Source organism: Mesorhizobium sp. WSM4814, assembly GCF_055811595.1.
The window spans coordinates 1-56,537 of the sequence record NZ_JBVVQT010000030.1 but is presented as its reverse complement, the minus strand read 5'-3'; the positions used below and the strand labels follow the sequence as shown (position 1 = coordinate 56,537).

54 protein-coding genes, 1 tRNA gene and 3 pseudogenes are annotated in these 56,537 nt (G+C 62.3%); 25 read left to right on the top strand and 33 right to left on the bottom strand.

Annotated elements, in window-relative coordinates:
* Positions 1-405: 405 nt before the first annotated feature.
* Positions 406-624 (bottom strand): hypothetical protein, encoded by a 219-nt coding sequence (locus tag AC0L2V_RS29210; RefSeq protein WP_473521878.1) that lies wholly within the window; start codon positions 622-624, stop codon positions 406-408.
* A 186-nt stretch (positions 625-810) separates the two neighbouring features.
* Here AC0L2V_RS29210 and AC0L2V_RS29205 point away from each other — a divergent pair, with 186 nt between their 5' ends.
* From AC0L2V_RS29205 to AC0L2V_RS29175, 7 genes are all read left to right on the top strand, one after another.
* A complete protein-coding gene (locus tag AC0L2V_RS29205) occupies positions 811-1,725 on the top strand; it encodes a LysR substrate-binding domain-containing protein (RefSeq protein WP_473521877.1) in 915 nt (304 codons plus the stop codon).
* 104 nt (positions 1,726-1,829) lie between these two features.
* Positions 1,830-3,422, top strand: a complete 1,593-nt coding sequence (locus tag AC0L2V_RS29200) for an FAD-dependent oxidoreductase (RefSeq protein WP_473521876.1) — start codon at positions 1,830-1,832, stop codon at positions 3,420-3,422.
* Positions 3,419-4,279, top strand: a complete 861-nt coding sequence (locus AC0L2V_RS29195; RefSeq protein WP_473521875.1) for a transporter substrate-binding domain-containing protein — start codon at positions 3,419-3,421, stop codon at positions 4,277-4,279. The genes AC0L2V_RS29200 and AC0L2V_RS29195 overlap by 4 nt, the downstream gene beginning before the upstream one ends.
* 48 nt (positions 4,280-4,327) lie before the next feature.
* On the top strand, positions 4,328-5,074 hold the full coding sequence (locus AC0L2V_RS29190; protein ID WP_473521874.1) for an amino acid ABC transporter permease: 747 nt from the start codon (positions 4,328-4,330) through the stop codon (positions 5,072-5,074).
* Complete coding sequence (locus AC0L2V_RS29185) at positions 5,071-5,907, top strand: amino acid ABC transporter permease (RefSeq protein WP_473521873.1); 837 nt, start codon at positions 5,071-5,073, stop codon at positions 5,905-5,907. The genes AC0L2V_RS29190 and AC0L2V_RS29185 overlap by 4 nt, the downstream gene beginning before the upstream one ends.
* A 46-nt stretch (positions 5,908-5,953) precedes the next feature.
* Entirely contained in the window at positions 5,954-6,682 is a 729-nt protein-coding gene (locus AC0L2V_RS29180; protein WP_473521872.1) for an amino acid ABC transporter ATP-binding protein, read from the top strand.
* Between the two features lie 139 nt (positions 6,683-6,821).
* Positions 6,822-8,867, top strand: a complete 2,046-nt coding sequence (locus tag AC0L2V_RS29175) for an oxidoreductase (protein ID WP_473521871.1) — start codon at positions 6,822-6,824, stop codon at positions 8,865-8,867.
* A gap of 20 nt (positions 8,868-8,887) precedes the next feature.
* Here the strand turns inward: AC0L2V_RS29175 and AC0L2V_RS29170 are convergent, their stop codons facing one another.
* Together AC0L2V_RS29170 and AC0L2V_RS29165 are read right to left on the bottom strand one after the other, a co-directional pair.
* Entirely contained in the window at positions 8,888-10,183 is a 1,296-nt protein-coding gene (locus tag AC0L2V_RS29170; RefSeq protein ID WP_473521870.1) for an NAD(P)/FAD-dependent oxidoreductase, read from the bottom strand.
* Positions 10,184-10,208: 25 nt separating this feature from the next.
* Positions 10,209-10,916, bottom strand: coding sequence for an HAD-IA family hydrolase (locus AC0L2V_RS29165; RefSeq protein WP_473521869.1), 708 nt, complete (start codon positions 10,914-10,916; stop codon positions 10,209-10,211).
* Positions 10,917-11,035: 119 nt separating this feature from the next.
* Between AC0L2V_RS29165 and AC0L2V_RS29160 the strand changes: the two genes are divergently transcribed.
* Together AC0L2V_RS29160 and AC0L2V_RS29155 are read left to right on the top strand one after the other, a co-directional pair.
* Positions 11,036-12,028: a LysR family transcriptional regulator gene (locus AC0L2V_RS29160; RefSeq protein ID WP_473521868.1), complete on the top strand. Its 993-nt coding sequence runs from the start codon at positions 11,036-11,038 to the stop codon at positions 12,026-12,028.
* Positions 12,025-13,191, top strand: a complete 1,167-nt coding sequence (locus AC0L2V_RS29155; RefSeq protein WP_473521867.1) for a mandelate racemase/muconate lactonizing enzyme family protein — start codon at positions 12,025-12,027, stop codon at positions 13,189-13,191. The genes AC0L2V_RS29160 and AC0L2V_RS29155 overlap by 4 nt, the downstream gene beginning before the upstream one ends.
* Before the next feature lie 105 nt (positions 13,192-13,296).
* On the opposite strand, the gene AC0L2V_RS29150 is transcribed toward AC0L2V_RS29155, so the two are convergent.
* From AC0L2V_RS29150 to AC0L2V_RS29130, 5 genes are all read right to left on the bottom strand, one after another.
* On the bottom strand, positions 13,297-13,689 hold the full coding sequence (locus tag AC0L2V_RS29150) for a hypothetical protein (protein ID WP_473521866.1): 393 nt from the start codon (positions 13,687-13,689) through the stop codon (positions 13,297-13,299).
* 387 nt (positions 13,690-14,076) lie between these two features.
* Complete coding sequence (locus AC0L2V_RS29145; protein ID WP_473521865.1) at positions 14,077-14,448, bottom strand: nucleotidyl transferase AbiEii/AbiGii toxin family protein; 372 nt, start codon at positions 14,446-14,448, stop codon at positions 14,077-14,079.
* Positions 14,449-14,485: 37 nt separating this feature from the next.
* Positions 14,486-14,899 (bottom strand): nucleotidyl transferase AbiEii/AbiGii toxin family protein, encoded by a 414-nt coding sequence (locus AC0L2V_RS29140; RefSeq protein WP_473521881.1) that lies wholly within the window; start codon positions 14,897-14,899, stop codon positions 14,486-14,488.
* A 214-nt stretch (positions 14,900-15,113) separates the two neighbouring features.
* Positions 15,114-15,779 (bottom strand): DUF6088 family protein, encoded by a 666-nt coding sequence (locus AC0L2V_RS29135; RefSeq protein WP_473521864.1) that lies wholly within the window; start codon positions 15,777-15,779, stop codon positions 15,114-15,116.
* A gap of 429 nt (positions 15,780-16,208) precedes the next feature.
* Complete coding sequence (locus tag AC0L2V_RS29130; protein WP_473521863.1) at positions 16,209-17,501, bottom strand: glucoamylase family protein; 1,293 nt, start codon at positions 17,499-17,501, stop codon at positions 16,209-16,211.
* Between the two features lie 715 nt (positions 17,502-18,216).
* Between AC0L2V_RS29130 and AC0L2V_RS29125 the strand changes: the two genes are divergently transcribed.
* The 7 genes and pseudogenes from AC0L2V_RS29125 (at position 18,217) to AC0L2V_RS29095 (ending at position 24,258) form a co-directional block, all read left to right on the top strand.
* Positions 18,217-19,575 carry an NAD(P)H-dependent oxidoreductase gene (locus tag AC0L2V_RS29125; protein WP_473521862.1) on the top strand — a complete coding sequence of 453 codons (1,359 nt, stop codon included), beginning with the start codon at positions 18,217-18,219 and terminating at the stop codon, positions 19,573-19,575.
* 20 nt (positions 19,576-19,595) lie between these two features.
* On the top strand, positions 19,596-19,910 hold the full coding sequence (locus tag AC0L2V_RS29120; protein ID WP_473521861.1) for a putative quinol monooxygenase: 315 nt from the start codon (positions 19,596-19,598) through the stop codon (positions 19,908-19,910).
* 27 nt (positions 19,911-19,937) lie between these two features.
* Positions 19,938-20,843, top strand: a complete 906-nt coding sequence (locus AC0L2V_RS29115) for an NAD(P)-dependent oxidoreductase (protein ID WP_473521860.1) — start codon at positions 19,938-19,940, stop codon at positions 20,841-20,843.
* A gap of 14 nt (positions 20,844-20,857) precedes the next feature.
* Positions 20,858-21,854, top strand: a pseudogene (locus AC0L2V_RS29110) (DctP family TRAP transporter solute-binding subunit).
* Positions 21,855-21,914: 60 nt separating this feature from the next.
* Positions 21,915-22,472 (top strand): TRAP transporter small permease, encoded by a 558-nt coding sequence (locus AC0L2V_RS29105; protein WP_473521859.1) that lies wholly within the window; start codon positions 21,915-21,917, stop codon positions 22,470-22,472.
* Positions 22,469-23,749 carry a TRAP transporter large permease gene (locus AC0L2V_RS29100; RefSeq protein WP_473521858.1) on the top strand — a complete coding sequence of 427 codons (1,281 nt, stop codon included), beginning with the start codon at positions 22,469-22,471 and terminating at the stop codon, positions 23,747-23,749. The genes AC0L2V_RS29105 and AC0L2V_RS29100 overlap by 4 nt, the downstream gene beginning before the upstream one ends.
* Before the next feature lie 11 nt (positions 23,750-23,760).
* Positions 23,761-24,258: a gluconokinase gene (locus tag AC0L2V_RS29095; protein WP_473521857.1), complete on the top strand. Its 498-nt coding sequence runs from the start codon at positions 23,761-23,763 to the stop codon at positions 24,256-24,258.
* Here the strand turns inward: AC0L2V_RS29095 and AC0L2V_RS29090 are convergent, their stop codons facing one another.
* From AC0L2V_RS29090 to AC0L2V_RS29020, 15 genes and pseudogenes are all read right to left on the bottom strand, one after another.
* Entirely contained in the window at positions 24,259-25,152 is an 894-nt protein-coding gene (locus tag AC0L2V_RS29090; protein ID WP_473521856.1) for a LysR substrate-binding domain-containing protein, read from the bottom strand.
* A gap of 268 nt (positions 25,153-25,420) precedes the next feature.
* Positions 25,421-26,022: pseudogene (locus AC0L2V_RS29085) on the bottom strand (extracellular catalytic domain type 1 short-chain-length polyhydroxyalkanoate depolymerase); the annotation flags it as partial.
* A 730-nt stretch (positions 26,023-26,752) separates the two neighbouring features.
* Positions 26,753-27,031: a hypothetical protein gene (locus AC0L2V_RS29080; RefSeq protein WP_473511705.1), complete on the bottom strand. Its 279-nt coding sequence runs from the start codon at positions 27,029-27,031 to the stop codon at positions 26,753-26,755.
* A 450-nt stretch (positions 27,032-27,481) separates the two neighbouring features.
* Entirely contained in the window at positions 27,482-28,168 is a 687-nt protein-coding gene (locus AC0L2V_RS29075; RefSeq protein WP_473511703.1) for a site-specific integrase, read from the bottom strand.
* Between the two features lie 3 nt (positions 28,169-28,171).
* Positions 28,172-28,363: pseudogene (locus AC0L2V_RS29070) on the bottom strand (site-specific integrase); the annotation flags it as partial.
* 21 nt (positions 28,364-28,384) lie between these two features.
* Positions 28,385-29,173 (bottom strand): DUF6538 domain-containing protein, encoded by a 789-nt coding sequence (locus AC0L2V_RS29065; protein WP_473521855.1) that lies wholly within the window; start codon positions 29,171-29,173, stop codon positions 28,385-28,387.
* Positions 29,174-29,293: 120 nt separating this feature from the next.
* Positions 29,294-29,378, bottom strand: a tRNA-Leu gene (locus AC0L2V_RS29060).
* Positions 29,379-29,446: 68 nt separating this feature from the next.
* Positions 29,447-30,067, bottom strand: a complete 621-nt coding sequence (locus AC0L2V_RS29055; RefSeq protein WP_236393119.1) for a 2,3-bisphosphoglycerate-dependent phosphoglycerate mutase — start codon at positions 30,065-30,067, stop codon at positions 29,447-29,449.
* Positions 30,068-30,100: 33 nt separating this feature from the next.
* Complete coding sequence (gene dapB, locus AC0L2V_RS29050) at positions 30,101-30,943, bottom strand: 4-hydroxy-tetrahydrodipicolinate reductase (protein WP_473521854.1); 843 nt, start codon at positions 30,941-30,943, stop codon at positions 30,101-30,103.
* 41 nt (positions 30,944-30,984) lie between these two features.
* Positions 30,985-32,808, bottom strand: coding sequence for an ABC transporter ATP-binding protein (locus tag AC0L2V_RS29045; RefSeq protein ID WP_473521853.1), 1,824 nt, complete (start codon positions 32,806-32,808; stop codon positions 30,985-30,987).
* A 114-nt stretch (positions 32,809-32,922) separates the two neighbouring features.
* Positions 32,923-33,942, bottom strand: coding sequence for a glucokinase (locus AC0L2V_RS29040; RefSeq protein ID WP_473521852.1), 1,020 nt, complete (start codon positions 33,940-33,942; stop codon positions 32,923-32,925).
* Positions 33,943-34,275: 333 nt separating this feature from the next.
* Positions 34,276-35,385 carry a penicillin-insensitive murein endopeptidase gene (gene mepA, locus AC0L2V_RS29035; RefSeq protein ID WP_473521880.1) on the bottom strand — a complete coding sequence of 370 codons (1,110 nt, stop codon included), beginning with the start codon at positions 35,383-35,385 and terminating at the stop codon, positions 34,276-34,278.
* Positions 35,386-35,523: 138 nt separating this feature from the next.
* Positions 35,524-36,426 carry an SDR family oxidoreductase gene (locus AC0L2V_RS29030; protein WP_473521851.1) on the bottom strand — a complete coding sequence of 301 codons (903 nt, stop codon included), beginning with the start codon at positions 36,424-36,426 and terminating at the stop codon, positions 35,524-35,526.
* Positions 36,423-37,583 (bottom strand): tRNA epoxyqueuosine(34) reductase QueG, encoded by a 1,161-nt coding sequence (gene queG, locus AC0L2V_RS29025; protein ID WP_473521850.1) that lies wholly within the window; start codon positions 37,581-37,583, stop codon positions 36,423-36,425. Before queG ends, AC0L2V_RS29030 begins: the two co-directional genes overlap by 4 nt.
* A complete protein-coding gene (locus AC0L2V_RS29020) occupies positions 37,564-38,256 on the bottom strand; it encodes a glutathione S-transferase family protein (RefSeq protein ID WP_128169289.1) in 693 nt (230 codons plus the stop codon). The genes queG and AC0L2V_RS29020 overlap by 20 nt, the downstream gene beginning before the upstream one ends.
* A 181-nt stretch (positions 38,257-38,437) precedes the next feature.
* Between AC0L2V_RS29020 and AC0L2V_RS29015 the strand changes: the two genes are divergently transcribed.
* Both AC0L2V_RS29015 and AC0L2V_RS29010 read left to right on the top strand, forming a co-directional pair.
* A complete protein-coding gene (locus AC0L2V_RS29015) occupies positions 38,438-39,244 on the top strand; it encodes an undecaprenyl-diphosphate phosphatase (protein WP_023803684.1) in 807 nt (268 codons plus the stop codon).
* A gap of 278 nt (positions 39,245-39,522) precedes the next feature.
* A complete protein-coding gene (locus AC0L2V_RS29010) occupies positions 39,523-39,849 on the top strand; it encodes a hypothetical protein (RefSeq protein ID WP_287171831.1) in 327 nt (108 codons plus the stop codon).
* 16 nt (positions 39,850-39,865) lie between these two features.
* Here AC0L2V_RS29010 and AC0L2V_RS29005 read toward each other — a convergent pair whose 3' ends face one another.
* The 3 genes from AC0L2V_RS29005 to rsmI form a co-directional block, all read right to left on the bottom strand.
* On the bottom strand, positions 39,866-41,782 hold the full coding sequence (locus AC0L2V_RS29005; RefSeq protein ID WP_473521879.1) for a winged helix-turn-helix domain-containing protein: 1,917 nt from the start codon (positions 41,780-41,782) through the stop codon (positions 39,866-39,868).
* A 389-nt stretch (positions 41,783-42,171) separates the two neighbouring features.
* Positions 42,172-42,549 (bottom strand): YraN family protein, encoded by a 378-nt coding sequence (locus AC0L2V_RS29000; protein WP_473521849.1) that lies wholly within the window; start codon positions 42,547-42,549, stop codon positions 42,172-42,174.
* A complete protein-coding gene (gene rsmI / locus AC0L2V_RS28995; protein WP_473521848.1) occupies positions 42,542-43,471 on the bottom strand; it encodes a 16S rRNA (cytidine(1402)-2'-O)-methyltransferase in 930 nt (309 codons plus the stop codon). Before rsmI ends, AC0L2V_RS29000 begins: the two co-directional genes overlap by 8 nt.
* A 166-nt stretch (positions 43,472-43,637) precedes the next feature.
* Here rsmI and AC0L2V_RS28990 point away from each other — a divergent pair, with 166 nt between their 5' ends.
* From AC0L2V_RS28990 to AC0L2V_RS28975, 4 genes are all read left to right on the top strand, one after another.
* A complete protein-coding gene (locus tag AC0L2V_RS28990) occupies positions 43,638-43,835 on the top strand; it encodes a hypothetical protein (RefSeq protein ID WP_023803681.1) in 198 nt (65 codons plus the stop codon).
* A 410-nt stretch (positions 43,836-44,245) separates the two neighbouring features.
* Entirely contained in the window at positions 44,246-45,151 is a 906-nt protein-coding gene (locus AC0L2V_RS28985; protein WP_473521847.1) for an FHA domain-containing protein, read from the top strand.
* A gap of 25 nt (positions 45,152-45,176) precedes the next feature.
* Positions 45,177-46,760 carry a caspase family protein gene (locus AC0L2V_RS28980; RefSeq protein WP_473521846.1) on the top strand — a complete coding sequence of 528 codons (1,584 nt, stop codon included), beginning with the start codon at positions 45,177-45,179 and terminating at the stop codon, positions 46,758-46,760.
* Positions 46,761-46,771: 11 nt separating this feature from the next.
* Positions 46,772-46,948 carry a C-type lectin-like domain-containing protein gene (locus AC0L2V_RS28975; RefSeq protein WP_473521845.1) on the top strand — a complete coding sequence of 59 codons (177 nt, stop codon included), beginning with the start codon at positions 46,772-46,774 and terminating at the stop codon, positions 46,946-46,948.
* Between the two features lie 115 nt (positions 46,949-47,063).
* On the opposite strand, the gene AC0L2V_RS28970 is transcribed toward AC0L2V_RS28975, so the two are convergent.
* The 5 genes from AC0L2V_RS28970 to rph all read right to left on the bottom strand — a co-directional run bounded on the left by AC0L2V_RS28970 (position 47,064) and on the right by rph (position 51,571).
* Positions 47,064-48,467, bottom strand: coding sequence for a caspase family protein (locus tag AC0L2V_RS28970; RefSeq protein ID WP_473521844.1), 1,404 nt, complete (start codon positions 48,465-48,467; stop codon positions 47,064-47,066).
* Between the two features lie 147 nt (positions 48,468-48,614).
* Positions 48,615-49,778, bottom strand: a complete 1,164-nt coding sequence (hemW, locus tag AC0L2V_RS28965; RefSeq protein ID WP_473511679.1) for a radical SAM family heme chaperone HemW — start codon at positions 49,776-49,778, stop codon at positions 48,615-48,617.
* Positions 49,775-50,437: an RdgB/HAM1 family non-canonical purine NTP pyrophosphatase gene (rdgB, locus tag AC0L2V_RS28960; RefSeq protein ID WP_473511677.1), complete on the bottom strand. Its 663-nt coding sequence runs from the start codon at positions 50,435-50,437 to the stop codon at positions 49,775-49,777. The genes hemW and rdgB overlap by 4 nt, the downstream gene beginning before the upstream one ends.
* Positions 50,437-50,847 (bottom strand): VOC family protein, encoded by a 411-nt coding sequence (locus AC0L2V_RS28955; protein ID WP_473511676.1) that lies wholly within the window; start codon positions 50,845-50,847, stop codon positions 50,437-50,439. The genes rdgB and AC0L2V_RS28955 overlap by 1 nt, the downstream gene beginning before the upstream one ends.
* A gap of 7 nt (positions 50,848-50,854) precedes the next feature.
* Entirely contained in the window at positions 50,855-51,571 is a 717-nt protein-coding gene (gene rph / locus AC0L2V_RS28950) for a ribonuclease PH (protein WP_023803674.1), read from the bottom strand.
* 135 nt (positions 51,572-51,706) lie between these two features.
* On the opposite strand from rph, the gene hrcA reads away from it, so the two are divergent.
* From hrcA to cysK, 3 genes are all read left to right on the top strand, one after another.
* Entirely contained in the window at positions 51,707-52,822 is a 1,116-nt protein-coding gene (gene hrcA, locus AC0L2V_RS28945; protein WP_027155899.1) for a heat-inducible transcriptional repressor HrcA, read from the top strand.
* Between the two features lie 81 nt (positions 52,823-52,903).
* Positions 52,904-53,101: a hypothetical protein gene (locus tag AC0L2V_RS28940; protein ID WP_023803672.1), complete on the top strand. Its 198-nt coding sequence runs from the start codon at positions 52,904-52,906 to the stop codon at positions 53,099-53,101.
* 304 nt (positions 53,102-53,405) lie between these two features.
* On the top strand, positions 53,406-54,386 hold the full coding sequence (gene cysK, locus AC0L2V_RS28935) for a cysteine synthase A (RefSeq protein WP_023803671.1): 981 nt from the start codon (positions 53,406-53,408) through the stop codon (positions 54,384-54,386).
* Positions 54,387-54,709: 323 nt separating this feature from the next.
* Here the strand turns inward: cysK and AC0L2V_RS28930 are convergent, their stop codons facing one another.
* Both AC0L2V_RS28930 and AC0L2V_RS28925 read right to left on the bottom strand, forming a co-directional pair.
* On the bottom strand, positions 54,710-55,960 hold the full coding sequence (locus AC0L2V_RS28930) for an RNA polymerase sigma factor (protein WP_473511674.1): 1,251 nt from the start codon (positions 55,958-55,960) through the stop codon (positions 54,710-54,712).
* Positions 55,960-56,313, bottom strand: a complete 354-nt coding sequence (locus AC0L2V_RS28925; protein WP_027155901.1) for a YciI family protein — start codon at positions 56,311-56,313, stop codon at positions 55,960-55,962. The genes AC0L2V_RS28930 and AC0L2V_RS28925 overlap by 1 nt, the downstream gene beginning before the upstream one ends.
* Positions 56,314-56,537: the final 224 nt, after the last annotated feature.

The following is a 56,537-nucleotide window of genomic DNA, read 5'->3' as shown; positions in this document are numbered from 1 at the left end:
GATCGCAACTGATGAATTCTATCTCCGGTGACAGTGGAGTGCAGTACTTCTCCTTCGGCCCTTTAGCGAACCTCGAGACACCGAAACTTTATGGGCCAGGGGCGTCGGCGTCTGGAAGACCGTCAGTGACCTTGGAACGACTGAGATGAGGTCGAACGCAGTCACGCTGCGCCTCCCGAGGAATGGCAGCTATTCCAACGTCGGCGTCTGAAGCCGACAGTCAGCAAACGGCCCCTAATGCGACACATTTGGTTCTCGGCTCGGAAGGGTCGCTCTTGGCGCAACTGAGCCCATGACGAACAGCGGATCCCAGCATGTGTGCGAAGTCGTTATGACGTTGTTCGATGTTTGTTCGCGCAAAGTCGCATAATGTGGAACGCGTTTAGCGGTCGTCTACGCAGTTCCTCAGCCTGCTTGGGCGCGGTGAATGTCCAGACCGCGCGACGTCGCGACTTTGCCAAGCTGGAAGACCTCTGTCGCCTCGCCGCGCCCGCGCAACTTGTGCTTGCCCGCCGGGATCGTTTCGAACTTTTCGTCGAGCCGCGAAGCAGTCTCGCCGGAACCGCAAGCCTGGGGCAGGGCGATCCCGGTCCTGCCGCGCTCGGCATTCTCGATTCGGCCCAACTCTAGACTGGCGCTGACGCGCTACCCTTCCTGTGATAGCCGTCGTTCAGAACAACCGTCCAACACCCGCTCCACTAAGCCACCGTGCCAGTAATCTTGTTTCCTGCAACACAATGGACCAGATGCCTGCTACTGGATGTGAGTGGCTATTGAATTCAGCACAAACGGCGAAGGACCAGAACACTATTGATACGCACATTGAATCTCCTGCACTACGCGGCATTTCGGGCGATCATGCTGACGGGCACGGTAAGCGGCGCAGCTGAGCTTCTAGGTCGTAGTCAGCCGGCTGTAAGTCGACTTCTCGACAAGCTGGAATACGAACTCGGCGTATCGCTTTTCGAGCGGCGTCGGGGCCAAGTCACGCCGACGCCGGTTGCCCATCTGCTGCTCGACGAAATCGAGCGGGCGTATGTTTCGCTTGAAGCGCTGAGCAGCTTCGCCTCCCGCCTGGCAAGCGGCGAGGGTGGCGAGATCAGTCTTGCGGTCATGCCGGCGCTGGGCATCAATTTCGTGCCGCACCTGCTGGCTGAGTTCAGAAAGGATTGGCCGAAGACCAAGGTCACGCTGAATGTTCGCATGTCGGTCAAAATCGAGGAATGGGCGGCCGCGCAGCAGATCGATTTTGGCTTGGCGGAGACGCCCTTCAGGCGCTCCGGATTCCGCACCGAGATCTTCAGCGACGCGCCATACATCGCGGCCGTGCCCCGCGATCACCCGCTTGCAGGCCTTTCGCGTCTCGGCCCCGCCGATCTGCGCCAAGGGCCCTTCATATCGTGGACGTCCTTTGTTTCGGCGCGACATCTCCTCGACCAAGCCTTGCAATCCAGCAGCGTCAAAGTGGATGCAGCCTATGAGACGACCTTCTCGGTCTCGGCATATGAGATGGTCAAGCAGGGCATCGGCGTAGCGATCATCGATCCTTACACGGCGGTAGAGCAATTGGACGACAGGGTGAAGCTCATTCCCTTCTCACCAAAGATACCGTTCAATGTCGCTCTGCTGCGGCCGGAGTCGCGGGCGGCCAATCCTGCCGCAGACGCCTTGCTGGAACTGATGGCGAAAAGACGCGATCGGCTTTTGGCACAATTGCCGCTCTAGTTCAGTATGCATTTAATGCATACCACTCGCTAAAGATTCTATTTTGAACATTGCCCTTTCATTGATTTATTCGCTCGATCGATCATTTAGGGAACGGGCCGCCAATGCCGCCGAAACTTACCGAGATGCAAGGCAGAGATTACGACGTCGTCGTGATCGGTGCCGGTATCAACGGAGCAAGTGCGGCGCGCGAACTGGCGTCGGCGGGTTACAGCGTCCTGTTGGTGGACAAGAGCGATTTCGCCGCGGGCGCCTCGAGCCGCTCCTCGCGCATCCTGCATTGCGGCCTTCGCTATTTCGAAACGCCTAATCCCGTCCGCACCTTCGCCTTTCACCCGTTGCGCTTTGCCGGGGCGATGCGCATGGCGCGCGCGGGCATGGAGGCCAGGGCGGAACTCGTGGCTCTGGCGCCGGAAAGATGCAAACCTTTCACCATGTGTTTTCCCGTCTATCCGGAAAGCCCGGTTCGGGATTGGCATCTCGATCTCGGCTTCCGTATTCTGCGACGTCTCGGGCCGCTGGAGCCGCCGCTCTCCTACTGCCGGCTGACGAGGAATTTCGGGGGACACCTGCCGTTCGCGAGCCATCTGCGCGACAGGGAGGGGCTCCGGTCAATCGCCACCTATCGCGAATACATCATGGACTGGCCGGACCGGCTGTGCGTGGACGCTGCCCTCGACGCGGAAGAGAACGGCTCGGAAATACGCCTTTTCTGCGAGGCGGCGATCGTGCGGAGGGATAAGAGCGGCTGGCTAATCGCACTCAAAGACCACGACAAAGGCGAAACGGCTGAGATACATGCCGCCGTCGTGCTGAACATGGCCGGAACCTGGATAGATGAGGTGAATGCCGTCGCCGCGTCCGGCGCCGCCGCCCCCCGGCTCATCCGCGGCACCAAGGGCGCCCACATCGCAGTACGGCTGCCGGATTCCTATCGCGGCTACGGCATAACCACGATCAACCGCAGCGGCATGCCGTTCTACTGTCTCCCGTCCCATGACGACTGCTTCTATTTCGGGCCGACGGAGACGCCCTTCAACGGCGATGCCGCCGACGTCGCGGCAACTGACGAAGATATCGACCTCCTGCTCGGGGAAGCCAATTACATGCTTCCCGGACTAGGACTGACCCGCCGCCATGTCGAGTTCACCTGGGCCGGCGTGCGGCCGCTCACCTTCGATGCGCAGCAGCCCATCGGCCGGCGCACGCGCGAAATTCATGATCTCGCCGGCGCCGGGAAGCCGGGCATCTTCGCCATGACCGCCGGCCCTGTCATGACCCATCTGAGCGCCGGGCGCGAGATGCGAAAGATTGTCGAGAAGCTTCTGAGGCCGAAACACAGGGCGGCTGGAAGACGCAGCCCAGCCACTGACGGCCGCAGCGTGGAATTCGGCATTTCGATGCCGCTTGCCGAGGGCAGACGCGCCGCCTTCCGCAGAGCGGTGTCAGCGGAGCGTGCCCGGGACCTGAAGGGCATTCTCTACACAAGGACAGGGCTTGCCTGGCGTCGGCACTTGGATCGCAGGGAAGTCGAGGAAGTGGCAAGCTCCGTCGCCGATCTCGCCGGCTGGACGCCGGAGAGGACCAGCGGGGAAGTGGAAAAATTCATGCGATACCAGAAGACGGTATTCCGCACCGCATCGGACCCGGTTCAATCAACAGAAACGACATCAACAATGGGAGATATTCAAGCATGAAACGAAAATCCGCATTGAAAAGCATTGCCGCCCTTGCCGTCACTCTGACCGCAAGCACGGTCCTTTCCGCCAGCGGCGCGCAGGCAGCCGACTCGTATCTCAAACAGATCCTGGATCGAGGCGTTGTGCGTGTCGGTGTGCAGGGAGCTTTCAAACCTTGGTCTTTCCCCGCGCCGGACGGGTCCATGCAGGGTATCGAGGTTGATCTTGCCCAGTCGGTGGCCGATGCGCTTGGCCTAGAGCTCGAGCCGGTCATGATCACTTCGGCCAATCGCATGCAGTTCCTGCAGCAGGGCAAAATTGATCTGATTATTGGCGGCATGTACGACACAGCCGAGCGGCGCAAGGTTATCGGAATAATCGAACCTGCGTACTGGAGCTCCGGTCCGACGCTGCTTGCGAAGGAAGGCGTCATCAATGATTGGAAAGACGTTGCCGGCAAGCCAGTCTGCGGCAAGCAGGGCAATTACTACAATAAACAGGTCGAGACCGAGTACGACGCGACCATTATTTCCTTCACCGGAAACACTGAGGCCAAGCAGGCGCTAAGGGACGGAAAATGTATCGCGTGGCTTTATGACGATGCGCCTATCATGGCCGATCTCGCTTCCGGCGAATGGGAAGGCTACGAAATGGCAGTCCCCGTCCTTTACGACAATCCGTGGGCTGCGGCAGTGCCGCTGCCGGAGGTTGATAAAGCCTGGGGTGTGTTCATGTCGGGCATGGCCTATCGCTGGCAGGCTTCCGGGAAATTGGTCGAGCTCGAGAAAAAGTGGAAAGTGAAGCCGTCCGACTGGATCGCCGATCAGCATGAAAAGGCGCAGTGGGATACCAGCTATTTGCAAGGCGGCAACTGAGCCGATGCTCGACGGGATGTCGATCCGTGACCGGATGGCGGAGCTGAAATGTTCCAGTTGATCGCGCCATTCTTCCAGGATCTCTACGAGCGCACGGGCCTGAATTTCATCGTCTTCTACGACAGTTATGAATACGAGCGGTTCCTGTCCGGCGTCAGCGTATCGCTGCAACTGATATTCTGGTCGATTGTCGTGTCGCTGGTGATCGGCGTGTTGGGGGCCTGGGCGCAGAACGCCCGGTCTCCCATCCTGCGCGGTCTGATGGACTTCTATATCCAAGCATTCCGCAACACGCCGCCGATGGTCCAGCTCCTGTTCTTCTATTTCGCTCTCGGCACCTTCACACCGCAGGTGGACATGGGAGGCTATTACCAGCCGCTGATCTCTTCGTTCATGTGGGCGGTCATTTCGCTCGGCATTTTCGGCGGCGCCTTCAATGTCGAGATCTTCCGCGCCGGCCTCGAAGCCGTGCCGGAATCGACGAAGGAGGCCGCCGAAAGCCTGTGTATGAGCAAGTGGCAGACATACTTATACGTCACTTTGCCGCTGGCATTCCGCATCAGCCTGCCGGCGCTCACCAACAATCTTGTCAGCTTGGCGAAGACCACCTCGCTTGCCTATGTCATCGCTGTCCCGGAGATGACCTCCACGTTGAACCAGGTCTGGTCTGCTAACGTGAACGTGCCGGAGATGATGCTGCTTCTGTTCCTCTTTTACGTGCTCGTCGTGTCGCTTCTGGCCACCGCGCTCCACTTCATAGAGCGCAGGCTTGCCCTGCCGGGATACGGGCAATGAGCGGCGACGCTTTCCGTCTAGACGCCCGTCGCTTCGGCCAAGGCAGCTTCTGCTCGCGAATCCATTGGCGGCATGGCCTTTGGCTCGGCCTGACCTTTTTCGGCTCACTTGCCTTCGCCTATGCGCAATCGGAGCCCGAACAGCAGGTCCCATCGGCCATCGCCACGCTGATCCTATGGCTGCCCTTCATCCTCAAGGGCTTCGGGCTCAATCTCCTGATGAGCTTCATCGCCATGGCCGCCGCGACCGTTCTTGGGATCGGATTGGGTCTGCTGCAGGTCAGCCGTTCGCCCCTGTTGCGGGCGCCTGCGTGGTTCGTGACGCATCTGTTCCGCAACTCACCATGGCTGGTGATTCTGTTCATGATCATGTTCCTGGTTCCGTTCGAGATGCGTCTGCCCGGCGGCGATACGGTCAGGATACCGGACTGGGCCAAGGCCACGTTCGCCTTCTCGCTGCCGGTGATGGCCAATATCAGCGAGATCCTGCGCGGCGCCATCAATTCCATCCCGAAGGGCCAGTGGGACTCCGCCGAGAGCCTAGCCTTTACACGCGGCCAGACATTGCGCTGGATCATCCTGCCTCAATGCGTCAGGCGCGCCATCCCGCCGTGGATGAACTGGTATGCGCTGCTCGCGCTGGCGACTCCGATGGCCTCGATCCTTGGCGTGCGCGAGGCGGTCGGCAATGCCCAGGCGGCCATGGAGGCGGCAGGCGCGCGCCCGGAATTGCTCATCCCGTTCTATCTTTTCCTGCTTTGCCTGTTCTTCGCCTACATCTACCCGATCGCAATCTGGACGCGGAAGCTTGAGCGAAAATATGTTGCAAACTAATTCGAACGCCCGCGGAGCAAACCCGCAAACGAACTGGTCGCCGGACATGCCGATCATATCGCTGCGCGACGTGCACAAATCCTTCGGCGCCGTCGAGGTGCTCAAGGGGATCAGCTTCGATGTCCACAAAGGCGAGGTGGTCTGCATCATCGGCCCGTCCGGCTCGGGCAAGTCGACGCTGATCCGCTGCATAAACGGCCTCAACAATATCCAGAAGGGCTCGATCAAGGTCGAAGGACAGGAGGTGAACGACCCGAAGCTCGATCTGCTTGCCCTGCGCAAAAAGGTCGGCATCGTCTTCCAGCAATACAATCTCTTCCCACACAAGACGGCCCTGCAGAACGTCATGATGGCGCCGGTCCTGGTGTTGAAGGAGCCGAAAAGGAAAGTCGAGGAACGGGCCCGTGCGCTGATCGCCAAGGTTCGTCTGCAGGGCAAGGAGGACGCCTATCCGGGAGAGCTGTCGGGCGGTCAGCAGCAGCGCGTCGCCATCGCGCGCAGCCTGGCGATGCGCCCCGACATCATGCTGTTCGACGAGGTGACGGCCGCGCTCGACCCCGAGACGGTGAAGGAGGTGCTGCTCACAATCAGGGAACTCGCAGCCGAGGGCATGACCTGTATCCTCGTCACCCACGAGATGGGCTTTGCCCGCGAAGTCGCGGACCATGTCTATTTCACCGATCGCGGCGTGATCGTGGAGCACGGTCCGCCCGATCAGTTCTTCACCAAGGCGACTGACCCGAGAACGAGGCAGTTCCTGAGCCAGATTCTTTAGGATCGTAGGAGTTTTGGTCCAAAGCTTTCGAGCTATGGACCCGGGACACATGAACCAGACAGGCCGGTGACGGCGGCGTGCGGGCGACCCTATCCGCGCGGTCGATCGTGCTTGGCCAAAAATTCGGCGGGAGAAAGAAATGAACGGGCCGGAACCGGGGACCATTAGCAGGGATCCGCTGCTGCAGCCGCTGACCATCAAGAAGCTGACGTTGCGCAATCGCATCATCAGCACCAGCCATGCCTGCGGTCTCGAAGTCGGCGGAATGCCGGAGGAAGCATACCAGCGCTATCATGAGGAGAAGGCCAGGGGAGGGCTGGCACTTTCGATGTTCGGCGGGTCGTCCAACGTTGACCGCGATTCACCCAACATCTTCCGCCAGCTCAATGTTGGCACGGATGCGATCATCCCCCATCTCCAGCGCTTCAGCACGCGCATGCATGATCTCGGTGCTGCCTTGATGTGCCAGATCACACATCTGGGCCGCCGCGGCGATCCATATGCGGGCGACCGGCTTTCCACGATCGCTCCGTCGCCGGTGCGCGAGACCCTTCACCGCAGTATCCCGAAAGAGATGGACGAGCACGATATCGACCGTGTCGTGACGGCCTATGCGCAGGCTGCCCTGCGCTGCAAGAAAGGCGGGCTGGACGGGATCGAGACCTTGGCGGCCGGACATCTGATCGGCCAGTTCCTGTCGCCGGTGACCAACCGCCGAACCGACCGTTTCGGCGGCTCGCTGGAAAACCGCCTGCGGTTCGGCCTCATGGTGCATGAAGCCATCCGAAAGGCAGTGGGCGACGACTTTCTCGTCGGAATGCGCGTCGTGGTGGATGAGGGCCCGGACGGCGGGTTGGGCTTCGAGGAATGCGTCAAAGCGGCCCTGATGCTCAAGGAGGCGGGGGCCGTCGACTTCTTCAACGCCATTTACGGCACCATGGATACGACACGCGCGCTGGCCGAAGAGAACATGCCCGGCATGGGCTCGCCTCTAGCGCCCTGGGTTAAGCCGGTTGGCGCATTTCGTTACGAAGTCGGACTGCCCGTGTTCCATGCCGCGCGCATTGCCGATGTCGCTTCCGCACGCTTCGCCGTAGTGGAACGCATGTTGGACATGGCGGGCATGACACGCGCCCAGATCGCCGATCCTCATCTGGTGGAGAAGCTCGCCAGCGGGCGCGAGACCGAGATCCGGCCTTGCGTCGGCGCAACGCATTGCCAGTCGCCATATCGGCCCTCCTGCCTGCACAATGCCGCGACCGGCCGTGAACTGACACTGCGCCATGTGATCGAGAAGGCGGAGGGACCGGCGCGCAAGGTGGTCATCGTCGGTGGCGGGCCAGCCGGCCTGGAGGCGGCGCGCATCAGCGCGGAGCGGGGCCATGCCGTTTCACTCCACGAAGCGGGCAGCGACCTTGGCGGACAGATCCGCATCGGCGCAACCGGCTCCTGGCGACGCGATCTCATGGGCATTGTCGAGTGGCGCGCGGCCGAACTGCAGCGCCTCGGCGTATCGGTCCACACCAACAGCTATCTGGAAAGCACCGACATCGCCGTCCTCGAACCGGATGTCGTCATCCTCGCCACGGGCGGCCTGCCGCAGATCGACCTACAGGAGGGAGCCGATCTGTGCCTTAGCACTTGGGACGTCCTGACCGGACAGGTTCCGCTGCAGGGCGAAGTGCTGATCTATGACGGAACCGGCCGGCACCCCGGCCCGCTTGCCGCAGAGCAGGCCCGGCAAGCGGGTGCCGAGGTCATCTATGTCTCGATAGACGCACAGCTGTCGGAGGAACTGACCTATGCTGAGCGCCTGCGGTGGAAAAAGCGGTTCCTGCAGATCGGCGTGAAACCGATCTTCGAGAGCCGCCTCTTTGCCGTCCAACGCAATGCGAACCGGCTGGAAGCGCGCTTCGTCAACGAGATCTCGCGGGAGGTGACGAGCGTCCTGGTGGACCAGGTCATCATCGAGCAGGGTAGCATCCCAATGAATGAAATCTATTTGGAGCTTCGTCCCCAATCGGCAAATGACGGCGTCACAGATCTGGACGCCATGGTGAAAGCGGCGGCGCAACCGCGCCTGCGGGACAGCGGCTTTGAACTGCACCGCATCGGTGATGCCGTTTCAAGCCGGAATATCCACGCCGCGGTTCTGGATGCCTTACGAATATGCAGCGCGCTATGACTGTTGGTGCGGCGGCGGAGTCAGCGACCGATGCTGTCGAGAAACTGATACCAGCCCGCGACGGCGCGAACCGCCGGCTCGCGCAGGAAATAGAACGGGATGGGTTTCGGACCGTCCCGTTCGATGAGACCGAGGTCCGGCTTATCCCCCAACAACAGATCGACGACGCGACGGCCCATGAGGCTCGACAGGGCAACGCCGGCTCCGTTGTAGCCCAGCGCAAAGCCGGTCCGCTCATCGAGCATGCCGACCTGCGGCAGGCTGTTCATGGTCATCGCCACGAGCCCGGACCAGCGATGGGTGATCACGGTGCCGGCAAGCTGCGGGAACATCTCCTTCAGCGCCCTTTCGAGCGCCTGGAACGCGGAGGCGGAGTCTTCGCGGCCGAAAGCGCCGCGCCCGCCGAACAGCATTCGGTCGCCAACGGGGCGGAACCAGCGCATCATGCGCCGTGTCTCGCTGTAGCTCCGGCCGTACCGCATGAGGGTGGCTCGAAGGTCAGGGCCAAGCGGTTCGGTGGCGATCATTGCGCTGCGGAAGGGGATGACCGTTCCGCGCACCAGCGCCGTGGCGGCGGTGATGTCGGAATAGCCGTTTGTGGCGATCAGTACATGCCGGGCACTTACTTGGCCCTGCGCCGTCGTCAGCACGGCCTGGTCACCGTCCTTGTTGCGCGCCAACACCGCCGAATGCTCGAAGATTTCGCCGCCGCCCGCGCGCACCGCGGCCGCAAGCCCGCGTGCATAGTTCAGCGGATGGATGACGCCGGCATGGGTCGAAAGCACGCCGCCGACGAAATCGGCCGAACCGGTTTCCTCCCGTACCTGGTCGGCACCGAGTATGGTGAGGCTGCCGTCGCCGAACATGTCTCGCGCCGTCTCCGCCTCGGTCACGAGCCGCGTCTGGGCGAGGTCGTTGTGGGCGCAGCGCAGGTTTCCGGTCCGGGCAAAGCCGGCATCCGCGATCCCCAGCTGTTCGATATTCCGCTCGACGCAATCCATCGCGTCGTGACCGATGCGGTGCATGCGCCGGGCGATTTCGAGACCATGGTGCCTGGCGATGTCACTTAGCGAGACACGGAATTTCGTGGAGACGACTCCGCCGTTGCGGCCGGATGCGCCCCAGCCGATCTCGGCCGCTTCCAGCACGACCGGGTGCAGGCCGCGTTCGATGGCGCGCAACGCGGCGTTAAGGGCGGTATACCCGCCGCCGATGATGGCGATGTCGGCATTGAACGCATCGGACAGCTTGACCGGGGCCGGCGCGGGCGAGGCCGTTTCCCGCCAGAGCGATCGAGGATGCTCGATCTCGTTCATCGCGCCGTGGCTCCCGCCTTGCTCGTCAGCCGCCGAGCTCCGCTTCGACCGCGTCGGCAAGCTCGGCGAGCGTCGCGAAATGAAAATCGGGCTTGGTCACTTCGCCCGGATGCGGAGTGCCGCCATAGCCTTCCTGGTACATCCGCCGCTCGATCCAACAGACCTCATAACCGAGCGAGCGGGCGACGCCGATGTCATGATACTGGCTCTGTGCGACGTGCAGTATGTCTTTCTGGCGATAGCCGAAGGCAGATTGCCGCCCGAGATTATGCGAGAAGAAGCGGGGATCGGGCTTGGCGCACCTGGCGTCGTCCATTGTGACGGCGTCATGGAAGGGGTTCCCCAGCGTGTGCGAGTAGGCGCTGAAGGCGACGCGGTCGGCGTTCGTCATCGCTACGAGGCGGAAATGCCGGCGCAACCGCTTGAGTGCCTCGGCGGAATCCTCGAATGCCGGCCAACGCAGCACCGCGATCTGGAAGGCGTCGGCCGAGCCTTTGTCAGCAGGCAGACCGAGCTTACGCGCCACATAGAGATAGACGTCCGCCATAACTTGGCTGGAACGGCCGGGATGCTCGATACGCGCATCGAGATAGGGGGCGAAGAGATCGTCGTCGCTCAGCCCCTCGGCAGCCTTTCCGCCGATCTCGCGGAAGGCGTCGAGTATCCCCTTCTCGAAATCGATCAGCGTGCCCACGACGTCGAAGGTCAAGAGTTTGAAATCCTTGAAGGACATTCGGCGATTCCTCTTTGCGGTTTCATGTCTACCTTCTCGCGAAGGTTAAGATGCAATCAACAGGAGGACGGCCGCCCCCGCAATTCCACAAATGGTAACCGGGGAGGTTACATTTTGTAATGGCACGGCTTCGCCACCTGCTTCCCTCGTTCAATGCGCTTGTCACCTTCGAAGCGGCGGTGCGCTGCGGCACCTTTGCCCGCGCCGCGAAAGAGCTCTGCGTTACCGGTCCCGCCGTCAGCCGGACCATCGGGCGGCTCGAAGCGCATCTTGAAGTTGCCCTTTTCCACCGCACCAGCGCCGGCGCCGTGCTGACGGAGGAAGGAACCGCGCTTTTTTCCGGCATTTCGGCCAGCTTCGACGAAATCGAAAAGACATTGCTGCGGCAGCAGGCACGGCGCTCGGGCGTACAAACCGTCGTTCTGTCGGCCTCGTCGGCCTTCGCGACACATTGGTTCATGCCCAGGCTTGCCGATTTCCAGGAAAGGTTCCCAAAGGTCGACATCCGCTTCCAGCTCATCAGCGGACCGCTTGGCGGATCCGTCAATGGGGCCGATATCGCCATGCGCTTCGATTACGGCAGCGGCCCCCGCCATGTGGCCCGCGCAGTCATGCCGGAACTACTGGTTCCAATCCGAGCTCCCCACTTCCGCGGTGCGGAAGCTTCTGCCGGTGCGTTCATGCCGGCCGTTGATCGCATAATCAATCTCAGCACCGCCGAGCCCGATTGGTCGGGGCTGTTTGCCGACGATACGCCAGACGCAAGGCCGGGCGGGCTTCAGTTTTCAGACTATACGGTTGTGGTCCAGGCCGCCCTGCTTGGGCAGGGTGTCGCGCTCGGTTGGCTCAACGTCGTCTCGCATCTGCTGGCTCGCGGCGATCTTGTGCCGGTCGGACAGGTCATGAGGACCGGCCGGACATGCGAACTGGTCACGACTTGCAATCCAGAATCGCCGGTCGTCGTCGAGATCTGCGATTGGATCGGGGCCGAATTCGATGCCGATCTGGAACGCATCAATATGCAATATCCGGACCTCGGACTCGGCGCTGAAAGTGATGGCGCCGTCATCGCGGAGCACTGCCTGCAATCTGAAACTGGTGACCCCTTATGAAATTGAAGACAGCCAACATTTATCTCGTTCAGAGCGGAGGCATTCGCCCGGTACTGCTCGAACTGATCACGGATGACGGCGTGACAGGACTTGGCGGAGCTGGGCTGGCTTATGGCCTGGGAGGACTGGCAGCCGCGGGCATGCTCAAGGAAATGATTGAGCGCTACCTGGCGAATGGCCGAGAGATTTTCCGGGTAGAGAGCCTGTGGGCGGAAATGTACGACCACAGTTTCTGGACCAAAGGCGGCGGGCCGGTGGTCTTTTCCGCGATGAGCGCCATCGACCAGGCCTTGATGGACATCAAAGCCCGCGCTTTGGGAGTTCCCGTATATGAACTGCTGGGCGGCCGCATGCGCGACGGACTGCGCACCTATGCAAATGGCTGGTACTTCGGCTGCACGTCCGACAGCGATCTGCCGAAAGCCGCGGTTGGCGCAGTAACAGACGGTTATGGCGCCCTTAAGTTCTATCCTTTCGCCACCATTTTGCCGGACGGCAGGTTGCGTCACCCGTCGCTGCGCGCTGCGAGCGAGCCGGAGCTTGTCCGACAAGCAATTTCGCGCGTTGCCGCAGTCCGCGAAGCCGTGGGGCCGGAGGTGGAGCTGATGCTCGATCTGTCCGCCGGGGCCACTCCCGACGACACGATACGGTTCTGTCATGCGATCGAGAAATACGACATAACTTATGTGGAGGAGCCGGCCGATCCGGGCGACATCGGTTCGCTCGTCAAAGTAGCAAATGCGATCTCCCAGAGGGTGGCCGTCGGCGAGCGCGTCTCTACCCGGTATGGCTTCCGCGACATTCTGGAGACGCGCGCCGCGGACATTCTCCAGCCGGATATCAGCAATACTGGCGGCCTCCTTGAGGCCCGCAAGATCGCGGCCATGGCGGAGGCCTACAGCCTCAAGGTGCAGCCGCATATCTGCGCGAGCGCATTGTCCACCGCGGTCGGCATGCACTTCAGCGCGTCGATCCCCAACTTCTACATTCAGGAGCATTTCCCATACTGGGATCGCATTCCCGGCCACATCGAAGTCCTCGAGGACCCCATCGAGCCGACTGTGAAGAACGGCGTCATACCCATTCGTGATAGCCCCGGCTTCGGAGTGACGTTCAGGCGGGAGGCGCTGAGGGACGGCCTATATCAAACCGTGGCCCTTTAAGCCTTCCCACAAAGAGGCAGAACACTTTCGAAAGCGCTTATTGGCCCGGTGCGTACGTCGCTGCGAAAACGGCCAACTGAAAGAACAATCAGCGAACATCTAAAATTAGCCTCGGCGCGATACGGCCGATAGTGGCACGATGGACACGAAAGATGCCCAGGACCGTCTGCTCCGCCTGCAGCTTGTCGTATAGCTCGACGTCCCGCTTCTGGATGGCATTCCACTCGCCTTCTCGAGTTCGTTGTACTTGTCGACTGTCTCGGGCGTGACGATGAAGGGCGGGATGTACAGGGGTATCCGGTGAGCGAGGCTGTCGCGGAACCCTTTGAGATGCTTGTCTATCCAGCCTTGACGCTTGTCCAAATAGGCGAGGAACTCCTTGCTAAAGGAAGAAGCGCGGACTTCCTTGCTTTTCGGGTCGAGGCCCACTCGGAGAGACTCGAGCTCCTTGCCTTCGGCGTTGATGACCGCCTTCTCGCAGACCCAGATCCAGGCCAAATTGCCGTCACGTCCTACGCCGTTGCGCCCGCGGTGCGTTATCGAGACACCCGAACGCGTTCATTACGAATGCCTGGATATTCAGCGTTGCGTCGACGACCGTGTCCCTCTCGGGGATTTCGTCCAGCTCTGGGGGGAGCTTCTCGAACACGATGTCAACAGCCCTGACCATGGTACCGAGGCGCCGCGAGAACCCATGATATGCGAAATCGTGGCCACGCTCGGTCTGATACTTGCGACCAAGAAAGCGATCCCGCAGTTCAGCGAACTGCCTGCCGATGCATGTCCTCTCGGCCAGCGTGAAGTTTTTCGATGTCCTCGGGTTTGAAGTAGCAGACCATTTGCTCGACAACGCCTTGATGATGCCCCGGCGACGTGGCCGGGCGACTAGGAATGGGTGTTGATGTCCTGCTCAATCTGCCGTGCTGATTCCAGAATGTCATCGAAACTCGGCGGAGTGCCGAAGATCATGGCCGCCGTATTGGCATAGTCGCGCGTGAGCGCGTCCACCATCTTTGGAGCGGGCGCGATCGCGAAGCTGCCCGAGACTGCTGAGGCGAGGTCATAGTCGGGACGGTCGAAAAACATTCGTGCGTGCCGCACACAATCGGCGCCAAGGTTGAGATCGCCGAGCGCGACCTTTCCGGTCTCGGATCCGAGAAGACAGTGCAGGTCATAATAGTGCCGAGACACCCGCTGGCCTTCCTGTCGCAGTTCGCCGCGCCGCTCGTGCCAGCGGCGCAATCCATGGGCGATCACCACCTTGTCCCAAAGGTGCGGGTCGCCTCGATCGTGGTCACGTCGGCGACGGTGAGATCAATGCCTGCCGCTTCCCCCGCGACATAGGGCGTGATTGTGATGGGCGATTGGGATCGAGCGCCGATTTCGCCCCGGACTCGAGGCGTATGGCCGGTCGCACATAGGCGCTATCACGCGGCTCGACCTCGGGATACCAGAGCAGCAGGGTCTGACCATCGGCATCGGCTTCGTCGAGCTCCACCCGTCCGGCGCCGTTCGTAATGTCGGCAAGTTGAGCGGTGAGGAAGTCTCGCAGCGGGCCTGTGATATACGCACGGCAGGCGTCCCGGATGGCGTCGAGCTTGGCGCGGCGCTTCTTGTTCGACAGTCCCTCAAGCTCTTCGACGGAGGCAGCCTCGTCGAGATCGTCGCGGAACACGGTAACGTCGATGTCCTCGGAAAAACGCTGGATGAGGCCATAGCCTTTTGATAGCGACGTCCGCCCTTGAACAGCAGCCGTGGCTCCCCCGCAGGCCTTTCTTGGTAGAGCGAATTGAGCGTCCAGCAGACCCAGAAGTCCTTTTCGACATTGCCCACCGGAGCTCCGATCCGATTGGCCGTGTTGAGGAACAGGTCGAGCCGGTCACGTGGGGATGCCGCGATGATCTGGCGGTAAGCATCGGTACTCATGGCTTCGCCTCGTGCGGGTCCGCCCTCAGGATTTCGCGGAGGAACTCCTGCATCCAGATCGGCACGGCGGAGAGACCGGCGCGCAGATCCTCGCGAATGGCCTCGCCGTGATTGGGGTCGGCAAACAGGCGGCGCAACGTCGCCTGGATACGCTTCCGTTCGCCCTTCTGACTCAGCATGTCTTGCATCCAATGCAAGGCTTGGACGACCCGCATCCCCGGCCGATCCGCCCAATAGAGGCGGCTAGGGGCAGCGTATTTGAAGTGGATTTCCTGCGTGCCGAGCTTGATTGGCTTCAACCGCGCATCGACCACGACTTCTATTCGGGCGGGGACGGCGGTCGTGAGGCCGAGGTCGTTGGCGGCCGTCATACCATCGATGACGGCGCGCGCCCGATCGCGGCGCGTGACGGCGCGGATCACAGCGCGATAGTCCGGCACGGTGGCGCGGCCAGTCAGGTTGTTCGTGCGCGGCCGGTCATAGAGGCCTCGGTCGATCCGGCGCAGCTCCCCGGCGGCTGACAGGCGCTGCAGGGTTTTGTCCACGGCGGCGCGCGCGCCGAGATCGGCGAAGTCGCCGGGGGTCCAGACCTCGTCGGGTTTGGACTCAATGCGGGCAAGCAGGCGCGAGCGAAGATCGGTATCAACCTCAACGATGGGCATGTCCGAAATATGCTACAAGTTTCGGACAAAGGCAAGGTATGAGTCCGAAATATGCTACATTTTCGGACACTCGGTGGCGCCCAAAACTCCAAAAATGGAATTCCCATTCTCCCATTTTCGCATTGAAGGATAAGGCCCGAGCATCGAACGCCTCCTTCCGCAGGGGTACGACATCATTCCGGTTGAGTCCGTGAAGCGTCAGGCCTTCGGCAATAAATTTAGCCAGCTACCGACAATACGGGCTAAGGTCTTAGCGAAATGGATCGCCGGGGTGATCGCACCGTCACCAGCGTGCCATGGCCGCCACTCGCTTCAGAGCCAGCGCCGGCCTCTCTTCAGAGCTTTTTGCAGAACCTTCAGGACACTATCCCAAATCGCACAGCCTCGCGGTCACTGGACACGCGGTCAGTCAAATCCCTTGGCACACAGCTACGAGAATTTCAGCCAACCCCCAGTGAATCCTGCCTTGCGCAGACCCTCGACAATGAGCGGGCATTTCTTCATCAACTCCCAAAGAAATCCCGTGCGGTGGTTCTCGATCATCAACACGATCGGTCCTTGATCGAGTCCGTAATAACCTTTTGAGATCCAACCCGGCTCGCTTTGATGCCCTGATTCGAAGGTTGGGTTAAAGCTGCACTTGAAGCCATACTCACTGGTCACTTCGGGGTATACCTCATTAAAGTGCCGCAACGCTGGCAAGACAATCTCGGGGGCGAAAGGTAGCGATGCAATCGCGGCCCAGGGCGCGATGGTGCCATCGTCCGGACCAAATGGGATGCCGCGCGCCGTGTAGTCGAAAAAGTGACGCTCAACGCCCTCGATCTTCACACAGGTTGGACCAGGACCATCACTCGCGCTAATGCCCCAACAATGCTCGTTGTACCCTTTGTAGTCCAATGGATTATGGATCGCGTATTGCTGTTGCGCGTAAGTTGCACGGCGGCTGTTCTCGAAATAATCAATCCCCTTCTCACGCATGAATTCGTCCTGAATGCCGCGAAAGTCGATCCACATGTGTGAGAGCTGATGAATGAATAATGGGCCGGCATAGAGAAACTCCAGGCCATAGAGATTCTTCCAGCAGTAAGTGCGAGTTTGCGCCTTGTAGCTCTCGGCTGGAATTGGATGGGCCGGCGAAGCCAGTGCCAACACGTAAAGGATCAGGGCTTCGTTATATCCCTCCCACCGATGCGGCAGAAACCCGTACTCCGGTTTCCAACTCATCGATACGGTTTCTCCGGCGTTAAGCGCCCACTGCCAATCGGCCCGGGCGTAGAGCTCTTCAGCCAGCGAACGTATTTCGCGCTCGTCGGGCGCACCTCCATCAAAGTACGCAGCGGCGGCCAACATGCCAGCGAGCAGAAATGTCGAATCAATCGTCGACAACTCCGACACCCAGGCGCGACGGCCGGTGTCCATGTATAGAAAGTGGTAATAGAAGCCCTTGTAACCGGTCGCGTCCGCCGCCTCGCTCTGTTCACTGTCTCTAAAGAATCGAAGTGTCGTGAGTGTGCGCTCGATAGCTTCGGCGCGTGTGATAAAGCCGCGCTCGACGCCGATGGTGTAGGCCGTTAATGCAAACCCTATCGCGGCAATGCTCGCATGCGACCCCGTGCGCGTGTTGTCAGGGACCATTCCATTGGCGCGATTGCTCTCTTTTAGGAAATATTCGATCGTGTCCCGTTGGAGTTTGTCCAACGTTTCCTCACTCTGACTCATCCGCCCTCCTGGATCGCGGCATTCCAGTCTCGATAAGGGACTTGGCGATCACGCTCACTGAGTGAAGATATCGTATTTTCCCTTGGGTTTCACGACCGTCTCGCAACGGCTTCGAGCGTGCGATGAACCGGACAATTTCCGGCAATTTCGGCAATCCCTTCGCCCTAGTGGTCGCCTACGATGGCTTCCGATCGCCCGCGCTTCGCGAATCGCACTTCCCGCCAAGGATCATTCAAGACCGAAATCCTCGCGTCCTCAATTCGCACGCTTTTTCCACCTCAAAGCAGGGGCGATGACAAGCGCCGTTTCTGCGACCGTGCCGCCAACGGTACTCAGAATCTCGCCAAACACCTGCTCAGCGACAGAGGTTCGCATCCTTTCTCTGATTTCCCGACAATCCGGCGATCTGGGCATTATTCGGCCTATCGGAAGAGCGATGGCCTATGCGGTATTGTTAGGCCATCTAAACGAAGTGTGCATCTTTCTAAATTGAGCTAAACAAGCTGGTAGAATAAAGTCCGTTTCGTCGCAGTGCCTTGCGCAGCGAGGCCTCGGCCGGAGGGAGGAATCTTCTCGCCAACAGACATTCAGCGGTCCGGGAGCACCTTCCGGACGGTTGCGAAGCATTGGTTCGTCACTGGTCTACGCGGGAGATCGACGGGGACTTGGACGCAGCCCACAAAACTTATCGTCCTCATGCAGGGAACCCGAGACAATGAACCTCTCCTCTCTCCTCGCTGCCAGCGCCGCCAAGGGCAAGCCCGTTCGCGTTGGCCTTATCGGCGCCGGCAAGTTCGGTTCGATGGTGCTCGCCCAAGCGCAGCGCATTGCCGGCTATCACATGGTCGCCGTAGCGGACCTGAATGTTGCAAAGGCGCGCGAGTCGCTCGACCGCGTCGGCTGGCCGAAGGAGAGCTATTGCGCCACCAGCGCCGCTGACGCCGCCAAGAATGGCACGACCTTCGTGACGGATGATGTCGCGGCGCTGCTCGCCTGCGACGATATCGAATGCGTCATTGAGGCGACCGGCCATCCGATCGCCGGCACGCGACACGCGCTAGCCGCGATCGAGGCCGGCAAGCATATTGTCATGGTCAATGTCGAGGCCGACGTCATGGTCGGCCCGATCCTGGCAAGAAAGGCCGCGGCAAAGGGCGTGGTCTATTCGATGGCCTATGGCGACCAGCCGGCGTTGATCTGCGAGCTTGTGGATTGGGCTCGCGCCACCGGCTTCGAAGTCACAGCGGCCGGCAAGGGCATGAACTTCGAGCCGCGCTACCGTTATTCGACGCCTGATACCGTCTGGGGGTTCTTCGGATGGTCGGAAGAATATGTCGCCAAGGGCGACTTCAACCCGAAAATGTACAACTCTTTCACGGACGGGACCAAAGCTGCGATCGAGATGGCGGCGGTCGCCAACGGCGCCGGCCTCGATTGTCCGGACAATGGTCTCGCTTTCCCACCTGCCGGGCTGCACGACCTCGCCAAGGTGTTCCGGCCGGCCGCCGATGGCGGCCGCATGGATCGCAGCGGCCTTGTCGACATCGCAGCCAGCCAGGAACCTGATGGCCGCGAGGTCTTCAACAATATTCGCTATGGTGTGTTCGTTACCTTCAAGGCCCACAACGAATACTCGAAGGCCTGCTTCAACCAGTATGGCCTGCTGACCGATCCGTCGGGATGGTATGCGTCCATGTGGCGTCCGTTCCACATCATCGGCCTGGAAACTTCGGTCAGTGTGCTTTCGGCCGTGTTGCGCGGCGAGGCGACCGGCTGCTCGAAAGAATTCCGCGGTGACGCCGTGGCCACCGCCAAGAAGGACATGCAGCCGGGTGAGGTGCTCGACGGCGAGGGCGGCTTCGCCGTCTGGGCCCACGCTATTCCCGCGACGCGCAGCCTGGCGCACAGAGCTTTGCCCATCGGACTCGCGCATAACGTTAAGCTCAAGCGCGCGATCAAGAAGGACCAGATCGTCAGCTTCGACGATGTGGAATTGGTCAACGACCTGGATGTCCTGGAGGTGCGGCGCGAGATGGAAGACACGTTCCGTCCCAACCCCAGCGTTGCGGCCTGATGGTCGAGGGAGGATGCGTGATGGACCGCACCCAAAAGCCTCGCTTCGTGGTGATCCCGGAGTTTCGCGTGAAGCCCGAGCTGATCGAGGCGTTCCTCGACGCTGCTTTGGACGATGCGTCCCATTCGGTTGCGGACGAGGCCGGGTGCCACCAGTTCGATGTCGTCCGCCCGGAAGGCGCCGACGATGCAGTCGTGTTCTACGAGGTGTATGACGATCGCGCCGCCTTCGAGGTGCATCTCACCACGCCGCATTTGAAGCGCTTTCAGGCTTCCATGAAGACGCTCGAGGTCGATGAGACAATCGTCCGTTTTTTAAGTCTCGTGAGCGAGTAGGACGCCCGAGTGTTGGGAGGCACAGGGATGGGTAAAGCTCTGACAAGTATCGGCTTTGTCGGAACCGGCATTATGGGCGGGCACATGGCTCGCCGTCTGGCAGAGGCCGGGTTTCGGGTGAAAGCCTGGAATCGAACGCCCGATAAGGCCGTGGCTCTGGCAGCTTACGGCATCGAGATTGCCGCGAGCGCCGCTGACGCCGCCATCGACGCCGATGCCGTCATCTGCATGCTGAACTCTGGGCCTGTCTGCGATGAGGTGTTGCTCTCCGAGGGGGGTGTTCTCGGTGCGATGCGACGCGGCTCGACGCTTGTCGTGATGAGTTCGATCCCGGTCGAAACCGCCAGGGGGCAGTCGGAACGGGCTACCGCAGGCGGCCTCAACTATATCGACGCTCCGGTGTCAGGCGGCGAGAAGGGCGCGCGGGAAGGCACGCTTGCCATCATGGCGGGCGGCGAGGTGGGGCAGGTCGAAGGCCTCTATGGGGTCTTTGCGCCGATGGGCCGCGTCACGCATGTCGGGCCGGTCGGTTCAGGACAATTGGCCAAGCTGGCCAATCAGCTGATCGTGGCATCGAACATCTGCGCTGTGGCCGAAGCGCTTTTGCTGGCCGAGCGTGGCGGCGCCGATCCGGCCCGGGTTCGCGAGGCGCTGCTCGGCGGCTTCGCGGATTCGACCGTGTTCCGTCAGCATGGCCTCAGGATGGTCGAAGGCAATTTCGTGCCGGGCGGTCCTGCAAAATACCAGGTCAAGGATACAGGCACCGCGCTGGCCTTGGCGCGTGCGCAAGAGCTGCAACTGCCGATCGCCGAACAGGTGGACAGCCTGTTTCGCCGCCTTGTTGATGAAGGCGGCGGCGATCTCGATCACAGCGCGGTCTTTCTGACGCTGAAGAAGATGAACCAACCGGGCGCAAGCGCCCCCAACAACTGAGAGTGGAGGATATCATGAACGCTTTCTCAATCTGCAACCTGCTTGCCGGCGCGGCCCTGCTTGTCGCAACCGCCGCGCAGGCCGCTACGACCCTGACCCTATCCACGCCCGACCCGGATGGCGCGGAAATCACTGTCGCTGCCAACAAGTTTGCTGAACTGGTGGCCGCCAAGACCAACGGCGAAGTGGACCATCAAGGTTTTCCCGAACGGCACGCTCTACGGCGGCGACCCGTCGGGCGCGGTCAAGCAGCTTGCGGGCGGATCGCTGGACATGCTGGTGTTGGCCACCTCGCTCTACGCCAACTTCAATCCGAAATTCTCGGCCATTTCGATCCCTTACCTCTTTAACGACGAGAAGCAGCTGCGCGCCTATCTCGCCGGCGAGCATGGTCAGGAGCTGATTGCCGATCTGAACACCATCGGCATCAAGGGCCTGAGCCTGTGGACCCGCCCGTTCCGCCAGATGACCAACTCCAAGCTGCCGATTGAGAAGCCGGCGGATCTGGCCGGACTGAAGTTCCGCGTCCCAAACAACCCGCTTTGGGTCGAGTTCTTCAAAAAAATGGGCGCGGCGCCGACCCCGATGGCTTTCGCCGAAGTGTACAACGCACTGCAGTTGAAGGTCGTCGACGGGCAAGAGAATCCGATAAGCGTGCCGCTCGCTGCCAAGTTCTATGAGGTACAGAGCTTCGTCTCGATCACCAACCACATGGCTGACGGCTGGGTGCTCGGCATTAATCCGGCCAAGTTCGACGCACTGTCCGATGCCGAGAAGGCGGCGGTCACCGAGGCGGCCAAGGAGGCCGAGGCCTGGAAGGCCGAGAACGATGCAACGCAGGCCGAGACGATCCTCAAGGAACTGGAAGGCCACGGCATGAAGGTCAACCGTCTGACGCCGGAGCAGCAGGCCGCTTTCGTGGCGGTTTCGAAGGAGCTGTTCCCGGTCTTTGCCGGTCTGGTGAAGGACCAGGCCTTCTTCGACAAGAGCGTTGCCTTTGTCGGAAAGTAGTAAGCTCTGATACCGGCTTGGCGGCGAGGCGATCCCTCGCCGCCCTTATGGGAGGAGACCATGGGTAAGCCACAGACCCGCTTCGACGCCATCCTGCGAATCCTGCTGGACGGCATAGCAGGCATCGCGATGACCGGCATCATAATCGTGGTGTTGCTGCAGGTAGCAAGCCGCCTGCTCGGAACACCCGTATCCTGGACCGAGGAAGCGACGCGTTATCTGTTTGTGTGGATGATCTTTCTCGGGTTAGCCGCCGGCTTTCGCACGGTCGAAACGGCGCGCGTGACTGTCTTCATCGACATGATGCCGGACTTCATGCGCCGGCTGTCCGTGCCGATCTATGTCGTTTCGTCCGTACTCTTCTTTGCCTTGACCGCCTGGACAGGTTGGATGCTGGCGAAGCAGCAGTACATGATGAACGAAACCGCTGCGACACTCGTGATTCCGATGTGGCTCATCGGAACGATCATGCCCATCGCCGCCGTTCTCGCCATCCTGGCCATCTTCGAATCCCTGCGAACGCGCCGTCGCTACATCGAGCTTCCCGATCTTGGGCTGCCGCCCGGCCAGGCGGTGGAAGCGGACATCGCAGTTCCAGATCCGGAGCAGAGGCCATGAGCATCACGCTGCTCGTCCTTTTTCTACTAATGAGCGCGCTCGGCGTTCCTCTGGCCGTGGCGCTCGGCCTTGCGTCGGTCGCCGTGATCTACGTGTTCACCTCCACGCCGATCGACCTCCTTTCGCAGAGCATGTTCTCCGCGATGAATTCCTTCCTGCTGGTGGCGGTGCCGCTCTTCATTTTCGTCGGCGTTCTGATGGAACGGGGGCGCGTCGCCGAGAAGTTGTTCGATTTTGCCGAGGCCTGCGTCGGCTGGATGCCGGGCGGCATGGGCCATGTAAATGTCGTATCTTCCGTCATCTTCGGGGGCGTTTCGGGCTCTTCCGTCGCCGACATCGCCTCGATCGGGTCGATCGAGATAAATGCGATGGAGCGGCACGGTTTTCCACGCGGATATGCGGTCGGCATGACGCTCTGCACGTCGACTCTATCGTCGATCATTCCGCCGTCGATCCTGATCGTCATCGCCGGTTCGATCGCCAACGTCTCAATCGGAACGCTGCTGGTAGCGGGCCTCATCCCTGGCCTGTTCATCGCCTTCGCCTTCATGGTGTTCAACCATGTCTATGCAGTCAGGCACGGCTACAATCCGCCGTCGCCGATGAACTTCCGGAAGATCGCAATCACCGGCGTAAATGCGATCCTGCCGATGCTGACGCCGGTCATCTTGCTGGTCGGTATCGTGGACGGCTATTTCACGCCCACCGAGGCGGCAGCCATTGCCGCGCTCTATACGCTGTTCCTGGCGGTGATCCTCTACAGGACGATTTCGCTAGCGGAGCTTCCGGGCATCATCGTCGACACAGCGCGCACCTCCGGAACGATATTGTTCATCGCTGCGACCGCAAAGCTTGCGGCCTGGGTCTTCACTTATGACGGCCTACCGCAACAGGTGGCGACCCTGCTCGGCGCGATCAGCACAGGCCCGACGATGGTGCTCATCCTCGTCTTCCTGTTCCTGATCGTGGTCGGCATGTTCATGGACGCGATCGCCGCCATGTTCATCCTGATCCCGGTGCTGCTGCCGCCGGCGGTGTCATTGGGCGTCGATCCGATGCATTTCCTCATCGTGACAGTCGTTACGCTGACGCTGGGGCTGGTGACGCCACCGGTCGGTGTCTGCCTCTTCGCGGCGGCGCAGGTTGCCAAGATGTCGATTGAGGATGTGATCAAGGGATCGCTCGCACCGATGTCGATCTTGGTCCTGGCGATCCTGGGGCTGGTGCTGTTCCCGGTTCTCACCACCGGGCCGATCCGCCTGCTCGGCCTATATTGAGTCGATCAACGATGACGCGACCCGATTTCATCGTCGTCATGGGCGTGTCCGGCACCGGCAAGACGGAGATCGCCCGAGGCCTAGCAGACCGTCTCGGCGTCGATTGGATCGAGGCTGATACTTATCATAGCGCGGCGAGTGTGGAGCGCATGCGACGTGGTGATGGGTTGACGGACGAAATGCGTTGGCCTTGGCTGGCTGCGGTGGCGGAAGCGGCGCTGGCACTGCCCTTGCGTCCGGCGGTCGTCGCCTGTTCGGCCCTCAAGCGCAGCTATCGCGATTTTCTGCGGGAACGACTTGGCCCGGTCGGCTTCGCTTTCCTCGATGGATCGGAGGAACTGATCCTGCAGCGCCTTGGCAGCCGCAAGAACCATTTCGCTGGACCCTCATTGCTATCCAGCCAACTCGCGACGCTGGAACTCCCGATGCCCGACGAGCGCTTTTTGACGCTTTCGATTGCGTGGAGCCCGCAGAGCATCGTGGAGAGGGCCGCGGCCGCATTCGGCTGATCAACATTTGGGCGCTGCGGATCGCGCCTCGCTACGCAGCCAGTCGAGAAACACGCGGACCTTCTTGTGGCGAAGATGATCGCGCGGGCACGCGATCCACTGTGTCACGATATGGATTTCGGGTCCGTCGCGAACCGGGCAGATCAGGCTGCCTTCGGATAGCTCGCGCTGCATCATCAAGGTGCTCTCCAGAGCTATGCCAAGGCCGCCGGCAGCCGCATCAATCGCCATGTGGCTGCGGTCGAACAGAACGCGCCGCCACCTCTCATTGGATTCGACACCGGCAAGCGCCAGCCATCGGGTCCATTGTGCCTGAGACTTGACCGAGTGGATCAGGCGAAACTGCAGCACTTCTTGTGCCGCGAGACTGGCGGGCTTGGCGATCGACGGCGCGCAAACCGGAACAAAGCTCTCTTCGATGAGGCCCTCAACGAACAGACCGGGCCACTTGCCGTCGCCGTGTCTGATTTCCAGATCCACGGCTTCGCGGTTGAAATCGGTCGGCTCATTGGTGCCATCCAGCCGCACCTCGAGATCGGGATTTGCAGTCAGGAACGCGCCGAGGCGCGGCAGTAGCCATTTGTTCGACAGAGTTGGCGTCGCGCGCACGGTGAGTGCGGTGATCGAACGATAGCCACGGATCGTATTGGTTGCCTCCGCAATCTGCTCCGCGCCATCGTTGATCGAGGCGAAAAACCGCTCGCCGGCTTCCGTCAGCAGGATGCCACGACCGACCTTGGTAAGCAGCGTGACACCTAGTTGAGTCTCCAGCGCCTGGACCTGCTGAGTGACGGCGGACGGTGTGACGTTCAGCTCTTCGGCGGCCCGCGAAATGCTACCGGCGCGGGCAGCTGAGTGAAACACCCAGATCGAGCGGATCGGAACTTGCGACATGCTATCTCGAATATCTCTCGCAAAGCGAGATCAGTTTGTGGACATATCTATCTTCAGTCTCAGAATGGACGATATGATCTGCGGAAGAATCCGTCCAACCTCCACCTCTCGCCGTATACGGCCCGAACCGGCAAATGTGGACTCTAACACATCTCTCCCGCTCCAGCGGCTGCTGCGTAGTCAGGTTCTCGTAACGGATGTTGCTTCGACGTCCGGTGAAACGTTGCCTTAAGACACGCGCCCGAATGTCGCGAAATGGCGCGTACCGCCGGTTCTTCCTCTGACGTTCCGAGGGCATGCCATGACCGCGCATGCGGTCGAAGGCCTCCGGGACTGTCTTTGCGCTCCCATAAGGCAGGCCGGCGATGATCGCGCCGCTTGCAAAAATCTCCGGGTAGCAAGCCAGCATGGCCGATGCCATGGCGCCTCCGGCGGAGAGGCCGGTGATAAAGATGCGCCCACGGTCGAGGCCATGGGCCAGGACCATTGTTTCGATCATTTGGCGGATGGAAAGTGCCTCTCCGCCCGCTTTGTATCGCTGGGCACGAACCAGTTGAAGCAGAGGTTGGCGTTGTTTGCGCGTTGCTGCTCGGGAAACAGCAGCGCAAAACCTTCCTGATCGGCCAGTTGCGACCAGCCGGAACCATGGTCGCAACCGGCCGCGGTTTGCGTGCAGCCATGCAGCACGACGACAAGAGGCGCCGCTTGACCCAAAACGTCGGGAACGTGGATCCTCGCCCGCAAGGCGCCCGGATTAGAGCCGAAATCGTCCAGATCCGATAACCGATCGCGGCCTTGGACGTTGGCTTGAAAACCCTGACCGGCACGGAATGCCGCAAGGCGGGTGATGGTGTCGGAGATTTTTCGCAAATCAGAATTCCTTAATTCCTCGTGGTCGGCCGCTACGATGGCCACGCTGCGCACAACGCAGTTGCAGCAATATCGTTGCTGCACTGCACAATAACAAGTTTGAATTGTTGCGGGGCGCTCCAGGTCACCTCCCGCTCCAACGGAGCTGGCGTAGGGATAGCGGCATTGCAGCCGATCCGTCCCCTTCGATTTAAATCTCCCTGGTCAAACCTGGTCAAACTTCTCCGTGTTCAAAGCTGGTCCTCAAAAAGAGGCGGGGACGCCGCGAACTGCACGATCCGCCGCTGGTGACAGATTTCTGTCATTAGCTCGCTGCACTCGTACGCTAGCATCATTTCGTCCGCACGCACGGAGCTAGACTGGTTGATCGCTTCGCTGTCCGAGCCATAAGCAATGAGGCCGGACGTCGCCGATCGGCCTCAGTGCGAACGTCACCTCTAGCCCGGCCGTCGAAACCGAAACCTGCCGGTCCCCTGTCGGCCCCAATGCACTCATTTCGGAACATGCGAAGCCGACTAAAGTGGCGATTGGAAATCAAACCCACTGCGCCGCAGTGTTCATGATTTGTGCCTATAAAGTTGCATAAAATGCGGACTGGAACTTGGGTCGCGAGGTGGTCTAAATGTTCCCAGATCGAAACGAGCCGAGCCTTCATTGGTCGCGGTGATTTCTGGCAACCTCGCCACCTCCCGTAAGCCATCTTGCATCGAACCAGCGGTCCGCCGGCCCGTCATAGGGCAGCCCGCGTGACATCGCAGTGGCTGACGAACCGCGCGTAGGCTTCCCACACCGGTGGACCGCCGCCGATGAAAACGACACGGCCGGCAAAGCCTTGGTGCGTGTCCTCGGGATCCATGCTGGAGCGAACAACGACAAGTTCCCGATCCGCGCGAGCAAAAATCCGCTCGCGATCGACGCGGTCGTTTTCAGCATTACGGAAACAAACGGCGACGTCGATAATGACGGCTAAGCCGCCCAGGCGTTCCTGCTTCGGCACGATCGCACGCATGTGACCGGGTAACGGCGCCAGCATGGTTCGGTACTTTATAGCCCTTTTAGGATGGTTAGGCACGCCTTCAGGCGATTTGGTTTTTCTCGCCGTGATTCGGTGCAGGAGACCAGGAGTTGGCGAGGTCGCGCCGGTCTGAGACCTCGGTCCTCCCGATCTGAACGTCCACTATTGTCCTTTCGGACACCGGAAAGCTGCCAGTCCGCTATCGTGAAGAGTTTCGGGCGCCGGCAGCGTACGAAAGTCCCCGAGGACGGACGGGCCACAGCCGGTGAGCTCGCGACCGCGAGCAGTTCGCGGGCGAACGGGAGCCCTTACCGCGCGCGCCCATCCCGCGCAGCGGGTTCGTTTGTCGGCCCCCAAATGCGACGTCTGAGTAGGGGTTCGGCGATAACAGCTCTTGGCACAATCAGGAGGTTACGAGCTTGCTGCCAGCGCAGACGTGTAGCTCTAAGCGTCTAACGACACGCCGCGGTGCGGCGGCAGTTCGATTTCCTCGAGCGCTGATGCCATCACAGCCAAGCCGATATGCCTGTAGACACCCGAGGAACTGCTGTCGGTGTGGCCCTGAATTGCGTCGGCCACGCTGTCAGAAATGCCAACCCTTGACGCTTCGGTCTTGAACCAGTGCCTCAGCGCATGATTCGGCGCTTTGCGACGATCGGAAAACCCGTTCGCTCGAATCCAGGACGCCAGCCGGTTGGCAACGCCCTTCGAGGCGTGCTTTCGCTTTGGATCGCCTGACGAGCGGCCATAGAAGAGTGGACCCTGTCCCTTCTCCGCGACGAATTCCAGGAACCCGGCTGCAAGCAGGGCCGGATGAATGGGCACTGTCCTTTCGCTTTCCGCATTCTTGATGCTACCAGCATCGATTGCCGGCATGATCTTTACAACATGATATCCGTCTTCCTCAAACACATGGCTGACATGCAGCTGCGCCACTTCGCCAATCCGTGATCCCGTGGCCGCAGCCAACCAGGGAAGCCACTTCTTCCAAGGTTCCGGAGCGGCGCTCGCCAAATCCAGCAGCCGAGCCACCTCCTCTCCGGTATGGCCCAACATCTTCTTGCCCGCCTTCGTTTTGCGCGCGACCTTGATTCCCTGGGAAGGATCGGACGCCGCGAGCTTGTTCGCCACGGCAAACCTGAACAGCGCACGGGCGCAGCCCAGGTAGCCCCGCGAGATGGTTGCCGCTGCCTTCTTGGCTTTGACGAGCTTGTCCTTCCAGCCGACGATATCCTCGGCGGTGATGCGAGTAATGTCGTCCGCCTTGTCCCCGACGAATGATTTCAGGTCGCGCAGGATGCCGCGCCAGCTAGACAGTGTGCTGGCACTCGGATCGGTTTCCGCCTCCTAGCGCTCAAAAAGTTCATCGAGCGAGATCGGCATGGCGGTTGGTGCCGTCGGCTGGGAACTGCCCAAGGTAGTCGCGTCAGGCTTTTCCGCCTGCCGAAGATTGCCTGCACGAAAATCGCCCAGCGATGGATCAGGCTGGCCCTCGGCGATTGCCCGAAGCACGTCGAGTTCGTTCTCAAGCAGCAATCGGCCAAGAGCGATCGCATCCGAACGGCTGATTTCGGGAATGCGGTTCTCGGCGATCGCGACGAGTTCGCCAAGGTTTCCGGTCGCCCGCATGCTCTGCAACGTCTCGATCCGCTTGCCGAGACGAAAGCGGTTGACGAAGGCGATGACTTTTTCGAGGTCACCTTCGGCAACGAGGTGGTCGAAATAGGTATAGGCATCCTGTTCGCCGTGCCCAAAGTCGGCCGGCACCGGCAGCGGTCCGAGCTCGCCACGCCAGAACCGAGCGGGAGCCGCGGTCGCCTGGCTGAAGAGCTCCGCGCGGCGGCAGAACTCCTGATCGCTCGCCGCGATGGCGTGTTCACGGGCGATCTCGCGGAAGCCGGCACGGATCGTTCGGGAGTCCGGCGACGCAGCAGCGCCGTGATTGTCGCCGGCGATCTGATCAGCACGAATTTCGTCGAACCGGTTTTCCAGTTCGACGCTCTTGCGAGCGAGACGCGACTTGGCTGTTTTCAGATCTTTTGTGCGCAAGGACCGGACCACGATTTGACGCCCGTATATAGGGGCAATGTCCGTAGGAACCCAAATTCGGCAGTAAAAAGTGCCGCTGCGCGCCATCATCCGTTCGGGCAGTGTCGCCATCCGATTCGAGCCCTGACTATAACAGTCACTGTTACAACTGGGCCGAACTGGAAAAGCGAACCAGAACCTGAATGAAATCAGGTACTTACAAGATGATGGTGCCCAGAAGAGGACTCGAACCTCCACTCCTTGCGGAACACGGACCTGAACCGTGCGCGTCTACCAATTCCGCCATCTGGGCTGGTGCGGGCTCTTTAGGCGGGCAAACGGTGAGTGTCAACGCGCTTTTTTGAAAGCTGCCCCGCCGGCTCAGCCGGCCAGCACTTCCTTGGATGCCACCGTCGAATCGGCGTTGAGCCTGTAGATGACCGGCACGCCGGTGCCGAGCTCCAGCCTGACGATCTCCTCGCCCGACTTGCCGTCCAGCGCCATGATCAGCGCGCGCAGCGAATTGCCATGCGCCGCCACCAGGACTGTGCCGCCGCGCAGCACATGCGGCTGCAGGTCGTGCAGATAATAGGGCCAGACGCGCGCGCCGGTGTCTTTCAGGCTTTCGCCGCCGGGCGGCGGCACGTCGTAGGAGCGGCGCCAGACATGCACCTGCTCCTCACCCCATTTCTGGCGCGCGTCGTCCTTGTTGAGGCCGGAGAGGTCGCCATAGTCGCGCTCGTTCAGCGCCTGGTCGCGAATAGTCTCGAGATCGCTCTGGCCGACGGCGTCGAGAATGTGCTGGCAGGTCTTCTGCGCCCGGATCAGCGACGAGGTGAAGGCGATGTCGAATTTCATGCCGCGCGCCTTCAGCTTGGCGCCCGCCTCCCTGGCCTCGGCGTGGCCCAATTCGGTCAGGTCGACGTCGCGCCAGCCGGTGAAAAGGTTCTTCAGGTTCCATTCGCTCTGGCCATGGCGCACGAGCACGAGAGTTCCCGACATTTTTGCTCCTTAGGTTTGGTGGATGAGATCGTCTCAGGCGAGTCCGAGCACGTCGCGCATCGAATACAGGCCCGGCTTCCTGCCGCGCGCCCACAGTGCGGCCTTGACCGCGCCGCGGGCGAAGATCGCCCGGTCCTCGGCGTGATGGGCAAGCGTGATGCGCTCGCCGGTGCCGGCCAGCAGAACACTGTGGTCGCCGACCACCGAACCGCCGCGCAGCGTGGCGAAGCCGATCGAGCCGGTCTTGCGCACGCCAGTATGGCCGTCGCGCGACCGCACGCTGTTCCCGTCAAGGTCGATACCGCGCCCGGCGGCGGCGGCTTCACCGAGCAGCAGCGCCGTTCCCGACGGCGCATCGACCTTGTGCCGGTGATGCATTTCCAGGATCTCGATATCGAAATCGTCGGCATCGAGCGCGCGCGCCGCCTGCTCCACCAGCACCGCCAGCAGATTGACGCCGAGGCTCATATTGCCTGACTTGACGATCGTCGCGTGGCGCGCCGCCGCCGCTATCTTTGCATTGTCGTCCGCCGAGCAGCCGGTGGTGCCGATGACATGGGCGATGCGTGCCTGCGCCGCATAGCCGGCGAATTCGACGGTCGCCGCCGGGCTGGTGAAATCGAGGACGCCGTCGGCCCTGGCGAAAGCCGGCAGCGGATCGTCGCCGATCACCACGCCGATAGTGCCGATGCCGGCCAGTTCGCCGGCATCCTTGCCGAGATGCGGCGAGCCCGCCCGCTCGATCGCGCCGGCGACGCGGGCGCCCGGAATGGTGTGGATGGCGCGGATCAGCGCCTGGCCCATGCGACCGGCCGCGCCGACCACCACCAGGCCCATTTCACTGACGGGCGGGTCGTTTGTGGCCGTACCGCTCATAAATTTCTCCCAATCGCTTTTTTCGCGCGCCGCAGCAGAGTTTAGATTGGCTTGCCGTCGTCGACAAGCCCCAGCCCCTTGTTGCCCTGCACCCGGTGGAACCGGGCATAGACGCTGTGCGGGTCGGCCATCAGCGAGGCATGCGTGCCTTGCTCGACCAGCCGGCCCTGTTCCAGCACGATGATATGGTCGGCATTGACCACGGTCGACAGCCGGTGCGCAATGACGATGGTCGTGCGCCCCGCCATGATCTGGGTCAGCGCCTGCTGGACGCGCGCTTCCGCTTCGTTGTCGAGTGCTGAGGTCGCCTCGTCGAGCAGCAGGATCGGCGCCTGCCGCACGATGGCGCGAGCGATCGACAGGCGCTGGCGCTGGCCGCCCGACAGCGTCAGGCCGCCTTCGCCGACAGGGGTGTCATAGCCCTGCGGCTGCTGGCGGATGAAGCCATCGGCCTCGGCCTGTTGCGCGGCCAGTTCGATCTCGGCGTCGCTGGCGCTCAGCCGCCCATAGCGAATGTTGTCGCGAATGCTGCCTTCGAACAGGTAGGGCTGCTGCGAGACATAGGCGATGCAGCGGCGCAGCGACTGCTTGGTCACTTCTAAAATGTCCTGGCCGTCGACCTCGATGCTGCCCGCCTCGACATCGTGAAAACGCTGCAGCAGCGCCACCAGCGTCGACTTGCCGGCGCCCGAGGCGCCGACGATGGCCGTCATCTTGCCGGCGGCGGCAACGAAGCTGAGATCCTGCAGCACCGGGGCGTCGATGACATAGCCGAACGACACATTGTTGAAGCGCACCTCGCCCCGGGTGATCTTCACTTCGGCCGCGCCGGGCGCGTCCCCCTGCTGCGGCTCGAGGTCGAGCAACTCGTAGATCATGCGCGCATTGACCAGCGCCCGTTCCATGCCGACCTGCATGCGCGCCAGCCGCCGGGCCGGGTCGTAGGCAAGCAGCAGCGCGGTGATGAAGGAAAACACCGCGCCGGGCGGCTGGCCGCCGACGGCTGCCCGGTAGCCGGAATAGGCGATGACGCCGGCGACGGCGAAACCGGCCAGCATGTCGGAGATCGGCGATAACCGTTCCGAGACGCGGGCGATGCGGTTTGCCCGCTGCTCGGCGCCAGCGACAAGATCGCTGATGCGGCGCGACAGCTCGTCCTCCAGCGTGAACGCCTTGACGATGGCGATGCCTTGCGTTGCTTCCTGCATGGCGCCGATCAGCCGCGCGTTTATCTGCACGGCTTCGCGGGTGGCGCGCCTTATCCTGCGGGTCAGATAGACGACGGTGTAGATCAGCGGCGGCCCGATCAGCAGCGACATCAGCGACAGCATCGGATCCTGCCAGATCATGACGCCGATCAGCGCGATCAGCGATACGGCGTCGCGTGCCAACGATGTCAGCGTCATCGACAGCAGGTCACGGATGCCGTTGACGTTCTCGTTGATCTGGGCGGCCAGCCGTCCCGAGCGCGTGTCGTTGAAGAAATTGATGCCGAGCTTCATCAGATGGGCGAAGATGCGGCGCTGGTAGCGCGCCACCAGATTGTTGCCGATCCTGGCCAGCGTCACCGCCTGGCCGTAGGTGGCCAACCCGCGCAGCATGAAGGCGCCCAGGATCAACAAGCAGATCAGCGCGATGAGATCGCCGCGCTGCTGGTAGAATATCTGGTCGACGACATCCTTCATGATCCAGGCGGTGAAGGCGGTCGTGGCCGCAACCATCACCAGGCACAGAACGGCCAGAACATAATACCAGCGATAGTCGCGGCCGTTCTCGGCGAGGATGCGGCGGATCACCGCCACGACCTCGCCGGGCCGGGCTTTGGCTTGGTGGTTTGGGGCTTGGGTGTTTGGCGACTGGTTCAAGTCGGGATCGTTCCGTGACGTCGGTCCGGCTCCGCGGCCGGGTTAATTCGGCAATCCTCTTAGCGCCCCGGTGCCGGCTTGCCTATGGCCGAGGCCGGCAAAAACTCTGTGGGGTCAGGCCCGCCAGCGTCGCCCCGCCGTCTGGACGCCGAACAGCGATGGGTTTCTGGCATAGGCGGCAAGGCCGGAAAGCGCTGCCAGCGGATGGGTGATCACATAGACCGGCATGGTCCGCATCAATTCGCTGTGCGGCGCCTTGTCCTCGAAGGCGGCGCGGAAATTGCCTGACTTCAGCGCCGGCAGGATTTTCTGCGCGATGCCGCCGGTCAGGAAGACGCCGCCGCGGCTCATGAACACCAGCGCAAGGTCGCCGGCGGTGCGCCCCAGGCAGGTGACGAACAGCGACAGCGCTTCCTCGGCCACCGGATCCGACTTCGCCAGCGCCGCGGCGGTGACTTCGGCCGGCGTGGTCAACGGCGCCGGCTTGCCGTCCGCCCTGGCCACCGCCCGGTAGACATTGACCAGACCGCGCCCGGACAGGATCTGTTCGCCGGAGATTCTGCCCTCGAGCTTCTCGATATGCGCAAACACCTGGAAATCGCGCGGCGAACGCGGCCCGATATCCATGTGACCGCCCTCGCCGGGCACCGGTATCCAGTGGTTCAGCGCGTGCACCAGGCCGGCGACGCCAAGCCCGGTTCCGGGGCCAAGCACCACGCGCCCGGCATTGGGCTCCGGCGCATCGCCGCCGATCTTTTCCATATGCTCTTCGCCGAGCGCCACGACGGCCAGCGCTTGCGCCTCGAAATCATTGAGCACCACGACGTCGCCGAGGCCGAGGCTGGCAAACATTTTTTTCGGCTTGACGATCCACGGGCAGTTGGTGAGCGGGATCTCGTCGCTGTCGACCGGGCCGGCCACCGCCAGCACGGCGGAGTTGGGCCGCACCGACGAGCGGTCGAGCACCGCCGCCTGGATCGCTGAGTCGATGGTGTTGAAATTGGCGGTCTGGACGATCTGCGGTTCGGTTGGTTCCGAATCCGCGTCGAGCACCATCGAAAAGCGCGCATTGGTGCCGCCGATGTCGCCGATCAGGACCGGAAACTGCAGCACTGTGTCGTCGTCGCCTGGCATGCTCTCGTCCGTCCCGGTTCCCAGTGGCGTTCCGCCGTTCTTTTGTTGACTAGCGCATGACCCGGGAAAGGGAAAGTCGCTTCAGGGTCAGTTCCGGAGCAACCTCATTCAGCGGGCGCCGCCCCTCACCTGCCTGCCGGCATCCTCTCCCCGTATAGTGACGGGAAGAGGGACGCTCTCATCGATGGTTTCGCCAATCTCCAACGCTGCAAGAACGGCGCCAAGGCAGCGGCCAGCCCTTTCTCCCCGTCACTATACGGGGAGAAATGCCCGGCAGGGCAATGAGGGGCGGCGCCGACCGCAACAGTTGGTTGTCTCCAACATTAGCTGGCCTCAGTACCCCGGCCGGGGTCGCGGCAGCGGAATGCCGATCTCGGGCGTTTCGGCGTAGGCGTTGGCCGTGGCCGGGAGGGCTGCCGCGCCGCTTGCCGATGCCCGCGCCGGCGACGGAGCCTTGGTGAGAACGGGTGCAGCCGCGACCGGCACGCCGTCCTCGCCATAATAGTCGCCATAATAGGTGACCGTCTCCGCCGAAGCCGGATTTGGCCCGTCGAGCACGGCCTGGCATGCTGCGGGCAGGCTCGCCATCGTCATCAGGTCGCGCGCTTTCGGCCTGTCCGGGTTCTTGTTGGGGCGCCACGGCTCCTCGGTGAACCACCATGCCAGCGACTGGTCGCAGCCGTCGCCTGGCGCGGTGTTTTCCTGCGCCTTGCATTTTGGCGAGCCGGGCTGGCAGCCGATGCGGATGTGGAAGTGATAGTCGTGGCCCCAGAACGGCCTTACCTTGCGCAGCCATCCACGGTCGCCTTTCACCGTGTCGCAGAGCTTCTTCTTGATGCCGGGATTGACCAGGATGCGCTCGACTTCCGCATAGCTTGCCGCGCGCTTCAGCAGCCGCGTATGCGCCGGCGCCCAGAGCGCATCTTTCACCAAATGGGTCTTTTCATCGACAAGCAAGGTGGCGCTCATGTTTTCGCGCTGCTCGAGCGAAAGCTTGCGGTCGGGCATTGGCGTCAGCCAGATGTCTGCGTCGAGGCCGATCTGGTGCGAGGCATGGCCGGTCAGCATCGGGCCGCCGCGCGGCTGCGAAATGTCGCCGACCAAAAGGCCGGGCCAGCCATCGGCCGCGGCGTCGCGCGACAGTTTCTCGATCAGCGCGATCATCGTCGGATGGCCCCAGCGGCGGTTGCGCGACGGCCGCATCACCTCCCATTTCGGGCCGTTCAGGGGTATGGCGACGCCGCCGGCAAAGCAGCCCTTGGAATAAAAACCGATCGACTGCGGCGCAGCCACGGCCGGCAGCTTTTTGGCGCCGAACAGGTTTTTCGCCAGCTCTTCGGCCGTCGCAGGTCGCGCTGCAAGCCCCGCCAAGGCGAGGACGGCGAGTGCTGCTAATGCATGTCGCCCAAAAGTGCGCAGCGGTTTTGCGACAACGACATGCATAAACAGAGATCTAAAGCGCGTTGCGACACGCTTCAGCAGCAGCGATTTGCCGGGCAATGGTCGCTTCAACATCGTCATGAAAGCAGAACCCCTCTGCAAATTGGGTCGAATCATAGCACGCCCGGCGCGCGATTTCGATCACGACCGCTTCATCGGGCTGCGCGCCTCGCCATCGCGCCAGTTGCCCAAAACCCACATATGGTCGAAGGCCGACCGGTAGTCGGGAAAGCGGAAGCGATAGCCGGCCGCCTTGATCGCCGTGTTGACGACACGCTTGTTCTCGCCATAGAAGGACCGCGCCATGGGCGAAAGTTGGGCGGTCTCGAACGGAATTTCCGGCGGCGGTGTGACGCCCATCAGCCCTGCGGCATAGGTGACGACGTCCTGCGGCGGCGCCGGCAGGTCGTCGGTGACGTTGAAGATGCCGCCGCTGGTGTGCTTGAGCAGATGCCAAAGCGCCCCCGCAATGTCGTCGCAATGGATGCGGTTGAACACCTGGCCCGGCTTGACCAGCCGCCGCGCGGTGCCGTTTTCCAGATTGACCAGGGCATTGCGGCCCGGCCCGTAGATGCCGGAAAGCCGCAGGATCGCCACCGGCCGGGCGATGTCTCGACCCAGCTTTAGCCAGTCCTGCTCGGCGGCGACACGCAGCATCGAGCGCTTCGACAGCGGCCTGCATTCGGAGGTCTCGTCGACCCAGCCGCCGCCATGGTCGCCGTAGACGCCGACGGTGGAGAGATAGGCGATCCATTCGAGCGCCGGCATCTTCGCGATTGCCTGGCGCGCCGCATTCAGCACCGGGTCGCCGGCCTCTTCCGGCGCCACCGAGACGACGAGGTGGGTTGTTTTCTCGAGCGCGTCGCTGATTTCAAGCGTCAGCGCGCCATCGAAAAGCAGCGGCTGGATTCCGGCTTGCCGCAGCGCTTCGAATTTCTCCGCTGCGCGTGTCGTGCCAAGGATCGTGCCAACATCCTTGCTGGCGCGGGCAAATGCCTTGCCCGAATAGCCGGCGCCGAAAATGAGGATCTGCTTCTCGCTCATGCATGCGCCTCGATCTGGTTTGCCAGCGCCAGGCGCCATTCGCGTCGCACGGCCTCGTCGCCTTCTGCTTTCACCGCAGCGGTGGCCGATTTGGCGAAATCCGAAGCCGGCACAAGCCGTGACAGCGCCCATACCGCTGCGCCGCGCACCAGCGGCGAGGCGTCACCGAGCAGCGCACGCACGGCGTTTCCGAGCGAGGGTTCGCCGGAATTGCCGGCGGCGATCAGCACGTTGCGGACAAGGCGGTCGCGACCGATGCGCTTGACCGGCGAACCGCTAAAGAACGACCGGAAGGAAGCGTCGTCGAGCGCCAACAGATCGGCGAGCGGCGGCTCGCGCAAGTCCGCGCGGGCGACGAGCTTTGCCTCGGACGCTGCCCGGGCAAACTTGTTCCATGGGCAGGCGGCCAGGCAATCGTCGCAGCCATAGATGCGGTTGCCGATTTTTTCGCGGAACTCGTGCGGGATCGGCCCCTTGTTCTCGATGGTGAGGTAGGAGATGCAGCGGCGCGCATCGAGCCGGTAGGGAGCCGGAAAGGCGTCAGTCGGGCAGGCGTCGAGACAGGCGCGGCAAGAGCCGCAATGATCGTCTTCGGGCGTATCGGATGCAAGCTCGGCCGTGGTGAAGATGGTGCCAAGGAACAGCCAGGAGCCGTGCTCGCGGCTGACCAGATTGGTGTGCTTGCCTTGCCAGCCGAGCCCGGCGGCTTCTGCCAGCGGCTTTTCCATCACCGGGGCGGTGTCGACGAACACTTTTACGTCGCTCCCAGAGTGCCCCACGATCTTGCCGGCGATCTCTTTCAGCCGGCCCTTCATCACATCGTGATAATCGCGGTTCTGCGCATAGACGGAGATCGCGCCGCGCTGGCGCCTGCCCAGCACCGCGCGCGGGTCGTGGTCCGGCCCGTAGTTCATGGCCAGCACGATGATCGAGCGAACTTCGGGCCAAAGCGCCATCGGCTCGCCGCGGCGTTCGAGCGTCTCGGCGATCCAACCCATCGAGCCGTGGAAGCCGTCGGCGACGAATGCGGCAAGCCGGGCCGGCGCCTGCGGGATGGCATCGGGCGTGGTGACGGCAACGGCATCGAAACCGGCGCGCCGCGCCTCGCGGTCGATCAGCGCGCGCAAGTTTTGCGCTCTAGAAATCGAGGTCCGCATAATGTGACACCGGCGACAGGCCGCGCACCCGGTCGGACAAAAGCGGCCGGAACGATGGCCGTGATTTCACCCGTGCATACCATTCGCGCGCGGCAGCGTGTTCGCGCCAGTCGATCTCGCCGAGATAGTCGAGCACGGACAGCGCAGCCGCAGCCGCGAGGTCGGCATAGGTGACCTTGCTGCCGGCCAGCCAATGGCGGGTGCCGGCCAGCCAGTTGGTGTATTTCATGTGCTGGCGGATGTTGGCGCGCGCGGCGCGGATCGCCGCCGAATCGGGCGAGCCGCCGCCCGCGGTTTCCGGCATGATCGGCTTCAGCACGCGCTCGCGCACCAGGTGCCGCGTCACCTCGCTATCGGCCTTGCTGAGATACCAGTCGGTCAGCCGGCGGATTTCGGCGCGCTCCATCGGGTCCTCGGCGAACAGCCGCTTGTCGCGCTTGAGCACGCCGCGCGTCTCGTCGAGATATTCGCCGATGACCATGGCGCCGACGATCGGCACGTCGCCCTCGGCAAGCAGGATCGGCAGCGTGCCGGCCGGGTTCAGCGCCAGGAACTCCTTGCGCCGCATCCACGGCTTTTCCTCGATCAGCGCCAGTTCCTCGCCATACTCGCCGAAAGCGAGGCGAACGAAGCGGCAGGTGGCGAACATCGGGTGGTGGAAAAGCGTCAGCATGGTCCCGCGATAATAGAGCGCACTGGCAAATCGCCGGCTGCGCCGGTAAGTCTTGGCCGCCCCGACTCAGGGGGCCGCCCCGATTCAAAGGGCCGTCAGGGTGCTGCGACCTATAGGAGGAGTTCCGCGCCATGACAAGCAAGCCGTTCTTCAAAGCTCTCACTCGAACGCCGAGGTTTCCATGGAAAGCCAGACCATTGTCGAAGCGCTGCTGCTCGGCATGATCGAGGGCATGACCGAGTTCATTCCGGTCTCGTCGACCGGCCATATCCTGCTTGCCGGTCATTTTCTCGGCTTCCATTCGACCGGCAAGGCCTTCGAGATCCTGATCCAGCTCGGCGCCATACTGGCGATCCTCAGCGTCTATTTCCATCGCCTGTGGCAGATGCTGGTCGACCTGCCGCGTGATCGGGTGACGCGGCATTTCGTTCTCGGCATCCTCGTCGCCTTTCTGCCGGCGGCCGTCATCGGCGCGCTGGCGCATGGCTTCATCAAGACGGTGCTGTTTGAATCGCCGAGGCTGATCTGCGTCATGCTGATCATCGGCGGCCTGGTCCTGCTGTGGGTGGATCGCTTCAAGCCGAAGCCGCTCTATCACGACGTCGAGCGGTTTCCGCTCCGGCTCTATCTGCAGATCGGACTGTTCCAGTGCCTTTCGCTGATCCCCGGCACGTCGCGTTCCGGTTCGACGATCGTCGGCGCGCTGCTTCTGGGCGTCGACAAACGCGCGGCTGCGGAATTCTCCTTCTTTCTCGCCATGCCGACGATGGTCGGCGCCTTCGCTTTCGACCTGTTCAAGAACCGCAATGTGCTGACCAGCGCCGATCTGCCCATCATCGCCGCCGGTTTCATCGCCGCCTTCGTCGCGGCGCTTATCGTCGTGCGCTTCCTGCTCAACTACGTCTCGCGCCACGGCTATTCGCTGTTCGGCTGGTGGCGGCTGGTTATCGGCACCGTCGGCCTGGCGGCGCTGTTCGTCCGGGGGTGAGGCGGCACGCTTATTTTGTCGCCAAGGGCTCTATTTGTTCGTTTGGCCTAACAATGTCGGCTGATGGTGGGGACGACCAGCGTAGACCCGCCCCTCCAACCCAAGCCGTCATCGCGGGGTCGCTCTCGCCCGTTTGCGTGCATCCGATCGCCAAATCGATCGCGTTCACCACTCTTCAGAACATTTTCACGCCGATATCATGACTTCGAACGAGCCCTCGCGTCCTCTCTCCCACGACGTTCCCACACGGTTCGGGCGTCGAACTGAGGAGATAAAGGATGATCAACCGCATCTTGGGAGTTCTCGTGATCGGCGCCGCGACCACCGCGTCCGCTGGTGATGGTCTGAGCCGCCACATTCTCGAACGGGCAGCAAGCTGTTGGCCTACGCAGACGGCGATGCGCGGGATCAGCTTCAGTGCAGATGTCCACGTCAGCTTCACCCGCGAGGGGCACGTCAGTGCCATCCAAATCGTCGACGTAGCGCCGCAGACCGAGACGTTCAAGGGCTTGGCCAGGGATTTCGCGGATGCATTGAAGCGCTGTGGTCCGTACGTCACCGAAGGCAAGAGCGAAATGAACCTCAATCTTTCATGGCCGCTGTAAACGCAGCGAAGTGCTGCTACTTCGTCACCGAGAATTCATAACGCTTGAAGCGAGGCAGCAGGATGTATTCGTTCGGGGCTCCGGGTGTGACGCTCAGGTTGCGGAACACGGCGCCACAGCCCGTCAGTTTACGCGGATAGGCGGTGCACAAGCTGTCGCCCTGCACCCACATTCGACCGGTCACGACCTCCTCACCAACTGTTCGGGTCACGCTGCCGTCTGCCGCAATCACAGCATGGTAGGCCAAGACATCGGGCAGAACCTGGCGTCCCGTCAGCTCGTGTCCGATCATGAGATTGCCGATGTCGACGCCATTCATCCGTTCAGCGGATTCGGGTTCCATTCCGGCAGGAAGCTCAGAAACCCCTGCCTTCCTCAAGCCATCGAGCAGGCGAACGATATCTTCCTGTCGCTTGTAGACGAAGAACTGCTGCGCGATCAGCAGGTTCGGCTGACCCTCCTGCCTTTCCGACAGCACGCTTCGGAGCTGCTCCAGGGCTGAGGCCGCTTCCGGCAGGCGATCGAGATGCGCAAGCGCTGCGACAAGAACATGCAGGCCGTAGAACTTCGTCCAGGGATTGGGCGACCGAACATCGACCTGCTCAAGCTGCGCGACCGCCTCCTCGTAGCGGCCCTGGCCGAACGCCGCCAAGCCAGCCTGATAGTGTCGCCACTCCGTCCACCCGGGATCGACGCGTAGGGCCGCCTCGAGAAAGGTTCGCCCCTCAGCCGGCCTGCCGTTGAAGATGAGGGCCTGGCTCAGCCCTTCGTAGGTCCAGGAATCGCTCGGGTCGAGCGCTATCGCCTTTTGCAGGGCAGCCACCGCCTCGTCGGACCTATGCTCCCGGACCAGAAGCTCGGAAATCAGTTGATAGTAACCGGGCGACGGATTTCCGGCAGCGATGGCCAGATTGCCGTAGAGCTCGTCGTCGATCTCGGTCCAACCAAGCCCTAGGGCCTGTCTCCTCGCGTCGTCGGCATCCCAGTGGAGCCATGCCAATTCCGCGGCCGCCGCGCCGAAATCGGCATCCAGCGCCAGGGCCTGGCGCAGGTAGCGAGATGCGTCCACGGTGCCTGATGGTGTATCCGTTCGTCGCGCCTCGATAGCGCGCCGAAAAGCCTGGTAAGCTTCCGGATCGTCAGTATCGCCGGACACGGCCAGGTTTGCTTTTCCCGGGACGAGCTTTAGCTGCAGCGCGGCGACAATCTGACCGGTCACCTGGTCCTGGAGCTTGAACACATCGCTGAATGGACCTTCGAACCGCTCGGCCCAGATCTGGCCAACCGTCGAGGCATCGACCAAGTGCGCATTGATGCGCACTTCATCGCCGAGACGTCGAACCGAGCCCTCCAGCAGGTAGCGGACGCCGAGCTCTTTCGCGATCTTCGCCGGCGGCAGACCGCTGTTGCGATATGCACGCGCGGCATTGTGCGAGACGACGAACAGGCCGGGAACGCGCGCCAGCTCTGTCGTCACATCGTCCGCGAAACCGTTGGCAAGATAGGCCTGCTCCTCGGCTTCGCTGAGATTTGCGAACGGCAGAACCGCGATCGAGAGCGAGGTCGGCACTCCCGTATCAAATGTAGGCCTCCAGATGAACGCCGCGACTGCGGCAATGATTGCCAGTACAGCGCTTACAAATATCAGGCTTCGCCGGCTTTTGGTCTCGTGCTGGTCAGGAGAGGCAGTGCCGTGAACCTGCGGGTAGCGATCGTGAGGTATGCCGGGCGCTTGGCTTTCGGGGACAAAGCGATATCCCCGTCGCGCGACTGTCTTGAGCAGGCTCTGCTTCTCGTCGCCGATGGCTTTCCTGATTTCGCTGATGCACTGGGAAAGACTGTTTTCCGTCACCGCGATGCCGGGCCAGACAGCGTCCAGGAGCTCCTCCTTGGTCACGACACGGTTGGCGTTGGCGACCAGATGCTTCAGCACCGCGAGCGATTGAGGCCTCAGCGGGACATCTTCACCATGCTCGCCGTGCAGGAGACCGGCGTCGAAATCGAACTCGACACCGTTTAGAACAAGGCTCGGTGGATTGACCAGGTTCAAGGCTGCTCTCGATCATCGTGCTGATCGTTCGGGCGGCATGTTGCTCGGCAGGCCGCCTTTGACTTGAGAATCGGCGCCTGTCGCCGAAAGTCAACCAGCGTTTGAAAGTCGGCGCTGCTTCCCGGGACGAAACCTTGGCGCTGCGATCGCAAACGTCCGGAAATTCGCGACCGAGCCGGCTGACGCATCGACTTGGATTATGCCGCGATGGAGCGTTCTACGTGGAATGGTCAATGCGCTGCGATCCGGATCCCATCGGCGACTTCCAGCGCCTAGCTTCGCCCGTAAAAAACATTCTCGACATGCACCGGCCAGCGCCAAGGCAGCACCGCGACCATGTCGAAGCGCACCGACAACCTGCCATAGTCGGACTGGCGCGACAGCCAGAGATCGGCGGCGTTTTCGATGCGGCGCTCCGATTCGCGGCGAACAGCCTCCATCGCTTCCACCAGCGTGCGGCGCGCCTTCACCTCGACGATCAGCACCAGGTCGCCGCGCCGCGCGATCAGGTCGATCTCGCCGAACCGTGTGCGGTGGCGGCGGGCCAGGATCCGATAGCCCTTCACCATCAATGCCGCAGCCGCCAGCCACTCGCTGCGGTGGCCGCGCCGATAGGCGCGCTGGCGGCTGGCGACCGGGCGTTCAGCCATCGCTGTCTTTCCCGGTGTCGCCGTCTTTGCCGGTGTCCTTGAGTTCGAGCAGCCGCCGGTAAAGCGCCTGCTTCTGGCCGCCGGTCATCTTGGCGGCTTCCGCCGCCGCCTTGGAGGCTGGCATCTCGGCGGCAAGCGAAAGCAGAAGCCGGTCGATGTCCGCCGGCTCGTCGGCCGTTGCGTCCGACGGGCCGACGCAGATGACGATCTCGCCCTTCGGCGTGTCGGCCGCCGCGTAATGATCGGCGAGCGACTGCAAGCTGCCGGTCCGGATCTCCTCGAAGGTCTTGGTCAGCTCGCGGCCGATCGCGGCCTTGCGGGCGCCGCCCAGCGCCTCGCCCATGGCACCGAGCGTCTCGGCCAGCCGGCGCGGCGATTCGAAGAAGATCAGCGTCGCCGGCACGGCTTTAAGCGCTTCCAGCCGGGTCAGCCGCTGGCCGGTCTTCACCGGCAGGAAGCCGGCGAACAGGAAGGCGTCGGAGGGCAGGCCGGAGGCCGTCAGCGCCGCGAGCGGCGCCGACGGGCCGGGGATCGGCACGACGCGAATGCCCTGGTCGATCGCTTCGCCGACCAGTCGGTAGCCCGGATCGGAGATCAGCGGCGTGCCAGCGTCCGAGATCAGCGCCACGCTCTGCCCGGCCAGCAAGGCTGCGATCAGTTTTGGGCCGGCCTCGCCGGCATTGTGCTCATGATACGCAGTGGTGCGGCGGCGGATGCCGTAGCGGTCGAGCAGCACGCGACTGACACGCGTGTCCTCGCAGGCGACGATGTCGGCGGCGGCGAGCGTTTCAAGCGCGCGTAATGTGATGTCGGCGAGATTGCCGATCGGCGTCGCCACCAGGTAGAGCGCCGGCTCGAGCGGCCGGGCCGGTATCTCGGTCTGGCCGATCACGTAGCTGCGTTTTGCCGACTCGCCGGTCACCGGTGTCCCCCATCAGGCTCTGACCTTGAATGCATTCGGCCCTGTTTGGCACGGCTCACGCCGGGTTGCAAAACCCATGCCGAAGTGACGCGGCTGTCATGGCTTTGCCACACTACGGAACGAAACCGTGCCCGACGGATTTATGCCTGATCTCGGGAGGAGCAGGATGGACAGCCTCAAGATACAAGACGTTTTCGAACCCTACTATGCTGGCCGCAAGCGCTTTGCCGTGCGAAAGGACAAGGGCCTGCCTGCCAAAGCCGGCGCCGGCTCGGCTAAAAAGCCGCGAAAGCGTCGGCCGTCAAAGGCAACCAAGCTCGAGATCGAGCCCTCGACCGGCACCGGCAGCACGATGGAGCACTGACCAGACGATGCCCAATCGCTTCGACATTTTCATCACCCGCCTTGAAACCAAAAGCTCCCGCAATGGAGCGTCCCCACATCCGACAAGCGATCGATACCGTGCACGCCGCGACAAGGGCGAGGCCAAGCCGGCTCGCGACGGTGAGGCGGACGCCGAGAAAGACCACGCCAGGCGCCGCCCCAAGCACGACGCCTGACTACCGCGACCTTCGCGATTGGCCGAGACACTTCCCTCTAAAGCGCGGGGGGAACGCTCGGCCGCATCATTCAACCCGGATAGTTCGAGACCCGCGCTTCCAGCAAACGCTTCCAGACTGGGTTCATGACTCGTCGTCTGGAATGTCGCCAGCCTCTGTTCATAACGTGCTAATATTGAACCTGCGTGCGCACTTGAGCGTACGGGAGAGGATCATGTCGGCAACTTTAACCGCACTGAGCAGCAGAGAGGCCTACAGGCTGGGAGATTTCAACCTGATTGGTCGTGGCGAACATGCCACCATACACTTGGAAGACGGGGAAGTTTCGCGCCAGCATGCAACGATCCGGCGCGACGGCGCGAACTACTGGGTTGTCGATGTCGGCAGTGCCAATGGCAGTTATGTGAATGACGTGGCGCTCACAACCGCGCGTGTGCTGCACACCGGCGATCGCGTCCAGTTCGGCAGATCGATTTTTCTTTTCGACCAGGGCACGACTGCCCCCGATCCAGACTCGCAAGTGGCGAACACAAAAACGCAATGGGGCAACCCGGCAGCCCCCAAGAGCCGGCCGGCCACCCTGTTCGTTGCTGATTTGAAGGAGTTTACCGCAATTAGCGCAAGGCTGTCCCCGGAACAGGTGGCGGCCCTCCTGGCCGAGTGGTACTTGGACTGCAATATGATCTTGAAGCACTACGGCGCCTCGATCGACAAATTCATCGGTGATTGTGTATTCGCTTATTGGCACGGGACCGCAGCGGATGCCTGTGTCTCTGCGGTTCAGGCTGCCCAGGCGCTCCGCGCTGCGGAAGACGCGGCTACGTCGCCAACCCGAGTACTGGTCCGGGAACAACAAGACATCGTACTCGACTGCCGCATTGGCCTTCATGTGGGTGAAGTTGCTATCGGCGCTATGGGCAAAGGCATCAACACCGCGCTGGGCGATGCCGTGAATTTGGCCTTTCGTATTGAGGGATTGACGCGAAAACTGGACAAGCCACTGTTGGTCAGCGCCCAATTCGTCGAGCACTGGCCTGAAGGCAGACAATATTTCAAGTCCTGCGGCCATCACGAGGTCAAAGGGCGCGCCGAGATGATCGAGGTATTCAGCCTAGAATAGTCGCGCCAGCATAGGAGAGGCAGCCATGGGGCTCAGAAATCTTCAGGCATTTCTATTCTTTTTGCTTCTGATCGTGCTGGGCTTTTCAGCGCCGCTACGCGCTGCGGAAGGTAAGCGCCTTGCGTTGGTAGTCGGGAATTCTGCCTACACGGCGACAACGCCGTTGGCGAACGCCGCCGCCGACGCCCGTGCCTTTACAGCGTTCCTGAAGGAAAACGGCTTCGAGGTAGACAGTCTGATCAATGTCGACCGGGCCGGTTTCGCGAGAGGACTCTCTACTTTTTCAAAGAAGATCGGGCCAGCCGACACCGCCTTGTTCTACTTCGCTGGCCACGGGATGCAGCTGAAAGGCGAAAATTTTCTGCTCGGGCTCGATGCCGAGCTGCTGTCGGAGTTTGATGTCGACGCCGAAGCCATCGCGCTGAATTCCATTATAGGCACTATGGAGCGGAAAGCCTCGCTGTCGCTTCTTTTCGTCGATGCCTGTCGCAATAATCCGATCGCCGACCGGCTGAATGCAAGCGTCGAAGGCGTCACCCGCGGCGCTGCCTTGAAGGGGCTGGCGCCTGTGGGTTCCACCGGCTCGGGAACGATGATCGCCTTCTCCGCTTCGCCTGGCCAGGTCGCCTACGATGGAGTCGGTGAGAACTCGCCTTTCACGACGGCCTTAGTTGAACATATGTCCAGCCCTTCGCTAGAGGTAGGTACGGCCTTCAAGCGTGTGATCCGCGATGTCCGCATAAAGACGAACAACCTCCAATCGCCGCAGATTGTCTCGAACATTGCCGCTGAATTTTACTTCAACGCCAGCGCGCCGGCGACCGCTGTCGCCGCATCCGATTTTCTCGCCCAGATAGATTTCGAAAAGGCCGAGCGCATTGCCACTGCACGCGGCTGGCAGCTTTACTTGGCCAAGCACCAATCCGGCTCTTTCTCCGACAGCGCTCGCGCTGCGCTGCGCCTGCTCGAACGTGGCGGCGATGGCCTCGTGTCGCCGCAGGAAGCTGAACGCCATATGAAGCTGACGCAGTCTCAACGCAAGGAAATCCAGCTGACGCTTTCCGACCTCGGATATGACATAGGTGCGGCGGACGGCAATCTCGGTCAAAAGACTCGCAGGGCGATCTCTCGATACCAGAAGGTGCTGGGGCTCACCGAGACTGGATACATCAATAGCGTCGTCGCCAACAGGCTGGAGCTGGTTGGCGTCACGAGCACGGATTCCGTCGTATCTGCCGACGAGGCGCGGCTCTTCGACCCCGAGGATTTGAAAGGGCTCGAAACCGATGAGCGCACTATTCGCGCCGCGCAGTGCCTCAGGGGCAAAGAAATCATCTACGGCGAGTTTGGGAGCCGCCTCTATGTGGCGGTTTACGATCGCCACTCGTCTTGGCAGACCGCCAAATCTGCTGCCCAGCGGTGTGAAGCGCATCTGGCGGCGATCTCGTCAAAGGCGGAGAACGACTTTATTTACGGGCTGTTCGAGACTGATGAACGGATGTTCGAAACTGGCTTCGACGGAAGAGTGTGTCCTACAAGATGGGTCCGTGGATCGGCCTTGAGCAGGATCCGGGGGGGCGCGAGCCTCGTGGCGGCTGGCGATGGTTGACCGGCGAGGCAATGACTTACAACAATTGGCTTCCCAACCACCCCAACGAGCACAAGCAGGGTGATGATTTTGCGATGTTTTATGCTCATTTGGACGGCAACCGCGACACGGCCGATCTCAAGGCGAGCACGTGGGACGACATGGGTCCGCAAAACAGCTCGCACGGCTACATTATCGAGTTTCAATAGGACGAGGTGGAAGATGGGATCGCCAGCATGCCTCTCGGCTGCCGCTTACCGGTTCTCGCCGGCTTCAACACACGCCCCGTGGCCGTGATCGATCGGCAGCCTCTGCCGAGGCACGTCACTCGCAGATTGTAAGTCGATCGCGGCAGAAGCCGCTGCCCCGGCGAGCCCCGGCGGCCCGCGCTCTGACCCTGCACTCATCGTGGGTTTCTGCCCTGCAAACGCGAGCTGGCCTGCTCGCGCCCGGAGCAGTGGCGGCACGCTTCTGTTCCGTTGGCGATCGTGGCCGGGTGTTCGGGTTATTCGCATGGCGGGGTTTTTCTATCGAATTCGGCCGGGCAACCACCGGACACACGCGAGCTGTGCTCCCTTCCAGTTTCCTCAAAGCAATTTCTGTCGGTTTCGCCATGTCGATCTCAGCGCCGGAGTAGCGAGCGAAACGGCGCAACGCCTCCTGGGTTCTTCCACCCCAGATGCCGTCTGGGTTTCCCGGATTACACCCAACGCGGCCAAGCTCGCGCTGTATCCGCTTCGCCAGTTCGTTCGGGGCATCTTCCTGGTTGGCGTCCGATTGATGATCTGCATTCTCCAACTGTTGAATCTGGAGTCTGGCGAGAGCCACAAACAGGCCGTCCGGGTACAGTCGAAGATAATCCTTTAACGCTCCGCTGCTTTTGGAGCCGCGGATTGAGGTCCACAACTCGATTTCCGTCAGGCTCGCATCTCGGCTGTTGTTGGCTGGCGAGACTGCCGTTGCGCCACGAGGAGGGGCAATGAAAATTTCCCTGCCAGGCAGCGATCCATACGTGAATGGTTCCTGCTTGCCGCCTGTCGCGGCCAGAACAGTGTCGCGAACCTTGCGAAACACGAATTGGATGTCTACCCCGGGTTCACCCAGATGCGCCAACAGCCCTGCAGTGTAGGGACTGTTCCGTCCCCCTCCATCGAATGCGGTCGTACCTTCCTTCGCAGCGTACCCGACCAAGGTTCCGGCTGCCGGCTCAATCGCAGCCAGGCCTCTGCCAATGGAACGCGTTGCATTTGATCTTCGCATGGCCGCGATAAAGGGGTTGTCCCGGCAAGCATCAAGTAGAACCACTCGCACGCCGGAGACACGGGACAACGCGTTCATCACCAAATCGAGCGGGATTGCCTCAAACTCCACGTCGGAATCAGCGCTCAGGCTGACATCTGTAGGAACCAGAAAATTTCTATTCTCAACCTCAACCCCATGTCCCGCAAAGAAGATTATTGCGAAATCAGCACCTTCCGCCTCGCGACCGAACTCCTGCAGAGCTTTCCTGAACGCGGTATGGTCCAAGTCCATCTTGCGAGATACTTTGAACCCTACCATTGAGAGCAAGGTCGCCATGTCAGCAGCGTCATTGTTCGGATTGGGAAGTCTAGCCACCCGCTGATAGTTCGAATTGCCGATCACCAGCGCAACGCGTTTTTCAGCCCACGCCACCTCCAGCCCGCCGATCAGGGCAAGGACAGCAAGCGCGATATTGAAGAGGCGCATTTTAGCCCCGCGGTCTGCTTCAACCGCATATTAGCGGCACCCGACAGAAGCTTGACCAGTCAGGCCCACGCTTGCAAGTAAATATCGGTCGCGGATTGCAGGCTGGCCCGGCGCTGGGATATTCCTTCGTAGTCCTGGCCTGTGCCTTTACCGCGCCAGATCCGCCACCACTGCATCCAGCACGATCATGCCGGCCGGCGTGGCGCGCAGGCGGGCATTGCCGATCGGCGCCACCAGCCCCTCGCCCTGCAGCATCGACAGCCGCGCCGTCGACAGGCCACGGCCGGAATACGCTTCATAGCGAGAGAGGTCGATGCCCTCGGCCAGCCTCAGCCCCATCAACAGGAACTCGTCGGCCTCTTCCGAGCGCGTCAGGATCTCGCCGCCGGTGACCCCATGGCCCTTGGCCTCGACCAGATTGGCCCAGGTTTCCGGCATTCGTTCGGCGATCGTCACCACGCGACGGCCGTTTTCGACGAAGCGGCCATGCGCGCCGGGACCGACGCCGACATATTCGCCATAGCGCCAATAGGTGAGATTGTGCCGGCTTTCGGCGCCTGGTCTGGCGTGGTTCGAAATCTCATAGGCCGGCAGCCCATGCGCGGCGGTGATCTCCTGCGTCAGCGCATAGAGATCGGCGGCATGGTCATTGTCGGGAATAGCGAATTTCCTGGCCGCATGCAGCGCGTGGAACGGCGTGCCTTCCTCGATGGTCAACTGGTAGAGCGACAAATGGTCGGCGGCATGGCCGATCGCCTGCTCGAGCTCCGCCTGCCACGCTTCCGGTGTCTGGCCGGGCCGTGCGTAGATCAGATCGAACGACAGCCGCGGGAAAATCTCACGCGCCAGCCCAATCGCATGCAGCGCTTCATCGACATTGTGCAGCCGGCCGAGAAAGCGCAGATCCTTGTCGTTCAGCGCCTGCACGCCGAGCGACACTCGGTTGACGCCTGCCTCCCGATAGCCGCGAAAGCGCTCGGCCTCGACCGAAGACGGGTTGGCTTCCAGCGTCACCTCGATGCCGGCAGGCACCGTCCAGTTCTTCGCCACCGCGTCCAGCACCGTCGCGACGGTTTGCGGCTTCATCAGTGATGGCGTGCCGCCGCCGAGAAAAATGCTGGTCACCTCGCGCGGTCCGGTGCGGTTGCGCATCGTCGCAAGCTCGGTCTCGAAGGCGCGCGCGAAACGCTCCTGGTCGACCGGCTGGTGGCGGACATGGCTGTTGAAGTCGCAATAGGGGCACTTGGCCGCGCAGAACGGCCAGTGCACGTAGACGCCGAAACCGGGGCTGCGGTCGAGCAGCATGGTCATTTCACCGCCGATCGCGCCAAATCCAGTCTGGCCTGTGCGAATTTCTGGAAGGCGCGAGCCCGATGCGACAATGCCGTCGGCTGGCCGGGCTTCCAGCCATGTTTCTCCTCTGCGGTCATCTCGCCAAAAGTCTTTTGGAAACCGTCCGGCACGAACACCGGGTCGTAGCCGAAGCCGAGTTCGCCGCGCGGCGGCCATACCAGCGTGCCCTCGACCTCACCTCGGAAATATTCGGCCGCGCCGTCGGGAAAGGCCAGGCAGATGACGGCGACGAAACGGCCCTTGCGCTGCGCTGGATCAACCGCGCCGATTTCCTGCAACGCCACTTCGGCTCGCTGCATCGCCATGCCGAAGTCGCGGCTCCCGTCGGGCGCCTCGGCCCAGTTGGCGGTGTAGACGCCGGGCGCTCCGCCCAGCGCATCGACACACAGGCCGGAATCGTCCGACAATGCCGGCAGGCCTGTCGCCTTGGCGGCGGCAAAGGCCTTGATATAGGCGTTCTCCTCGAAGGTGGTGCCGGTCTCGTCCGGCTCCGGCAGGCCATATTCCTTGGCCGACTTCGCTTCTATGCCGAACGGCGCCATCAGATCGGCGAATTCGCGCAATTTGCCGGCATTGTGGCTGGCGACAACGATCTCATGTCCATCAAGCGACTGCATCAGATGCCCCAGATTCTTGGTTCGGCGAATTCGATCGAATTGCCGGAGGGGTCGCGAATATAGATCGAGCGGCCACCCTGCGGCCATTCGAACTCGCTCTCGATGGCGATTTTCTTGCGCTCAAGATGCGCTCTCCAGCGCACGATCTCGTCCGCGCTCGCCGCAAAGCAGAGATGGCCGTCGCCGACCGTGCCGTGCGGCGGCACTTTCAGCTTGGCATCGGGCGCCGGCGGCATCTTGGTCGCCTCGGCGTTGAAGATGAGCAGCACGCCGTCCCCGCAACGGAAGAAAAGATGCCTGCCGTCGACCTTGCCCAGCAGATCGAGCCCGAGCACATCGGTGTAGAATTTTTCCGCGGCAGCGAGGTCGATCACATATAGCGCTGATTCGAGGATGGCAGAAGGGGTCATGACAGGGTTAAGCTACAGCCATCTGCTGCAGGCTGACCAGTCGCGCAATACCTTTCTTGGCCAATTCCATCAGCGCCGCAAATTGCTCTTCCGAGAAAGGCTCGCCCTCGGCCGTGCCTTGTATCTCGACAATGCCGCCCTTGCCGGTCATGACGAAATTGGCGTCGGTGCCGGCCGATGAATCCTCGAGATAGTCGAGGTCGATGACCGGCTGGCCGTCGTGGATGCCGCAGGAGATAGCCGCGACATGGTCCTTCAGCACCTTGGCGACGCTGGCCATCTGCCGGGCTTCCATCCAGCGCAGGCAGTCGTAAAGCGCCACCCAGCCGCCGGTGATCGAGGCGGTGCGCGTGCCGCCATCGGCCTGGATCACGTCACAGTCGACGGTGATCTGCTGCTCACCCAGCGCCTGCAGATCGACCACTGCGCGCAGCGAACGGCCGATCAGCCTCTGGATTTCCAGCGTGCGGCCGCCTTGCTTGCCAGCCGAAGCCTCGCGGCGCATGCGCTCGCCGGTCGAGCGCGGCAGCATGCCGTATTCCGCCGTCACCCAGCCCTTGCCGGAATTGCGCATCCAGCCCGGCACCTTTTCTTCGAGGCTGGCGGTGCAAAGCACGTGGGTGTCGCCGAACTTCACCAGGCACGAGCCTTCCGCGTGCTTGGAGACGCCGCGCTCAAAGGAGATGGCGCGCATTTCGTCGAACTGGCGTTTGGAAGGGCGCATTCAGGCTTCTTTCTTGTCGATTTAGGAGTCGTGGCCGGCTTGTAGCCGCACGCGACGAGAGGCGCAAAGGAAAATGGACCAGTTGCGCGGGCGCGGCCGATGTCTATATCCTTGGGCCGGAGGTATTTGGCTCGAATGACCAAGGCAGTCGATCCCGGTTCCCAGTCGGCGGCAGCGCTCCAATCCCCCGCGCTTCAATCGCCCGCCCTTCAATCGCTCGACATGCGCTCGCGCGACATCTTTCGGCGCATTGTCGATTCCTATCTGAAGGACGGCGAGCCGGTCGGCTCGCGCAGCCTGTCGCGTATCCTGCCGTCTTCGCTGTCGCCGGCCACCATCCGCAATGTGATGAGCGATCTCGAGCATCTCGGCCTGATCTACGCGCCGCATATCTCAGCCGGCCGATTGCCGACCCAGGCCGGCCTGCGCTTCTTCGTCGATGCCTTCATGGAGCTTGGTGATCTCTCCGACGAGGAGCGCCGCACCATCGAGGCGCAGGTACGCGCCTCCGGCTCTGGTGCGACGCTGGAGCACATGCTCACCGAGGCGAGCCAGATGCTGTCCGGCATGTCGCGCGGCGCCGGCCTCGTGCTTGCCGCCAAGAACGAGGTGGCGCTCAAGCATATCGAATTCATCCAGCTCGAGCCGAACAAGGCGCTGGCCGTGCTGGTGTCGCAGAACGGCGACGTCGAAAACCGCGTCGTCGACCTGCCCGCCGGCATCACTGTCTCGCAACTGCACGAAGCCTCGAATTTCCTCAACGCCCATATCCGCGGTCGCACGCTGGCCGAGGCGCGGGTCGAGATCGCCCGCATCAAGGAAGAAACCAGGGCCGCCCTCGACACGCTGTCGCAGGATTTAGTCGAGAAGGGCCTTGCTGTCTGGGCAGGCGCCGAGAGCGGCTTGCCGGCGCGTCTCATCGTGCGCGGTCGCGCCAATCTGCTGGAAAATGTCACCGCCCAGGCCGACATCGAGCTGCTGCGGCATTTGTTCGAGGATCTGGAGACGCAGGACGGGCTGATCCAGCTTCTCGACCTCGCGGAGGAAGGCTCCGGCGTGCGCATCTTCATCGGCTCGGAGAACAAGCTGTTTTCGCTGTCGGGGTCGTCGCTGGTCGTGGCGCCCTATCGCGACAAGGACGCCCGCGTCATCGGCGCGCTCGGCGTCATCGGCCCGACCCGGCTGAACTATGCACGCATCGTGCCGATGGTCGACTATACCGCGCAGCTTATTTCCCGCATGCTGCGATAATGCATGTCGCCCAAAAAACCGAAGCGCGTCGCACGGATCCTTCCAACGCGACACGCTTAAGGGAACCTCAAGGAGAAAAAAATGGCGCTGGAATCATTCAAGGCTCAGATCAGCCTGTTGCTCGAGCAGATGATCAACCAGCCCGAGGATCAGCATGAAGTGCAGGAGCAGTTGCGCGAAAAGCTGGGGGAGATGCGCGCCATGGGCCTGCCGCTGCCGGCCGATCTCGTCGCGCTGGAAAAGCGCCTCGACGACGATTTCTACGCCGCCGGGAACTGAGCCCGAAAGGTGCAAGGACGGCTAGCCGACCGGCGAGCATGAGGATCTCGTGACCGGATTCGTCGTCTCCGGCGACGCGGTCTGGGGCCGACCGGCAAGTGATGCGGTGCCCGGAGGACGGCGACGGTTGCATCTGGCCGTCACCTGCGGGCGAGGATGTATTCAGCATGCGACCCAGCGGATATTTTCAAACGGCAGACTAGCTTGCGCGGCCGAAGGCTTTATCCTGCCTGGTCGAGACTTAGTTGCCTGACTCACTTGATTGCCTGACCCTTGCCCATCTGACCTCTTGGGAGCGAAACCAATGAACAAGCCCGCCACCACCGTGCCTGTGCCCGGCCGCGGCCGCATCTACAATTCGATCACCGAGACGATCGGCGACACGCCGCTGGTGCGGCTCGACAAGTTCGCCGGGGAAAAGGGCGTCGTCGCCAATCTGCTGGCCAAGCTCGAATTCTTCAACCCGATCGGCTCGGTCAAGGATCGCATCGGTGTCTCGATGATCGAGGCGCTGGAGGCATCGGGCAGGATCGCGCCCGGCAGGACCACGCTGATCGAGCCAACCTCGGGCAACACCGGCATCGCGCTCGCCTTCGCCGCCGCCGCCAAGGGCTACAAGCTGATCCTGACCATGCCGGAAACCATGTCGGTCGAACGCCGCAAGATGCTGGCGCTGCTGGGCGCCGAACTGGTGCTGACCGAAGGGCCGAAAGGCATGAAAGGCGCCATCGCCAAGGCCGACGAACTGGCCGCGACGCTGCCCGACGCCATCATTCCGCAGCAGTTCGAAAATCCCGCCAATCCGGAAATTCACCGCCGCACCACAGCCGAGGAAATCTGGAACGACACTCATGGCGAAGTCGACATCTTTGTCGCCGGCATCGGCACCGGCGGCACCATCACCGGCGTCGGCCAGGTGCTGAAGCAGCGCAAGCCCTCCGTGCATGTCGTCGCCGTCGAGCCGGAGGCCTCGCCGGTGCTGTCGGGCGGCCAGCCCGGCCCGCACAAGATCCAGGGCATCGGCGCCGGCTTCGCGCCGAAGATCCTCGACACGACCATCTATGACGAGATCGTCAAGGTCTCCAACGAGGATTCGGTCGCCAATGCGCGGCTTGTCGCCCGCCTCGAAGGCGTGCCGGTCGGCATCTCGTCGGGCGCTGCCCTGCAGGCGGCGATCGTCGTCGGCTCGCGGCCGGAGAACGAGGGCAAGAACCTGGTGGTAGTCATTCCGTCCTTCGCCGAACGCTATCTGTCGACGATCCTGTTCGAAGGGCTGGGGGCTTAGGGCATATTTGTGCCGGCCTGCGGTTGCGGTTTCCTGCGCTTCCGTAGCGCCCGCCAATTGTCGAAGCCGGCGCCGCCCCTCATCCTGCCTGCCGGCATCCTCTCCCCGTAAACGGGGCGAGGGGGCGCTCTCATTGACGGGTTCGCCAATCGCCAGCGTTGCAGAAAAAAGTGCCGACACCGCGACCCGGCCTCTTTCTCCCCGTTTACGGTCCACCCTCCGCAGTTGCTGCGGAGGACGGGCAGGACAATGAGGGGCGGCGCCAGCGGCCGGCCTTAGATCCCAAACATCGGATCATGTCTGATCCCGGCCTTTCCCGCACCTCATTCTTCGGCTGCGAGCCCAGCCCGTCGTGCCTGCAGGAACCGGCGCACGGCCGGGTCGCGTTCGAGGCCGATCGCCCGGTCATAGGCCTCAGTAGCCTCCCGAGTTTTGCCGAGTCTGGCCAGAAGGCCCGCGCGGGCGGCCCAGTAAGGCTGATAATCATGCAGCCGCTTGTCTCCACCAAGCTCATCAAGTGCACTCAATCCCGCCGCGGCGCCGTCGGCCTCGGCAATGGCCACCGCGCGGTTGATCGAGACCACCGGCGAGGCGGCAATCACCGACAGCGCGTCGTAGAGATGTCTGATCGCGACCCAGTCGGTCCGCCCGGTCAGCCGCCTGGTCGTATGGGCGGATTGCACGGCCGCCTCGAGCTGGTAGCGGCCGACGACGCCCTTGGTCGCGGCGCGCCTGAGCAGTGTCTCAGCTTCGTCGATCAAGGCGCCGTCCCACAGCGCAAGCTCCTGCTCGGCCAGTGGCACATAGTCCCCGGCGGCGTTGCGCCGCGCCGCACGCCGCGCCTCGGCAAACAGCATCAGCGCCAGCAGGCCAAGCGCTTCCGGCTCATCCGGCATCAGCGAGGCTACCAGCCGGCCGAGCCAGATGCCTTCGGTCGCGAGATTGCGGCGGCGGGTTTCGGTGCCGGCCGGGTCGGACCAGCCTTCGGCGAACGCGGCGTAGATCGCTTCCAGCACCGCATCCAGCCGCTCGCCGAGTTCGGTCCTTTCAGGCACCCGGAACGGAATGCCGGTTTCGCGGATGCGGCTTTTGGCGCGCACCAGGCGCTGGCCCATCGTTGCCGGCGACACCAGGAAGGCCGAGGCGATCGTCGCTGCGTCGAAGCCCAGAATGGCCTGCAGGATCAGCGGCGCGCGCACGCCAGCCTCGATCGCCGGATGGGCACAGGCAAACATCAGCCGCAGCCGCTCATCGGGCAGGTCTTCATCGATCATGCGGGCCTCCATCTCCTCTGCGATCAGCCTGAGATGGTCGCGGCTCGCCTCACTGGTCAGCCGCCGCCGGATCGCGTCGACGCGGCGTCTGCACGCCACCGCCAGCAGCCAGGCTTCCGGCTTCTGCGGCACGCCGGTTTGCGGCCAGCGCTCCAGCGCCGCCGCAAAGGCGTCGGCCAGCGCGTCCTCGGCGCCGGCCACGTCGCGCGTGCGGGCGGCGAGGAAGGCGATGAGCTTGCCGTAGCTTTGCCGGGCGGCCGCTTCCGCCGCCGCCCGGGCGACCTCAAGGTCATTCGTCATCACATGGTTTGTTCCCAGATCGGCCGCACCTCGACTGTGCCGGTGCTGGCAGCTGGGCATCGCGCCGCCCAGGCAATAGCCGCGTCGGCGTCCTCCGCCTCGATCATGTAGAAACCGGCGAGCTGCTCCTTGGTATCGGCATAGGGACCGTCGAGCACATTGGTCTTGCCGTTGGCCATCCGCACCGAGGTCGCGGCTTGGGTCGGCTTCAGCCGGTCACCGGCCAACCAGGAGCCGGACTTCTTCAACGCTTCGGTATAGGCGCCATAGGCTGCGCTGATCTCGTAGGTCTTCTCCGTCGGCGCGGCCGCCATCGCGGCTTCGTTCACGTAGATCAAAAGCATGTATCGCATGGTCTTCTCCATTTTCGAAGGCCGCATCGTTGCGAGCCGAACGTATGTCGCGCGGCCACGCGCGATTTCGACAGGCTCTGCGAAAATCTTTCGGCTCCGATCGCACATCGCGCAAGCGGCCATGCGTTGCGGCATCACCCAGCCGTTCGTCTAGAGCGCGATGATTTTAGGTTGGGACATAGCCGGCCTCGGTGAAGTAGTTGGCGCATTCCTTTGATGTGACG

Coding starts and splice junctions, on each gene's coding strand:
- AC0L2V_RS29000 (WP_473521849.1), bottom strand. CDS start 42,549: ATGGCTGAACGCCCGGTCGCCAGCCGCCAGCGCGCCTATCGGCGCGGC.
- AC0L2V_RS28985 (WP_473521847.1), top strand. CDS start 44,246: ATGTCGGCAACTTTAACCGCACTGAGCAGCAGAGAGGCCTACAGGCTG.
- AC0L2V_RS29100 (WP_473521858.1), top strand. CDS start 22,469: ATGAGCATCACGCTGCTCGTCCTTTTTCTACTAATGAGCGCGCTCGGC.
- AC0L2V_RS28975 (WP_473521845.1), top strand. CDS start 46,772: ATGACTTACAACAATTGGCTTCCCAACCACCCCAACGAGCACAAGCAG.
- AC0L2V_RS29010 (WP_287171831.1), top strand. CDS start 39,523: ATGATCAACCGCATCTTGGGAGTTCTCGTGATCGGCGCCGCGACCACC.
- AC0L2V_RS29065 (WP_473521855.1), bottom strand. CDS start 29,173: ATGGCGCGCAGCGGCACTTTTTACTGCCGAATTTGGGTTCCTACGGAC.
- AC0L2V_RS29030 (WP_473521851.1), bottom strand. CDS start 36,426: ATGAGCGAGAAGCAGATCCTCATTTTCGGCGCCGGCTATTCGGGCAAG.
- rph (WP_023803674.1), bottom strand. CDS start 51,571: ATGCGCCCTTCCAAACGCCAGTTCGACGAAATGCGCGCCATCTCCTTT.
- AC0L2V_RS29105 (WP_473521859.1), top strand. CDS start 21,915: ATGGGTAAGCCACAGACCCGCTTCGACGCCATCCTGCGAATCCTGCTG.
- AC0L2V_RS29195 (WP_473521875.1), top strand. CDS start 3,419: ATGAAACGAAAATCCGCATTGAAAAGCATTGCCGCCCTTGCCGTCACT.
- queG (WP_473521850.1), bottom strand. CDS start 37,583: ATGCGGACCTCGATTTCTAGAGCGCAAAACTTGCGCGCGCTGATCGAC.
- AC0L2V_RS29090 (WP_473521856.1), bottom strand. CDS start 25,152: ATGTCGCAAGTTCCGATCCGCTCGATCTGGGTGTTTCACTCAGCTGCC.
- AC0L2V_RS29185 (WP_473521873.1), top strand. CDS start 5,071: ATGAGCGGCGACGCTTTCCGTCTAGACGCCCGTCGCTTCGGCCAAGGC.
- AC0L2V_RS28955 (WP_473511676.1), bottom strand. CDS start 50,847: ATGACCCCTTCTGCCATCCTCGAATCAGCGCTATATGTGATCGACCTC.
- AC0L2V_RS29160 (WP_473521868.1), top strand. CDS start 11,036: ATGGCACGGCTTCGCCACCTGCTTCCCTCGTTCAATGCGCTTGTCACC.
- AC0L2V_RS28970 (WP_473521844.1), bottom strand. CDS start 48,467: ATGCGCCTCTTCAATATCGCGCTTGCTGTCCTTGCCCTGATCGGCGGG.
- AC0L2V_RS29165 (WP_473521869.1), bottom strand. CDS start 10,916: ATGTCCTTCAAGGATTTCAAACTCTTGACCTTCGACGTCGTGGGCACG.
- rdgB (WP_473511677.1), bottom strand. CDS start 50,437: ATGCAGTCGCTTGATGGACATGAGATCGTTGTCGCCAGCCACAATGCC.
- mepA (WP_473521880.1), bottom strand. CDS start 35,385: ATGCATGTCGTTGTCGCAAAACCGCTGCGCACTTTTGGGCGACATGCA.
- AC0L2V_RS29040 (WP_473521852.1), bottom strand. CDS start 33,942: ATGCCAGGCGACGACGACACAGTGCTGCAGTTTCCGGTCCTGATCGGC.
- cysK (WP_023803671.1), top strand. CDS start 53,406: ATGAACAAGCCCGCCACCACCGTGCCTGTGCCCGGCCGCGGCCGCATC.
- AC0L2V_RS29080 (WP_473511705.1), bottom strand. CDS start 27,031: ATGCGTGCGATCGTGCCGAAGCAGGAACGCCTGGGCGGCTTAGCCGTC.
- AC0L2V_RS29135 (WP_473521864.1), bottom strand. CDS start 15,779: ATGCCCATCGTTGAGGTTGATACCGATCTTCGCTCGCGCCTGCTTGCC.
- AC0L2V_RS29095 (WP_473521857.1), top strand. CDS start 23,761: ATGACGCGACCCGATTTCATCGTCGTCATGGGCGTGTCCGGCACCGGC.
- AC0L2V_RS29015 (WP_023803684.1), top strand. CDS start 38,438: ATGGAAAGCCAGACCATTGTCGAAGCGCTGCTGCTCGGCATGATCGAG.
- AC0L2V_RS28930 (WP_473511674.1), bottom strand. CDS start 55,960: ATGACGAATGACCTTGAGGTCGCCCGGGCGGCGGCGGAAGCGGCCGCC.
- dapB (WP_473521854.1), bottom strand. CDS start 30,943: ATGAGCGGTACGGCCACAAACGACCCGCCCGTCAGTGAAATGGGCCTG.
- AC0L2V_RS28980 (WP_473521846.1), top strand. CDS start 45,177: ATGGGGCTCAGAAATCTTCAGGCATTTCTATTCTTTTTGCTTCTGATC.
- AC0L2V_RS29180 (WP_473521872.1), top strand. CDS start 5,954: ATGCCGATCATATCGCTGCGCGACGTGCACAAATCCTTCGGCGCCGTC.
- AC0L2V_RS29020 (WP_128169289.1), bottom strand. CDS start 38,256: ATGCTGACGCTTTTCCACCACCCGATGTTCGCCACCTGCCGCTTCGTT.
- hemW (WP_473511679.1), bottom strand. CDS start 49,778: ATGACCATGCTGCTCGACCGCAGCCCCGGTTTCGGCGTCTACGTGCAC.
- AC0L2V_RS29115 (WP_473521860.1), top strand. CDS start 19,938: ATGGGTAAAGCTCTGACAAGTATCGGCTTTGTCGGAACCGGCATTATG.
- AC0L2V_RS29155 (WP_473521867.1), top strand. CDS start 12,025: ATGAAATTGAAGACAGCCAACATTTATCTCGTTCAGAGCGGAGGCATT.
- AC0L2V_RS28925 (WP_027155901.1), bottom strand. CDS start 56,313: ATGCGATACATGCTTTTGATCTACGTGAACGAAGCCGCGATGGCGGCC.
- AC0L2V_RS28990 (WP_023803681.1), top strand. CDS start 43,638: ATGGACAGCCTCAAGATACAAGACGTTTTCGAACCCTACTATGCTGGC.
- AC0L2V_RS28940 (WP_023803672.1), top strand. CDS start 52,904: ATGGCGCTGGAATCATTCAAGGCTCAGATCAGCCTGTTGCTCGAGCAG.
- AC0L2V_RS29200 (WP_473521876.1), top strand. CDS start 1,830: ATGCCGCCGAAACTTACCGAGATGCAAGGCAGAGATTACGACGTCGTC.
- AC0L2V_RS29055 (WP_236393119.1), bottom strand. CDS start 30,067: ATGTCGGGAACTCTCGTGCTCGTGCGCCATGGCCAGAGCGAATGGAAC.
- AC0L2V_RS29170 (WP_473521870.1), bottom strand. CDS start 10,183: ATGAACGAGATCGAGCATCCTCGATCGCTCTGGCGGGAAACGGCCTCG.
- AC0L2V_RS29130 (WP_473521863.1), bottom strand. CDS start 17,501: ATGAGTCAGAGTGAGGAAACGTTGGACAAACTCCAACGGGACACGATC.
- hrcA (WP_027155899.1), top strand. CDS start 51,707: ATGACCAAGGCAGTCGATCCCGGTTCCCAGTCGGCGGCAGCGCTCCAA.
- AC0L2V_RS29190 (WP_473521874.1), top strand. CDS start 4,328: ATGTTCCAGTTGATCGCGCCATTCTTCCAGGATCTCTACGAGCGCACG.
- AC0L2V_RS29125 (WP_473521862.1), top strand. CDS start 18,217: ATGAACCTCTCCTCTCTCCTCGCTGCCAGCGCCGCCAAGGGCAAGCCC.
- AC0L2V_RS29175 (WP_473521871.1), top strand. CDS start 6,822: ATGAACGGGCCGGAACCGGGGACCATTAGCAGGGATCCGCTGCTGCAG.
- AC0L2V_RS29120 (WP_473521861.1), top strand. CDS start 19,596: ATGGACCGCACCCAAAAGCCTCGCTTCGTGGTGATCCCGGAGTTTCGC.